Source organism: Pseudidiomarina sp. (assembly GCF_048267825.1).
Lineage (GTDB): Bacteria > Pseudomonadota > Gammaproteobacteria > Enterobacterales > Alteromonadaceae > Pseudidiomarina.
Genome location: NZ_JBLWWR010000002.1, coordinates 173,014 through 230,326, shown reverse-complemented (window position 1 = coordinate 230,326; position 57,313 = coordinate 173,014). Strand labels below are relative to the sequence as shown.

At 49.7% G+C, this 57,313-nt stretch carries 56 protein-coding genes (1 of these 56 cut by a window edge); 7 read left to right on the top strand and 49 right to left on the bottom strand.

The genetic code is table 11. From position 1 onward, the window contains the following. The 22 genes from ACN0UN_RS03985 to gspC all read right to left on the bottom strand — a co-directional run. Positions 1–961: the 5' portion of a hypothetical protein gene (locus tag ACN0UN_RS03985; protein ID WP_220445650.1), read on the bottom strand. Its footprint begins 149 nt before the window's first position; the window shows 961 of its 1,110 coding nt (coding positions 1–961); the start codon lies at positions 959–961; its stop codon lies beyond the left edge, outside the window. Between the two features lie 258 nt (positions 962–1,219). Then, entirely contained in the window at positions 1,220–2,152 is a 933-nt protein-coding gene (locus tag ACN0UN_RS03980; RefSeq protein WP_128351282.1) for a Wzz/FepE/Etk N-terminal domain-containing protein, read from the bottom strand. 38 nt (positions 2,153–2,190) lie between these two features. Further along, positions 2,191–4,914 (bottom strand): SLBB domain-containing protein, encoded by a 2,724-nt coding sequence (locus ACN0UN_RS03975; protein WP_417658831.1) that lies wholly within the window; start codon positions 4,912–4,914, stop codon positions 2,191–2,193. A gap of 705 nt (positions 4,915–5,619) precedes the next feature. Beyond that, complete coding sequence (gene pgi, locus ACN0UN_RS03970) at positions 5,620–7,116, bottom strand: glucose-6-phosphate isomerase (RefSeq protein ID WP_128351283.1); 1,497 nt, start codon at positions 7,114–7,116, stop codon at positions 5,620–5,622. 50 nt (positions 7,117–7,166) lie between these two features. Next, positions 7,167–8,333, bottom strand: coding sequence for a nucleotide sugar dehydrogenase (locus ACN0UN_RS03965; RefSeq protein WP_417658830.1), 1,167 nt, complete (start codon positions 8,331–8,333; stop codon positions 7,167–7,169). Between the two features lie 30 nt (positions 8,334–8,363). Beyond that, the gene (locus ACN0UN_RS03960; protein WP_417658829.1) at positions 8,364–11,438 is read right to left on the bottom strand and encodes a YjbH domain-containing protein; all 3,075 of its coding nucleotides are present in this window, start codon (positions 11,436–11,438) and stop codon (positions 8,364–8,366) included. Beyond that, positions 11,435–12,148 carry a YjbF family lipoprotein gene (locus ACN0UN_RS03955; protein WP_339877533.1) on the bottom strand — a complete coding sequence of 238 codons (714 nt, stop codon included), beginning with the start codon at positions 12,146–12,148 and terminating at the stop codon, positions 11,435–11,437. The genes ACN0UN_RS03960 and ACN0UN_RS03955 overlap by 4 nt, the downstream gene beginning before the upstream one ends. Positions 12,149–12,284: 136 nt before the next feature. After that, positions 12,285–12,545 carry a hypothetical protein gene (locus ACN0UN_RS03950; protein WP_417658828.1) on the bottom strand — a complete coding sequence of 87 codons (261 nt, stop codon included), beginning with the start codon at positions 12,543–12,545 and terminating at the stop codon, positions 12,285–12,287. 117 nt (positions 12,546–12,662) lie between these two features. After that, positions 12,663–13,274 carry a porin family protein gene (locus ACN0UN_RS03945; protein WP_417658827.1) on the bottom strand — a complete coding sequence of 204 codons (612 nt, stop codon included), beginning with the start codon at positions 13,272–13,274 and terminating at the stop codon, positions 12,663–12,665. 102 nt (positions 13,275–13,376) lie between these two features. Then, complete coding sequence (locus ACN0UN_RS03940; protein WP_417658826.1) at positions 13,377–14,195, bottom strand: mechanosensitive ion channel domain-containing protein; 819 nt, start codon at positions 14,193–14,195, stop codon at positions 13,377–13,379. A 12-nt stretch (positions 14,196–14,207) separates the two neighbouring features. Beyond that, the gene (locus ACN0UN_RS03935) at positions 14,208–14,969 is read right to left on the bottom strand and encodes a type II secretion system protein N (protein ID WP_417658825.1); all 762 of its coding nucleotides are present in this window, start codon (positions 14,967–14,969) and stop codon (positions 14,208–14,210) included. Then, positions 14,966–15,496: a type II secretion system protein GspM gene (gene gspM, locus ACN0UN_RS03930; protein WP_417658824.1), complete on the bottom strand. Its 531-nt coding sequence runs from the start codon at positions 15,494–15,496 to the stop codon at positions 14,966–14,968. The genes ACN0UN_RS03935 and gspM overlap by 4 nt, the downstream gene beginning before the upstream one ends. After that, positions 15,496–16,668, bottom strand: coding sequence for a type II secretion system protein GspL (gene gspL / locus ACN0UN_RS03925; RefSeq protein WP_417658823.1), 1,173 nt, complete (start codon positions 16,666–16,668; stop codon positions 15,496–15,498). Before gspL ends, gspM begins: the two co-directional genes overlap by 1 nt. 3 nt (positions 16,669–16,671) lie before the next feature. Continuing rightward, complete coding sequence (gspK, locus tag ACN0UN_RS03920; RefSeq protein ID WP_417658822.1) at positions 16,672–17,850, bottom strand: type II secretion system minor pseudopilin GspK; 1,179 nt, start codon at positions 17,848–17,850, stop codon at positions 16,672–16,674. After that, the gene (gene gspJ, locus ACN0UN_RS03915; protein ID WP_417658821.1) at positions 17,843–18,451 is read right to left on the bottom strand and encodes a type II secretion system minor pseudopilin GspJ; all 609 of its coding nucleotides are present in this window, start codon (positions 18,449–18,451) and stop codon (positions 17,843–17,845) included. The genes gspK and gspJ overlap by 8 nt, the downstream gene beginning before the upstream one ends. Then, complete coding sequence (gene gspI, locus ACN0UN_RS03910; RefSeq protein WP_417658866.1) at positions 18,444–18,839, bottom strand: type II secretion system minor pseudopilin GspI; 396 nt, start codon at positions 18,837–18,839, stop codon at positions 18,444–18,446. The genes gspJ and gspI overlap by 8 nt, the downstream gene beginning before the upstream one ends. Then, on the bottom strand, positions 18,839–19,423 hold the full coding sequence (locus ACN0UN_RS03905; RefSeq protein WP_417658820.1) for a pilus assembly FimT family protein: 585 nt from the start codon (positions 19,421–19,423) through the stop codon (positions 18,839–18,841). Before ACN0UN_RS03905 ends, gspI begins: the two co-directional genes overlap by 1 nt. Before the next feature lie 3 nt (positions 19,424–19,426). Continuing rightward, positions 19,427–19,843, bottom strand: a complete 417-nt coding sequence (gene gspG / locus ACN0UN_RS03900; protein ID WP_128351297.1) for a type II secretion system major pseudopilin GspG — start codon at positions 19,841–19,843, stop codon at positions 19,427–19,429. A gap of 11 nt (positions 19,844–19,854) precedes the next feature. After that, positions 19,855–21,099, bottom strand: coding sequence for a type II secretion system inner membrane protein GspF (gene gspF / locus ACN0UN_RS03895; protein WP_417658819.1), 1,245 nt, complete (start codon positions 21,097–21,099; stop codon positions 19,855–19,857). A gap of 3 nt (positions 21,100–21,102) precedes the next feature. After that, on the bottom strand, positions 21,103–22,629 hold the full coding sequence (gene gspE, locus ACN0UN_RS03890; RefSeq protein ID WP_417658818.1) for a type II secretion system ATPase GspE: 1,527 nt from the start codon (positions 22,627–22,629) through the stop codon (positions 21,103–21,105). Next, positions 22,622–24,760 (bottom strand): type II secretion system secretin GspD, encoded by a 2,139-nt coding sequence (gene gspD / locus ACN0UN_RS03885; RefSeq protein WP_417658817.1) that lies wholly within the window; start codon positions 24,758–24,760, stop codon positions 22,622–22,624. The genes gspE and gspD overlap by 8 nt, the downstream gene beginning before the upstream one ends. 10 nt (positions 24,761–24,770) lie before the next feature. Continuing rightward, positions 24,771–25,673: a type II secretion system protein GspC gene (gene gspC, locus ACN0UN_RS03880; protein ID WP_417658816.1), complete on the bottom strand. Its 903-nt coding sequence runs from the start codon at positions 25,671–25,673 to the stop codon at positions 24,771–24,773. Between the two features lie 150 nt (positions 25,674–25,823). On the opposite strand from gspC, the gene hslO reads away from it, so the two are divergent. After that, complete coding sequence (hslO, locus tag ACN0UN_RS03875) at positions 25,824–26,675, top strand: Hsp33 family molecular chaperone HslO (RefSeq protein ID WP_417658815.1); 852 nt, start codon at positions 25,824–25,826, stop codon at positions 26,673–26,675. Positions 26,676–26,679: 4 nt separating this feature from the next. Continuing rightward, the gene (gene hslR / locus ACN0UN_RS03870) at positions 26,680–27,060 is read left to right on the top strand and encodes a ribosome-associated heat shock protein Hsp15 (RefSeq protein ID WP_417658814.1); all 381 of its coding nucleotides are present in this window, start codon (positions 26,680–26,682) and stop codon (positions 27,058–27,060) included. Between the two features lie 11 nt (positions 27,061–27,071). On the opposite strand, the gene der is transcribed toward hslR, so the two are convergent. From der to ndk, 9 genes are all read right to left on the bottom strand, one after another. Beyond that, entirely contained in the window at positions 27,072–28,673 is a 1,602-nt protein-coding gene (der, locus tag ACN0UN_RS03865; RefSeq protein WP_417658813.1) for a ribosome biogenesis GTPase Der, read from the bottom strand. 6 nt (positions 28,674–28,679) lie between these two features. After that, complete coding sequence (bamB, locus tag ACN0UN_RS03860; RefSeq protein ID WP_417658812.1) at positions 28,680–29,873, bottom strand: outer membrane protein assembly factor BamB; 1,194 nt, start codon at positions 29,871–29,873, stop codon at positions 28,680–28,682. Beyond that, a complete protein-coding gene (locus ACN0UN_RS03855) occupies positions 29,870–30,475 on the bottom strand; it encodes a YfgM family protein (RefSeq protein ID WP_417658811.1) in 606 nt (201 codons plus the stop codon). Before ACN0UN_RS03855 ends, bamB begins: the two co-directional genes overlap by 4 nt. 72 nt (positions 30,476–30,547) lie before the next feature. Beyond that, positions 30,548–31,795: a histidine--tRNA ligase gene (gene hisS, locus ACN0UN_RS03850; protein ID WP_417658810.1), complete on the bottom strand. Its 1,248-nt coding sequence runs from the start codon at positions 31,793–31,795 to the stop codon at positions 30,548–30,550. 78 nt (positions 31,796–31,873) lie between these two features. Beyond that, positions 31,874–32,983, bottom strand: a complete 1,110-nt coding sequence (gene ispG / locus ACN0UN_RS03845; RefSeq protein ID WP_417658809.1) for a flavodoxin-dependent (E)-4-hydroxy-3-methylbut-2-enyl-diphosphate synthase — start codon at positions 32,981–32,983, stop codon at positions 31,874–31,876. Positions 32,984–33,071: 88 nt separating this feature from the next. Beyond that, positions 33,072–34,094 (bottom strand): RodZ domain-containing protein, encoded by a 1,023-nt coding sequence (locus tag ACN0UN_RS03840; protein ID WP_417658808.1) that lies wholly within the window; start codon positions 34,092–34,094, stop codon positions 33,072–33,074. A 9-nt stretch (positions 34,095–34,103) separates the two neighbouring features. Next, positions 34,104–34,871 carry a type IV pilus biogenesis/stability protein PilW gene (pilW, locus tag ACN0UN_RS03835; protein ID WP_417658807.1) on the bottom strand — a complete coding sequence of 256 codons (768 nt, stop codon included), beginning with the start codon at positions 34,869–34,871 and terminating at the stop codon, positions 34,104–34,106. A gap of 97 nt (positions 34,872–34,968) precedes the next feature. After that, positions 34,969–36,102, bottom strand: coding sequence for a bifunctional tRNA (adenosine(37)-C2)-methyltransferase TrmG/ribosomal RNA large subunit methyltransferase RlmN (locus ACN0UN_RS03830; protein ID WP_417658806.1), 1,134 nt, complete (start codon positions 36,100–36,102; stop codon positions 34,969–34,971). Positions 36,103–36,208: 106 nt separating this feature from the next. Further along, positions 36,209–36,640, bottom strand: coding sequence for a nucleoside-diphosphate kinase (ndk, locus tag ACN0UN_RS03825; protein WP_417658805.1), 432 nt, complete (start codon positions 36,638–36,640; stop codon positions 36,209–36,211). Positions 36,641–36,828: 188 nt separating this feature from the next. On the opposite strand from ndk, the gene msrA reads away from it, so the two are divergent. Further along, on the top strand, positions 36,829–37,368 hold the full coding sequence (gene msrA / locus ACN0UN_RS03820; protein WP_417658804.1) for a peptide-methionine (S)-S-oxide reductase MsrA: 540 nt from the start codon (positions 36,829–36,831) through the stop codon (positions 37,366–37,368). Between the two features lie 35 nt (positions 37,369–37,403). On the opposite strand, the gene fdx is transcribed toward msrA, so the two are convergent. The 9 genes from fdx to suhB all read right to left on the bottom strand — a co-directional run bounded on the left by fdx (position 37,404) and on the right by suhB (position 44,393). Further along, positions 37,404–37,742 (bottom strand): ISC system 2Fe-2S type ferredoxin, encoded by a 339-nt coding sequence (gene fdx, locus ACN0UN_RS03815; protein ID WP_128351314.1) that lies wholly within the window; start codon positions 37,740–37,742, stop codon positions 37,404–37,406. Positions 37,743–37,773: 31 nt separating this feature from the next. Next, a complete protein-coding gene (gene hscA / locus ACN0UN_RS03810; protein WP_417658803.1) occupies positions 37,774–39,648 on the bottom strand; it encodes a Fe-S protein assembly chaperone HscA in 1,875 nt (624 codons plus the stop codon). A 98-nt stretch (positions 39,649–39,746) separates the two neighbouring features. Beyond that, complete coding sequence (hscB, locus tag ACN0UN_RS03805; RefSeq protein ID WP_417658802.1) at positions 39,747–40,250, bottom strand: co-chaperone HscB; 504 nt, start codon at positions 40,248–40,250, stop codon at positions 39,747–39,749. 10 nt (positions 40,251–40,260) lie between these two features. Next, positions 40,261–40,584 (bottom strand): iron-sulfur cluster assembly protein IscA, encoded by a 324-nt coding sequence (iscA, locus tag ACN0UN_RS03800; protein ID WP_128351317.1) that lies wholly within the window; start codon positions 40,582–40,584, stop codon positions 40,261–40,263. A gap of 12 nt (positions 40,585–40,596) precedes the next feature. Then, positions 40,597–40,980, bottom strand: a complete 384-nt coding sequence (gene iscU / locus ACN0UN_RS03795) for a Fe-S cluster assembly scaffold IscU (RefSeq protein WP_128351318.1) — start codon at positions 40,978–40,980, stop codon at positions 40,597–40,599. Between the two features lie 15 nt (positions 40,981–40,995). Further along, entirely contained in the window at positions 40,996–42,210 is a 1,215-nt protein-coding gene (locus ACN0UN_RS03790) for an IscS subfamily cysteine desulfurase (RefSeq protein ID WP_128351319.1), read from the bottom strand. A 25-nt stretch (positions 42,211–42,235) separates the two neighbouring features. Beyond that, positions 42,236–42,718: a Fe-S cluster assembly transcriptional regulator IscR gene (gene iscR / locus ACN0UN_RS03785; RefSeq protein ID WP_417658801.1), complete on the bottom strand. Its 483-nt coding sequence runs from the start codon at positions 42,716–42,718 to the stop codon at positions 42,236–42,238. Positions 42,719–42,865: 147 nt separating this feature from the next. Beyond that, the gene (gene trmJ / locus ACN0UN_RS03780; RefSeq protein ID WP_417658800.1) at positions 42,866–43,591 is read right to left on the bottom strand and encodes a tRNA (cytosine(32)/uridine(32)-2'-O)-methyltransferase TrmJ; all 726 of its coding nucleotides are present in this window, start codon (positions 43,589–43,591) and stop codon (positions 42,866–42,868) included. 1 nt (position 43,592) lies between these two features. Then, on the bottom strand, positions 43,593–44,393 hold the full coding sequence (gene suhB, locus ACN0UN_RS03775; RefSeq protein WP_417658799.1) for an inositol-1-monophosphatase: 801 nt from the start codon (positions 44,391–44,393) through the stop codon (positions 43,593–43,595). Between the two features lie 170 nt (positions 44,394–44,563). Here suhB and ACN0UN_RS03770 point away from each other — a divergent pair, with 170 nt between their 5' ends. Next, the gene (locus ACN0UN_RS03770; protein WP_417658798.1) at positions 44,564–44,731 is read left to right on the top strand and encodes a DUF3545 family protein; all 168 of its coding nucleotides are present in this window, start codon (positions 44,564–44,566) and stop codon (positions 44,729–44,731) included. Positions 44,732–44,775: 44 nt separating this feature from the next. On the opposite strand, the gene ung is transcribed toward ACN0UN_RS03770, so the two are convergent. After that, positions 44,776–45,441 (bottom strand): uracil-DNA glycosylase, encoded by a 666-nt coding sequence (gene ung / locus ACN0UN_RS03765; protein WP_417658797.1) that lies wholly within the window; start codon positions 45,439–45,441, stop codon positions 44,776–44,778. A 92-nt stretch (positions 45,442–45,533) separates the two neighbouring features. Here ung and ACN0UN_RS03760 point away from each other — a divergent pair, with 92 nt between their 5' ends. Further along, on the top strand, positions 45,534–46,340 hold the full coding sequence (locus ACN0UN_RS03760; RefSeq protein ID WP_417658796.1) for a glycosyltransferase family 2 protein: 807 nt from the start codon (positions 45,534–45,536) through the stop codon (positions 46,338–46,340). Positions 46,341–46,366: 26 nt separating this feature from the next. Continuing rightward, positions 46,367–47,125, top strand: coding sequence for a glycosyltransferase family 25 protein (locus tag ACN0UN_RS03755; protein ID WP_417658795.1), 759 nt, complete (start codon positions 46,367–46,369; stop codon positions 47,123–47,125). Between the two features lie 22 nt (positions 47,126–47,147). Here the strand turns inward: ACN0UN_RS03755 and ACN0UN_RS03750 are convergent, their stop codons facing one another. The 5 genes from ACN0UN_RS03750 to ACN0UN_RS03730 all read right to left on the bottom strand — a co-directional run bounded on the left by ACN0UN_RS03750 (position 47,148) and on the right by ACN0UN_RS03730 (position 54,138). Continuing rightward, on the bottom strand, positions 47,148–49,163 hold the full coding sequence (locus ACN0UN_RS03750; RefSeq protein ID WP_417658794.1) for a S9 family peptidase: 2,016 nt from the start codon (positions 49,161–49,163) through the stop codon (positions 47,148–47,150). A 147-nt stretch (positions 49,164–49,310) separates the two neighbouring features. Then, the gene (locus ACN0UN_RS03745; protein ID WP_417658793.1) at positions 49,311–51,137 is read right to left on the bottom strand and encodes a DUF1302 domain-containing protein; all 1,827 of its coding nucleotides are present in this window, start codon (positions 51,135–51,137) and stop codon (positions 49,311–49,313) included. A 194-nt stretch (positions 51,138–51,331) separates the two neighbouring features. Continuing rightward, positions 51,332–52,204: a hypothetical protein gene (locus ACN0UN_RS03740; protein WP_417658792.1), complete on the bottom strand. Its 873-nt coding sequence runs from the start codon at positions 52,202–52,204 to the stop codon at positions 51,332–51,334. 258 nt (positions 52,205–52,462) lie between these two features. Next, positions 52,463–53,392: an electron transfer flavoprotein subunit alpha/FixB family protein gene (locus ACN0UN_RS03735; RefSeq protein ID WP_417658791.1), complete on the bottom strand. Its 930-nt coding sequence runs from the start codon at positions 53,390–53,392 to the stop codon at positions 52,463–52,465. Continuing rightward, positions 53,389–54,138, bottom strand: coding sequence for an electron transfer flavoprotein subunit beta/FixA family protein (locus tag ACN0UN_RS03730; protein ID WP_417658790.1), 750 nt, complete (start codon positions 54,136–54,138; stop codon positions 53,389–53,391). Before ACN0UN_RS03730 ends, ACN0UN_RS03735 begins: the two co-directional genes overlap by 4 nt. A gap of 129 nt (positions 54,139–54,267) precedes the next feature. Between ACN0UN_RS03730 and ACN0UN_RS03725 the strand changes: the two genes are divergently transcribed. Then, the gene (locus ACN0UN_RS03725) at positions 54,268–54,672 is read left to right on the top strand and encodes a SufE family protein (RefSeq protein WP_417658789.1); all 405 of its coding nucleotides are present in this window, start codon (positions 54,268–54,270) and stop codon (positions 54,670–54,672) included. Between the two features lie 7 nt (positions 54,673–54,679). On the opposite strand, the gene tcdA is transcribed toward ACN0UN_RS03725, so the two are convergent. From tcdA to ACN0UN_RS03710, 3 genes are read right to left on the bottom strand one after another with little or no spacing between them, the layout of a single operon-like run. Next, positions 54,680–55,438: a tRNA cyclic N6-threonylcarbamoyladenosine(37) synthase TcdA gene (gene tcdA / locus ACN0UN_RS03720; RefSeq protein ID WP_417658788.1), complete on the bottom strand. Its 759-nt coding sequence runs from the start codon at positions 55,436–55,438 to the stop codon at positions 54,680–54,682. A 21-nt stretch (positions 55,439–55,459) separates the two neighbouring features. Further along, positions 55,460–56,776: a type II toxin-antitoxin system HipA family toxin gene (locus tag ACN0UN_RS03715; RefSeq protein ID WP_417658787.1), complete on the bottom strand. Its 1,317-nt coding sequence runs from the start codon at positions 56,774–56,776 to the stop codon at positions 55,460–55,462. Continuing rightward, positions 56,770–57,102 (bottom strand): helix-turn-helix transcriptional regulator, encoded by a 333-nt coding sequence (locus ACN0UN_RS03710; RefSeq protein WP_417658786.1) that lies wholly within the window; start codon positions 57,100–57,102, stop codon positions 56,770–56,772. The genes ACN0UN_RS03715 and ACN0UN_RS03710 overlap by 7 nt, the downstream gene beginning before the upstream one ends. Positions 57,103–57,313 lie beyond the last annotated feature (211 nt).

Here is a 57,313-nt window from a genome sequence, read left to right as displayed (position 1 = left end):
CAATCATTCGCTTTAAATGACCTGACATCTCGAGTGACTTGTGGAAAACTAAAGCAATTTGAGCTAGAACGGCTGAGAGCAAGCTGTATATTTGTAACTCAATCGATGAGATTCCAATTCCATTAATCACATTAGGCCAGACCACATTCATAGCAAGCAGTGAAACAAATCCGAGCAAACCAATAGCGACTTGTATATATATTATGTGTCCACGAATTTGGTAGAATTTTTTTAGTAACCCTCGGTTGAATAAGTTCGAGAACTTGGGGTGGCTCCACGTAACTATAAAAGAAAGCATCACGGTAGTGATGTTAAAAACCACGTCATGCACTCTAACAAAGGAATTTAACAATTCAAGTTCATCAGATATTAATAAAATATACCTGAACGTCATATTGTTAAATGTATAAAACAATATCCAAACCGCGATCGGAATAGAGAAATTTAATATCTTTTTGAATTCAGGTTTTGAAAACGCGGATAAAGATATCGTCCCCAAAGGCCGTACTGCCCACTTAATGAATAGTCCAATAGGTATCAAAAATGAAATGGATAATATCCAAAGTGCACTCGAACCGTTTGGTTGTACTTTATTGAATGCAAATACAACCACAATAGTTGAAATAAAAATTAAAGACCTAGCTATATTGGATATTAAAAATAGTTTAGATTGCTCACTTCCTTGAAAGATTGAATAAAGGACATTTAATAAAAACATCATCGCAGTGAGGAATACCAACAGACGATAGTCATCTAGTATTACAAATAGAACTGCTAGAAAACTAAGAACAATTAGAAAGAAAAATACCCAAGTACTATTAAACTCAGCATCAGTTTTATTCCCTGGGAAGTACCTTAAAAACGATTGTCCTAACATGCTCGAACAAGTCAGAGACAGCAACGTTGCGGTAGCAAATCCATTTGAATAAAGAATATAATCATTTGGGCTTAATATTTTCATCAAATAAATATTTGATATGAACATTAAAACCGCTGGTATAACTCGCGCGAGAAAATAGAACATCAAAGGAATTAATTCCTTTGGGTTCATTAATTGCGAATTTAATTTAATCAATTTGTACCCAATTTTCTACAGCTGTAACCTATGGCCAAGAGTCAATCACTATTGTTTCGTAACGTTCAAGTGTCGTTAAAATAGGGAGTGTGCTAATTAACGAAGAAGGACTTTTTTATACGCTTTGGATATCTAATCGAATGTCTAGGAGTTACGTGGATAGTAGCGAATTAATACATAAGCCATCGAAAGGAAAGAACCTAAAATTCCGCCTAATATAACAATGAGGAACCTTGAAGGTTTGTGCTTTTCTTCGGGAATGATTGCGGGGTCTAATACCTGAAACATATACTCAGACCTAATATTGGCGAGCATTAATGTTTGTAATTGACTTTCTATTAGATCATACAACCCTTGTTGTATTGTACTTAAAGATGTCGATTCAAGCTGTTCTTCCAAATATTTAAGGCTAGACTCTGCGTCTTTTATATCTCTTTCACGCATAGTTTCATTGATCGTATAAATTAAAGAATCAACTGTATTCTTCGCAAAAATTGGAGATTCGTGTTGCACAGCTATTCTTATAAAGCCGGTTTCACTTTCCTGTCTAATAATTAAATTACTTTCTTTAAACTCAGTTACGTATTCCCAGCTTGAAGGTTTAAGATTTTTCGGTGGTTTTACATCTCTCACCCACTTTTTCTCGTTGGGGTCGTAAATTTCGTCATCAAAAATCAAATTTTCAGAAGGGCTCCATTTCTCCACAGCCATAATCTCAGGAATGATATCTTGAGTCTCGATGTATTCTCTAAGAAAATTATGGGATTCTAGGAGTTGCAATGCAATCTTTGTTTTATCTGCGTTCCCACCGGATCCTAAATCTATACCAGCAAGGCTAGCTAAGCCTCCTAGCTGTCCAATCATTTTTGTTATATTACTATTGCTCGATTCATCATGCGGCGCGACAATCGCTTCAGCTTTATATATATTGGGTAGAAATAACGAATATGCGATAGATATGATCACAAACGCCCCAGTGATTACTACAATAAGCTTCTTGCCTAACCATAAAGTTGACGCAACTTTTCTTAAATCGATTGCTCCATCAGTATTAATATCGCGCTTGATGTTAGTCATTTATCACACTCTTTAATAATATTCGATTTTGATTAGAGTTAAATTGCAGCCAATGCGGCGAGCGCAACACCGATCTGATACACAATTTGCGTCGCTTGTGACCAAACCGTTAAACCGTCTTTATATTGTGTATCTAATGGCACCACAATGGTATCGCCAGGCTCTAAACGTTTATCATTTCCTAAACCGAACCAACCGCCATTTCCCAGCATTTCGATACTACCGTTTGATTTAACGATGAAAATTCGCTCTTCGTCCGCTTTCTTACGAATACCCCCTGCGCGACGAATGTAATCATGCGCATTTAAGCTTCCGTCGTATACATAGGAGCTAGCCATTTGAACTTCTCCGATAATATTCACCGTATTGCGACGATTCGGTATCACTAACCGGTCACCATCTTTAAGTTCAATGTCGTCTGAAACGTCGCCGGAAATTATTTGTGGCAAATCAATAATGAGTCGCCCTACCGGCTCGACATTCATCAAATCCGTTAACAACTGGCGAGTTTCGTTGTAGCTGCGCGTATTATTTTCAGAGCCAGTAATCGCATTAGTGGCAATCTCTTGTTGTAACTGCTGCGCCAGCACTCTCATGCGCTCTTTTTCTAGAGTTTTAAGCTCTTCGCGGGTGAAAATAGCTCCCTGTGGGAAGGCATAATCGGTAAATCCACCAGCCCGTTCAACCAATGCTGACAAGGTTTCACCACGGCGAACAGTATAGGTGCCAGGAAAACGTACTTCGCCTTTTAACGTTACTTCAACCGTGTTTTGCCATTCCGGAATTTGGAATACGTGTAGGCTATCACGACCTTTAAGCTGCACTTGTTCGCGACCGGCTAAGCTTTCGCGTAAATTTACGGTCACATAGTCGGTTTGTGTTTGCCCATCAACAATTGACGAGCGGGTCACTTCTGCGCGGTCTAGGTACGCCGACTCTTTGAAGCCACCTGCAGCAGAGATCAAATCCATTTCGCTGGCGTTACGCGCTAACGGGTAAATTCCTGGATAACGTACCTCACCGGTAACGCTCACTATTGGTAGTTCGCGATCGTAACTGAACTGGTTACGTAGTTTTGCTAATATCGGCTCAAGCAAATTATTGCGAGAATACAGCGCATACTCTTCTATCTCGTCACCTTCATCTGTGTCACTGCTTGAAAATAACCCTTGCAGCTTCGATGCAACTTCTGATTCGCCAAAGGTACCCTCTTCTTCGTCTTTTTCCTCAACACCTGCTAATTCACGATAGTACTTCTTGCGGTATTCACGCAACAGCTCTTGCCGCTCTTTGCGCTCTTTCTCGCTTTCGTTCAATATCCAATCGCTTAATAGCAGCTTCTCGTCGGAAGCATTTTCGTACCGCGAGAAAATAACAACCTGATCACGTGGCAAGAGTTCTATATTATCTTGCGTTTGTCCCGAAACCGCGGCGGCTACATCAAACTGATAAATATCAATATCACGGCGCAAATTACGTTCACGCACTACTATGCCGTAGCCCAAGTCGGCGATGCCCAACAACCCACTGCTTACGTTTTTAATAATATTATTTATGCGAATTCCTTCGCGCCATTCATAATAGCCTGGGCGCGCCACCGCGCCGACCAGCATGATGCTTTGGTTCATTTCATCTGAAACCGCACTAATTTCCACTTCATCACCATTACGCAATTGAATGGCGTTTGCCGCATCTAAATCAACGGTTTGGGTAATACGCTTACTGCCATCAATACGTTTAATCCGAATGGAATCGGTATATGCACCAGCTTTGGTGCCGCCGGCAAGCTGAATCACTTCCTTTAAACTACGTTCATTTCTCAACTCATAAATGGCAGGGCGTAACACTTCACCATACACGCGCACCATGTCACCGCGCGGTGGAATAAAGACAATATCCCCCTGCTGCAACAAACGGTCGCCGGAGGGGTCGCCTTTAATCAAGAAATCGTACAAATCAAGTGTAGTTAGGGTGTTACCATCGCGCTTTAATTGAATATTTCGTAGCGAAGCGATATCCGATACCCCACCACTCACAATCAACGCCTGCATCATGGTGGTGAGCGAGCTGACCGTGTAAGTACCTGGCTGATAAGCTTCACCCATCACATAAATTTGGATACTACGCAGCTTCCCCATCGAAACCGCTGCTTGCATGCCGATCATTCGGTTCGCGACTTCGTTTTTTATCAAAGCTTGAACATCGCTAAAGCTTAAACCGGCTACCTGAATAGGGCCCAACTCAGGAATTGTAATACGCCCTTGGCGGTCAACAGTAAATTCGTAATCTTGACTTTCTTTGCCATAGAGTTGAATGCTTACTGTGTCGCCCGAACCCACGGTATAATTCGACGGCACTGGCGCATGACTAACGGGTGCAAACGTTGTTGGTTTACCGGCAAAAAGTTTATAACCAAACGGCTGCAAACTTTTATCACTCACATCGAACTGCTTTTCGAGATCGTCTGGGGTGGTTTGTTCCCGCTGCTGATTATTCTTGTCCCGCGCTTCCATAATTTCTGGATATTCTTGACCGGCCGTGTCTGAGGCTTTATTACTTGCGCCTCCTTCCAGCATACTCAAGTCAAAACCGTACTGGCGCGCCAGCATTTCTTGTTGACTGCGCGGTAGCTTTTTAAATTGCTCAATCTGTGCTTGGCTTATGGCTTGTGCATTAGCCGTCGACAGCGGGTTTATTGCCGCCGCAAACAAGAGTGACGCAGCCATGGCTGTGATGAGAAGTTGTTTGATAATGCCTTGCATTATCTGCTCCTTATGATGCTTAATATAGCTTGCCGTTGTTAATATTATGTTCCAGACACGCTACCGCCCATAGTTTACGGTAAACTAAAGCCCGATGTGCTCCGCGAATACTGAAATATTAAGGTTTAAATAGACAATAAATACATGTGTAGTTATTGTAATTTTGTAAATAATACTATCACGCCTGGTTAGTTGTGAATACCGCCAATACCCTCTTATACAAGCGTCTGCTTCTTATTTAGCCAGTACATTTTGAGCGCCGACTTTGCATGTTGATGTTCGTTAACTCTGCTCAATCTGGGTATAGTTAACGCTTGCACAAACCTGCTGATTTAACCTGTCTAAAAAACAAAGCAACGGCTTGCGCCATGTAATTTAAATCACTTTCGCCAAGAAGAAGCCGTTAAATGGGCCATCATTTAATATGACGCTATCACCTGGCTTCTGGCGCTGACTTTACTGTTATCATCTGTTGCGTATTTAATTGTTGCATTTCAACGATAAACTAGTCATTCACTTCGGTAAGTTTATGACCAAATCGTAGTAAGTGAAGTACACCTAAAGTATTTTTAATTTTATGTATGTTTTCTAATCCCTCGGGTAACTGTACAACCAGATAACCGAGAAACAAAATGCCTCTTCACTAACACCCCGCTTGTCTCGGCGTAGATTGCTCCTACCGTGAAGGCTGCAACTGCTGACCGATCACATGCGTTTAATTATATTATTAGTGCTGGGATCAAACACCATGCTGCGGTTTCCATCAATAACATCAAGAATATCGACTGCGCACTTTTTGCCTTTTTCAACACCTGGCTGGTCAAAGCTATTGATTCCCCAAATAACTCCCTGCGTAAACACTTTGTGTTCATAAGCAGCAATTAGTGCGCCAAAGCTTTGTGGGGTTAGCTCATCGACATACAACAAGTTGGTTGGATGACCTCCTATATAGGCGTTGCGAGGGTCGCCCGAACTTTGAGCACCTTCCCACATAAGTTTTCTATGGGCTAAGCAATTACTCACAGATAAACGTTGTTGTTCGCGCAATGCGCGTTGCACATCGCTGCTAAAATTCGGCGCTTGTCTGTGTAATACCGCAATGAAGTCTGCAGTAAAGTGATCCCAGCCTTGGTGCAGATGCTGGAAAAATGCATGTTGACCATTTGGCCCGTAGCCCCCCCAAATAATAGGCCCTGTCGGCGCGTTTAGCGGCTGATTATCATGCGTAGCTTGTTTGCCATTACTTTCCATATCAAGTTGTTGCATATAACTTGGGAGATAACGCAAACGGCCATCATAGGGCAAAATAGCTAGGTTATTTATACCACGCACTTCGCGGTTATAAATCCCAATAAGGGCCAATAACATAGGAATATTTTCAAGAAATGGAGCCTTGGAAAAATGGTCATCCATGGCCTTCGCACCTTCTAACATTTTACTGAATTGGTTTGCTCCAATGGTTAACGCTATCGGTAAACCAATAGCCGACCACAAACTATAGCGCCCGCCAACCGAATCAGCGAAGCTCAATTGTTGCGCTGGTGGAATCCCAAAATCAGTCATGCCCTGACTGTTGGCGCTCACACCAATCACATGCCGTTCTAGCCATTGGTGTTCAGTTAATTTTGGTTCTAACCAAGCTTTTACGGTGTTGACATTGGCGAGCGTATCAATTGTGCCAAAGCTTTTACTCGCGATAATAAATACCGTGGTTTCGGGGTTCAGAATCGGGAGCACGGCATAAAGCTGCCCCCCGTCCATTGAGCTCACAAAATGTGTGTGCAGCGTGTGCAGGCTGTTATCGTCGGCAAATTCTTTCAAGGCGAATGAGCCCATCATGGGGCCAAGGTCACTGCCACCAACGCCAATATTTACCACATCAGTAATGACTTTACCTGTAGTACCGAGCCACTGACCACTGCGTAACTCTCGCACAATCTCAGTGAACCGGTTTTTTCCATTACCAGCTTTCACCACGTTGTGAATACTTCGGTTCAAACAGTGGCTTACTTTTCGACCTTCGGTTTTGTTGTCAAACTCACCTGCAAGAAGTTCTTTACGTAGCAGCTCAAAATTTTCGGGAAGCCTGCGCTCCGCAAGCTCGTTTAGTTGCTTTTGGGTTAAACCTTGAAAACTAAAATCAAGGTTTAAAAGGTCCGTCTCTATGCAATAGAAATTATTTGCTGGAGAATTATTTACCATTGCACCAACTCCATCATAAATATGTCCAAATACCAATTTTTAAAAGGGCATTAATCAGAACCAAACAAGTCACGTGTATAAACGCGGTCCGCTACATCATGAAGATCGACTGTTAATCTATTTGATACGATTAAACAACATGCTTCTTTGAATTCATTTAAATCCTTTATAACTCTCGAGTGAAAAAATGTTTCTTCTTTCAATACTGGCTCATACACCACTACCTCAATCCCTTTGGCTTTCAGGCGTTTCATAATGCCTTGCACGGCCGATGCGCGGAAGTTGTCCGATCCTTGTTTCATGACCAGGCGGTACACGCCCACCACTTTCGGATTGCGGCGCAGTATGTCTTCGGCAATAAAGTCTTTGCGAGTGCGGTTGGCATCCACAACAGCACGAATCATATTCTGCGGTACTTCGTCGTAATTCGCCAGTAACTGTTTGGTGTCTTTAGGCAGGCAGTAGCCGCCATAGCCAAAGCTGGGGTTATTATAGTGGTTGCCTATGCGCGGGTCTAAACACACGCCTTCAATAACCTGACGGCTGTCTAAGCCATGTACTGCGGAATAGGTATCCAGCTCATTAAAGTACGCCACGCGCATGGCCAAGAAAGTATTGGCGAACAGTTTAATAGCCTCGGCTTCGGTGGCATCGGTAAACAGGACATTAACGTCTTTTTTGATGGCACCTTGCTGCAGCATTTGCGCGAATGTTTCAGCGCGTGGTGAACGTTCACCGACAATAATGCGCGACGGGTACAGGTTGTCGTACAACGCTTTACCTTCGCGCAGGAATTCTGGCGAGAATATAATATTGTCGGTTTTGAATTTAGCTTTTAGCTCGTTGGTGTAGCCCACTGGAATGGTTGATTTAATCACCATCACGGCCTGCGGGTTATGCGCCAATACAGATTCAATTACGGCCTCAACTGAACTGGTATTGAAGTAATTGTTCTTGGCATCGTAATCGGTTGGCGTGGCAATAATCACCCATTCCGCGCTTGCGTAAGCTTGCGGATCAGTGGTTGCGGTCAGGTTTAAGCTTTTGTTGGCTAGAAAGTCTGCGATTTCCTTGTCTTCAATGGGGCTTCGTTTGCTATTTACGGCATCCACGCGGCTTTGCTGAATGTCTACAGCGGTTACTTCGTGGTGCTGCGCAAGCAACACCGCGTTCGATAACCCAACGTAACCGGTTCCGGCTATTACAACTTTAGCCATGCTTAAATTCCCTCTTTAGTCGACATTTTCTTAGTCCACGTAATATGGACTACGCTTATCGGTTGCGCCGAATAAGCTAAACCCACGGCCGAGCATTTGGCCTCCGTCGCGTGTTATCGGACTCCAGCCAATACTGCCTCGGCCTGCACTGTGACGCAACTGAATCAGGTCAAACGGAATGCTGATATAAAAGCCTTTGGTGAAGCTGCCTTCGCCATATTCCTCGGCCGACACATTGGTTTTCGCCGCATAGGCGCCGGCGATAATACCGCTTTTGAATTTATGCTCAAATGCCACTTGCACACCACGGTCGCCGGCCAGGAACTGCCCTGCTGCCACCCGTAACAAGGTGTTTGGCATAAAGCTCGGGCGCCAATAACCGGTTACATGGCCTGTGATTACGTCATAATCACGGAAGCCAAAATGATTTTCCCAGTCGCGCTGGCGGGCATAGTTCACGTCGACGCCAACGGCCCAATTGCTGTCGAGTTCACGATACAACAACTCGCCGCCAAAGCCGCCAAACATTTCTTCTTGATAACCGACATAACCAAACGCGAACAGGTCTTTACTCAGCTGTTCTTGATGCCCAATGGCCAAATTGCGCAAATAAATGTCTGAGCTGGTCACGTATTCACGCACGTAAGTACGCACACGTGGCAACGGGCCTTCTTCCTGGCCACCAAGGAAATTAAATTTGTCGTAGTTATCAAGAATACGTCCACTCACCGTCGTGTAAGCAAAGGTGTTCCTACTTAGGCTATAAAAAGCGCGCACATCTAACCCTACTTGGTACATATAAAAAGCTTCAGGCCCACCGAAGCTTTGATCAATATAAGGTTTCACGCTCACGGTTGGCATTTCGGCGAATTCAAATTCACTGCCGTACAAGGTTTCACCTGGTGCCTCGGTTACTTCGCTACGGCTATAGGCCTGTTGTGTGGTCGCATTAATGGTGCGGCGCGCGATGGCATCTTTGAAAATTTCGGCATCAATGTTGTCCTGCGCCAATTTGGTATTACCCGAAACAGTCACAAATTGGTAAGTTTCAATGTTTTCCGGGGTTTCCGATGCCAATACACGGCCTAAGCGCTCAAGCGCGATTTCGCTGTCACGATAGCGCGCTTGATTGCCATAAAGGGTCAAGGTTTTCTGTTCTTCGTTTAGCGCTATTTCGCCAACCCAGGTACTGGCTTCTTCACTTATGGCGCTGCGCAGCTCGTTCAGCTGTTCTTGCTGCTTGAGTTCTTCAATGCTGGCAACCTTGGTTGGTTGGAGTTCGCGCGGCGGAGTGTCCAGTTTCGGCTGCGTCATTTGATCAAAATTGGTGCGAATGGTGAAGCCGAACATAAGCGTGTTGCCACGTTCGTAGCTGAATTTCAGGCTCATGTTACGGCCAAGATCATACTCAAGCCCGTAGTTCCAACGCGAATCCTGCGGCATGGGCACGGTTGAAGGCTCACGCATGTAATTGTTGCTATCGTATTCAACTTTTACGGTCAGTGGGTCCCAGGGGGTTTGGTATTCCAGACCACCGAACCAAGCGGCGTTGCCTTTAAACCATTTATCCACCTCAAAGCTGCCGCCTCGGCCTGAGAAACCGCTTTCACGACGGCAAAACTCATCGGCAAGTTCACAAAACGGGTTGTTGATGTTGCCGTTTTTGCCTAAGTAGCCCCAACCAATACCCGCAGTGAAGTCGAAGTTACCGAAGCGCTTGCTCGCGGCAACATATTCACCGGCAAATAAGCCTGTACCGGCTAAATCGCGGATACCCACGCTGGTTTCAGGTACCCAGCGCGACTCTTCAGTCAGGCGGAATTTGAAATCTACGCCACGGTCTTTATAAGTTTGATCGCCCGAAAAGCTCTCATATGGGCTGTAGCGACGGGTGCGAATGTCGTTGTAGCGTAGCGTGGCTTCTAACCATGGAAACACCTGCAGGTTAATGGCCCAGCGGCGGTATTCCTCGGAATCAAAATAGGTGAATGCGAATTCGCCCACATCGGCATGACGGCCACTTGGCATTTGCAATAAGCCCCAGCTACCGAAGTCATTGGTGCTTGGCTGTTGGCGTTTATGCAATTCACCCAGCCATAACATGGGCGGTTCCTGTTTATCTTTTATGTATTGACTCAAGGTGGTGAAATGCTCCTGCTGGCTTATTTGCGGCTGCATGGGGTTCCAGTAGCGCGCCAGCTCAATCATTTGCTCGTTGATATGTTTGTAGCGGCTTGGCAGCTTGCTGGTATCAAACAGGGCAACAACTTTTGCACCGGCAGAAAATTCTTGCTGGTAGGCATTGTGTGGGTCAATGTACAGGGTTTGTACGTCACCGGCGGCGGTGATTTGCACCACTTTTTCTTGCAGCGTAATGGCTTCAAAGCGCTGCTTGAGTTTTTCGGCAACGGCGGTTTCACGCGCGGTGAAATCCGGATGATAGGTCATTGCAAACGGCACCCACACGGCACCAATAATTTGCAGGTGCTCAAACTGGTGCTGCTTGATGCTCGGTAGCAGCAATTGATAGCGGTCGGCAGTGAGCGCTGGGTTAGCATTTAGAAACAAGCGCGCTTCGTCGTAGCTGCTGGTTAGTGCGCTCTTTTTGTTGATATCAACGCCAAAGGTGATGCTCTTCGGGCCTTCCTCAACGTGGCCACGCCCGATAGGCTCGGCGCCAATAAGCGGCCAATTCGCCACTTGCACGGCGACACGGCCAGCAAGCTGCGCGTAATTGTGTTCGTCATTGTCGCGAAAATGCGCTTGCAGCTGATACAGTTGCTGAGTGAGTTCGCGCTGCTGCTGCATGATTTGGTTTTGCATGTTAGCACTAACGAGCCGCACGCCGGGCCAAAATATTTCGGTTTGACTGATTTGTGCTTGTTCATACACTTGGTGCAGGCGCGGGGTGCCTAAAAACTCAAGTTGCTTCTTTTGCGCGGGGCCTTCAATTTTGATGGCGACTTTTTGTTGCTGGCTTGGTTGTTGCTGGCTTGGCTCTTGGGCTGACTCTTGTGCATTGGCACTAGCGCTGGTGGCGAGCACGGCGGCAATCACGAGCGTGCTCAGCGTGTTTGCGGCCTTGATAAAACGGCGTTGGTTCATTCGTTCACTGCCTTCAAGTCATTCGCGTAGGGTTTCACTTCTTCAATTTCAACATAACCGGTGCCTGGCGCCACAAATTGGCGTGACTTCACGGTGCGACCGGTTTTTTGCTCAACATAGAAGATATTGGTGAACAGCTCGCTGGTTTCTTCAATTTTGTATACGGTGAGCTCGGTGGTGTCGGGATGGGTCCACTGCTCGGTGCCAAGCACGGCGAATTCGCTGCTGTAGGTTAGCACGGAATCTTTCAAGTTCTTTTCGGTGGCGCTGGTTATCCACACTTTACGCTGCCACATGGTTGGGCACTGGCTGGGTTCTTTCAGGTTGCGCTTCAGGCAGACAAGCGGATCGGCATCCAAGTTGTCGGTGTGTGCGATGGCATCACTGATGTTCACGCTACCGATAAAACGGCCATGCCGGGTGTGGATGATTTCATCGCCACCGGTACGCCACTTGAGTACGTTGTCGTCGTCAAAGGCCAGCGCCATGAGTGCGCGAGGACGGTTGTCGACACGAATATATTGCGCGGCATACGGATAATCCTTAATTTCTTGTATGCTCAGGCTTACGTCATCTGGCGTTTCGAACGCGCGTTGGGCGATTTCGACGTAGTTTTTTACACGCACACTGCATCCGCTAGCGGTGGTTACTAGCAAAGCGATAATGGCTGCTTGTTTGAGCATTTGGGATGGCTTACGCTGGGTTGTCATGCTTCCGCTTCGTTGTTGTTTTCGTTATTTTGATATGCTGGTTATGTGCCACGAATAGTAGCATATTTGTTGCCTGTTCAAAATAAAAAAGCCGCGGGTTTACGCCCGCGGCTTTGACATTTTTACTAGCTCTAACTTAGTTGGTGCTAGTAGTAGTGCTAGTGTTAGTTTGCGTCACCGGAGTTGGTGGTTTTGGAGCTACGAAGTCGTCGTCGTCGTCAGTTGCAACAACGAGTACCGCTGCAGCAGCTACACCAGCAGCTACCATAGCGCCAGTAGTATATGCTACACCTGAACCAGATGCGCTGCTACCACCAGCAGAACCAGCGTCTTGTGCAATAGCGGCTGGCGCAAGCGCCATCACTGCTGCAGCAAATAATGCTGTTAAAGTTTTCATAATATACCTCTTCCATACTATTGATTGGCCAATCAGCCCACTTCTATGTGGGTGATTATCATCAAATTTAACAGCTTGTTATGGGACTGTAAAGATGATTTTTGTAAGCTTTTTTCTTTAAAAGTGGAAGCTGCCGGTTAATGCCAAGTAGCTATTATCACTGTCTATCAGGGTATAACCAGCACCCAAACTAAACTCTTGAGTGATAAAGTAACGACCGCTGACCGTCCACTCTTGATCGCTGTCATCGTAAATGTCGACGTGCCGCACATTCGCGTCCACTTCAATGTCATTGGTTAAGCGCGAACGTAAGCCGATTTGTGCATTCCAACCGGTATCGTCTTCGCTGTAGTTACCAAAACCTGACGATTTCACTTCGGCATCGTTATACACCAAACCGCCAGCTACGTAGCCCACGGTGTTACCCATGTTATAAAACTTATAGCCAACGTTGCCGTACAGGCTTGCAGATTCCACGTCGACCGCAAAGCCACCGGCATTGTAATCATCGCTGGCATAGATGTACTCAGCGCTGAAGAACCAATCTGGGTTGATGGACATGTTCAAGTGCGCGCCTGCGCCGTTGAGAGTTTCTCCATCAAGATCATAGCTAATGTAGCTAACGCCAAGCTTGTCGAAGCTTGGAGCCTGTTGCGCATGCGCTGCGGTGGTACCCATTGCAGTAGCCATAACCGCAGCGATGGTCGAAACTTTAAATAATGTTTTCATTTTTGTAGTCCTTCTGTGGAGTTCCTATCCACAGTATAGACTCAAAATGAGCGTGCAGTATTCGCTCTGCACTCTATTTTGCTCTTTATTTACGTACTGTTGCTAATCTTGCTTGTGTAAATGCACATCCATTTGTGGGTATGGAATGCCGATGTCGTTTTTGTCTAATGCGATTTTAATTTCGCGCATCAGATCCCAATACACCGGCCAATAGTCGGTGCTGTTCACCCAGGGGCGCACAATAAAATCGACCGAAGAGCTATTCAGCGCATGCACTTGAATATTCCAAGCCGGGTCTTTTAACAGGCGGCTCTCCGCTTTCAACACGTTTTCCAGTACTTCTTTGGTTTTGTGCAGGTCTGCGTCATACGACACACCAATCAGCAAATCAACGCGGCGCGTGTCTTCACGGTTGTAATTGGTGATGGGCTGGCCAGTGATTTGCGCGTTTGGCACAAACACCACTTTATTGTCCGGTGTTTTCAGGATGGTTTGGAAGATATTCACTTCTTCCACGGTACCCGACACACCGCCTGCGTCGACATATTCACCGGCGCGGAATGGGCGGAACAGAATAATCAACACGCCTGAGGCCATGTTCGACAGTGAGCCCTGCAGCGACAAGCCAATGGCTAAACCGGCGGCACCTAAAATGGCAATAAATGAAGTGGTTTCAACGCCAACTTGCGACAGCGCCATGAGCACCGCGGCGATGAAAATCACTGAGCGCACAATGGCGCCAAGGAAACTGATCACGGCTTTATCGGTGCCGCGCTTTTCCATGCCTTTGCCCATCAGGCCTGCAACTGAGTTCGCAATAATCTTACCGGCAATCAAGATGATGATTGCGACAATGAATTTTACGGTATAGCCGAGAATCAATTCTTGGTTCTCGCTAATCCATGTCATGACCTGTTCCATGTGTACTCCTTTTTACCATTTAAAATTATAGCGACCTTGGGCATCTGGCTTGCCGAGAAACACTAACAAATCTGTGATGGGTTTCGGTGTTTGCAAGGTTTGCTGCATACTGCCTGTCAGGCTGACTTGCGGCGCATCAATGCGCCCGTTCACTTGTGCGTTTAAGCGTAGTCCAACCAAATTATTATCGTCAATTTTCACGGCAATGCCGTTTTGCGCGTTGCAGCTTAGCGTTGAAACGTAATCGCCCAGCGCATGCCATTGTTGATTGATGCGCATCTCTGTTGTGCGCGCATTAAAACGTGCATCTAGCGTATCGCAGATTTTTCCGCTTTGAAAATCAGACACTTGGTAATCAGCGACCGTCAATTCCCAATTACCGGCTATGGTGATGGGTACGGGTAATTTCAGCTGTTGGATCGCCGGTTGCATCGCGCCTTGCAAATTCGCGGTAATTGCCGCTTTTGATGCACTGGCGTTGATGGTCGCGCTGCCGTGGATATAATTTGTCGACGGAATTTGCAGTGCGATGTCAGCTTGCCCCAGAAATAACTGCCAAGGGCTTAAGCGCCAGCTCACATCGTGCAAGTTTAATGTTCCGCCGTTTGGCAGTTCAGCACTCATGGATGTACGACCGTGCCATAACGTGCCCTGCGTTGAGGTAAGGTGCAGTCCCGGGACTGCACCCCACTTAATAACGGCGGCCGGGATAAGCGCAACGAGCGCAACAAGATAAAGTGGAATTAACCACAGCAACCAACGCCACGACATCATTCGCTCACCTGCAGTCGGCGCACGCGCACCATGCCTGGTTCGCCGCCTTCAGTGGCGTCGAGGTGCTCAATGGTGAGGCCCGCTTCGGTTTGCAGACTTTCGATAAATTGCAGCAAGGTATTAAAGTCAACTTGGTCGATAACCACCAACAAGCTGTCGGACTGGGGTTGCATGCGCGTTACTTCAATTTTTGCGGCGCTTGCCAGCGTTGTCACCCGCTCACTGACGCTGCCACTCATGCTTGAGGTGGGGGTGCGGAGCTGGGACTGCGCCCCACCTCCGCTTTGCGCGAGGTAGCGGCCGGTGTTTTCACGCACCCATTGCAGCAGCTCTTGCTGGGCATTGATTTTGGTTTCACGCTCGGCAATGCCGTCGGTAACTGGCTTCCATAGCAGGAAGTACGCTAACGTGATCACCAGCAATACAGCGGCGGTGCTCACCAACAATTTTTCACGTTGGTTCATCTGATTCACGCGGGCTTCAAGCCCTGGCACACGGTGGATAAGTTGTTGCAGCAAACTGGCCATTACACGTCCTTCTTCACGGTCAAGGCGCCGCTAACGGCTCCTGACTGGTTATTCACAGGGCCCTGCTCGACAGTCACCTGCCCACCTTCGTTCGCTACTTTGCGAAAATTCTCTAAGCTACCGAAGCTATTAGCTTTTACTTGCATGCGTAAGGTTTCGTTTTCGAAGCGCAGCATCTCAAGGCGTACATCGCGGTTGGCTTTAAACGCCGGTTCCAGATACGCCAATAACTCTAATGGTGACGTGGTGGTGCCCTCAACGCCAAGACTTTCGAGGTGGCGGTTCAGCTGCGAGCGCACGTTAACAATGCGTTTTTCATTCGGGAAGGTATCGCGATAGGTTTGCTCGATGGCTTGCTCAAGCTGCGCACTTTGCTCACCTAACTGTATGTATTCAATTACTTGCGAGCTGTAGCCGACTACCAATAACACCGCAGCAGCTATCGCAGCCGGTTTGTAAGCGCTCACATTGGACGCGCCCTTGCGCTTCTTGCGCTGCACCCGATACTGATGCTGCCGCAGATTAATCATTTCTGGCTGGGATTTGCGCGCGTTGTAGGTGGTCGCCACAATGCTCAGCGGCACCTCAATGTCCATTTGCTCCACAGCTTGCAGTTGCATGCCTTCAGCCATAACTGGCAACAGCGAGATGTCCGTGCTAAAGCCGCTGTATTGGCCGGTACGAATGATAACGGTTTCACCGAGCGTGAGCGAGATGGGCTGCTCGCCTTGCTCTGGAATCATGAAAATATCCGGATAGATTTCATCGCAATCGATGTCGGCTGCATCGAGTGCTTGCAGCCACTTGGTCATGGCTTCGTGCGCCACTACGGCAACGTGCAACGATAAACCGGTACTACTCTTTTTCACTGGTGGCCAGGCAAAATGCAATTCGCTGATGTCTTGCGCCAACTCGTCTTCCAGCGCATTTGGAATCACTTGCGGCAACATGCGTATCGCGCTACTGGGCAACTCAACGGCGGTGATCAACACATCCGTACCCGGCGCGAAACAAATCACGTCGCGGCTGCGCGCATGATCGCTCAACTGGCTTAGCTCGGACAAATCGTTGAGTGTGCCACTGGCAATAAGCTCTTCTTGCGCAGGGCTCCAAATCAGCCAGTGCAGCGGCTCATGCGGCTGCGAGCTCAAGCGAATGAATAATTGTTCCATGATTTAAGGTTCTCCTGCACCGCGATACAGCACCTTTGCTGTTTCGCTGGTGATTAAAAACTGGCTTTCGGCAGCCATCACTAAGTCGCCGTAACCAATTTTTGCGTTCAACTGGAAGTATTTACTTTTCACGTCCAAATCATCAAGCACGCCACCAATGGTTTCCGCGCTCACGCCGTTTGGCGTCACACCACCACCGAGATTCGGCCGTGGCCCACGCGTCGCAGCATCGTTAAGCGCGCCATTATTACGTGCATCGTCCATACTTTCATAGCCCTCGGCACGGCGACTGCTTAAGAAACTGTTGGCATCGTCCATCGACATCCCACCAAGCGTTACCGCGTGCAATAGCTCCGGCTGATCATCGTCCACCGTATTGAGGTTTATCTGCAAGGTGTTATCCCGCGGGATGACACACACGTACGGCTTAATCTGTTGATATATCTTCGCGCTTACCCCACGGATAAGGCGTAATTCGCTGACGTGAGTCAGCCAGTTATTGGCGGCGCTGTATGGAAACTGCAAACTTTGATAATCAACCGACTCAGCGCCGTAGCTGCCGTCAATGGTGTCGTCGTCATCCAACCAATCGGCCAGTGAATCGACAATCACATCAGCCGCATACGGCTCTAGCGAGTCGCTGCTGGCCAGCATGAGCATGCGCAGCTGCGCCTTGCGCCGCTCCCGTATCAGGTGGGGTGCAGTCCCTGCTCCGGAGCTGCCCTCTTCCTCTGCGTCAGTTTCGCCATCCGTGTCAGCATTTGTTCCTGCATTCGTGCCATTGTTGCTGCCAGCATTGCTGCTGCCCGAATCGTCGCGGTCGGCAGCGCGTAGTGAGTTCAAGTTAAAGCAGCTGTGCAAATCTTTGATTTTGCCTTGAATGGCGCCACCATCAACCGGATAGAGGTTGCCACTCTCACTTTGCTGGTACCACATTTGTTGTTGGTGCGCGACGTTGTCGCTTTCGCTGAGTTCGGTTCGTAATAGCTCGGTGACGATTTCTTCGGCGCTCAGCCAATACCAATAGGCCTGCTCGGCTTGCTGCAAATTACCGGTACGCAGCACGCTGGTTTGTAAACGCCCACTTAGCGTTACCGCCATGACCGATACCAAGGCCACCACCAGCAATACCATCAGCAGCGCGACGCCGCGTTGTTTCGTAGGGGCAGCAGAGCTATTCATAGTTGCCCCCGTTAATTAAGAACACACGCGTGATGCGCCCCCAGCGTTGGGTATCGAGGGTTATCTCGATGCCAGGCGGTAATGAGGTAGGGTTCAGTGCCTGCTCCGAAGCTGGGACTGCATCCCCCTCTTTATCAGCGCCAGCGCGCAAAAACTCAATCTCAAATCCGTCGACATCTTCCAGCACAACGCGGGTAAAGGGCTCACTGGATTCGCTCACATCCACAAAGGTAAAATGCTCACGCACCAGGTTACCGTCGCGCAAAATGTAAGCCACCGGCTGCAATTCGCTGCGTGGGAATAAACCTTGCGGGTTAAACCAGCCCGAGCGCACAAAGCCTAACCGGCCTTCTTCGGCAAAAATGTACAACCCTGTGGGGTTATCACGCGGCACAATTTGGCGAATGTCCTGCTCTAAAATAAGCATGGCGTACTGCAGCTTTTGCAGTTGATCAATCGCTTTTTCGCTTTGCTCACTGGTGCGCATAATGGCGTTTATTACCGCCGCTGATGCCAGCCCGATAACGGCCATGATCACCACCGTAACCAGCACTTCAACCAACGTAAAGCCACGGGCTTCGCGGCGCACAAACTTAGTCATTGGTGCCGCCCCCGTCGGTGCTTGGGCCAAGGTAGCGACTGAGCGTGACCATGGAGCCAGAATCCGAATCCGAGCCGCTGGGCGCTTGGTCGTACACCCGCACGGTTACGTAAAACACGTCGGTGGTTTGAGTTTCTAATACTTCGGCGCGCCAGTGCCACTCTTTGCCACCGACAACTTCAGTGCCTTTGGCGTTATTTTTGGGTGGATAATTCAGGCTGATTCGTGCCAACGCGTTCGATGCCGCATATTGCGCCAAGGATTTGTCCTGCATGTAGTTCAGATTATGCAAATGCTGGCTGGTTGAGGCCACAGCTGCCAATGCCGCCAGGGCAAAAATACCCAGCGCGAACATCACTTCGACTAAGGTAAAGCCGCGCGCGCGCATCACAATGGCTCTCGCTCTAATGAAATTTCAATGCCGTCGGTGCTGATAATCTTCCAGCTTGCGCCGCCCGCGCCATCGGCAAATAACCCGGTGTCACTCAGTGTTAATTCAAACGGTGGCAGATCGCCGCTACCAAAAATAAATAATTGGGGTGTGGGCTCGCTCTTCGTTTGTGCGTCATCGGCATCACGTTCGTCGTCTTCGATATCAAACACCGCATTGATGTCGGTGTCGTCCTGCTCGAGTAGCTCTAAATCAGCGGCCTGCACGTCCAGCAACACGGTTTCTTCCAGCTCGGTGGGGCGCAGACCTCGATGGTTTATGGTTTGCCAACGGCCATCAGTGAATTGCAAAAAGCGGTAGCTGTTGCTCTGGTCAATGCGCAAGCCCAACACCGCGTTACGCACCAAAGCGTATTCGCGGGCGTATTTGATGCGTTCATAGAGTACGCGGGCGTCTTCTTCAAGATTGTCATCGCGGTTATCAGGCACCACAAAACTGACGGTGACTGCCAGCATGGCAATCACCGCTATGGTGACCATTACTTCAACAAGGGTGAAGCCTTTGGATACACCGCGATTCACAAATTACTCGATATTCCAGTTGCCGATGTCGTCGTCGGTGCCGGTTTGCCCATCAGGGCCCGCTGAAAAAATATCGACGTCGCCGTATTCACCTGGGCTAAGCAGCAAATATTCGTTGCCCCACGGGTCTGCCGGCAAGCGCTGGATATAACCGCCACGGCGGTAGTTGCGTGGGCGCGGGTCAACATTTGGCTCTTGAATTAAGGCTTCAAGGCCCTGTTCAGTGGTTGGAAACACGCTATTGTCCAAGCGATATTGCGCTAAGGCATTTTCCAAGGCAATGATATCCGTGCGTGCTTTCTGGCGGTTGGCCTGGTCGGCTGAACCCAGCACGTTTGGCAGAATCAATGATGCCAATAAGCCCAAGATAGCGATAACTACCATGACTTCGATTAAGCTAAATCCGGTTTGTTTTTTCATAAAGTTCCTCGTTACAAGCCAACGCTTTGGTTAAGCGCGAGTATTGGCTGAATGATGGCCAGTACAATGAGTAAGACAACGCCAGCCATGACAACGATCAGGGCCGGCTCAAATATTTTTAGTGCCACGTTCATGGTGGTTTCGAAGTCGCGGTCTTGGTTATCGGCGGCGCGCCCGAGCAACTGCTCCAACTCGCCCGATTTTTCGCCAGCGGCAATCATGTGCAGCATCATTGGCGGGAATAATTTGGTTTGCGCTAACGCCGCACGCAAGGATGAGCCCTCGCGCACACGGGCAGCGGCTTCCTCCACTGCAATTTGCATGGCGCGATTGGTTAACACGCGCCCGGTAATACGCAAACCGTCAAGCAATGGCACCGCGGACGCCGCCAAAATACTTAAGGTGCGGGCAAAACGCGCGGTGTTCACGCCTTTAATCACCCGCCCGAACAATGGCACCTTGAGCACCCAGGCATCGAACTTATCGCGCCGCTCGGGTTTACGTAATAGCTGCGACCCGATAATCAAGGTTAGGAAAAGTGCGATCAGGGCATAAATGCCATAATTTTGCAGGAATTCACTCACTGCCAGCAAGAAAGTGGTGGTTGGCGGTAAGGTTTGATCCAGCCCGCTGAACTGCTCAACAATTTGCGGCACCACGCTAACCAACAGGAAGATAATAACGCCAATGGCCACTAACGTGAGAATAGTCGGGTACACCAACGCTTGCACTAACTGGCCTTTAAGGCGGTTACGTTGCTCGGTGTAATCGGCCAAGCGGTTTAGCACTTCGTCTAAATGGCCCGATTTTTCGCCCGCTGAAACCATCGCGGTAAATAATTTATCGAACACGTGCGGGTACTCGGCCATGGCTTCAGCCAATGAATAGCCTTCAACCACTTTGGAGCGCACCGCCATGATCAGTTTTTGCAGACGCGGCTTATCGGTTTGCTCAGAAACGGCAAACAAGGCCTGCTCAATCGGCAATGCCGCACTGACCAAGGTTGCCAACTGGCGGGTAATCAAGGCTAAGTCGGAAGCACTGACACCCCGTGTTTGCAGCCGTTTGAGCAGCGGTGCAGCTCCGGAGCCGGTTCCGGCCCCCGTTCCCCGGGTTTCTTCCGCCAGCTCAACGTGCACTGGAATCAAGCCTTGCTCACGCAACTGCGCCCGCACCTGACGTTCGGTGTCGGCTTCAATCACGCCTTTGCTTTTGCGGCCGCTGGCGTTTAGCGCTTGAAATGCATAGGCTGCCACGGCTTACTCCTCGCGCGTTACGCGCAATACTTCTTCCAAGGTGGTGACGCCAGCCAACACTTTGGCTAAGCCGTCATCACGAATCGATGGACTGGTTTTACGTGCGTATTTATCAATGGCTTGTTCGCCGTGCCCGTTGTGGATAAGCTCGCGAATTTTTTCGTCCACCACCAACATTTCGTGAATGCCGGTTCGGCCGCGATAACCACTGTGGTTGCACTTGTCGCAGCCCACTGCACGGTACAAGCGGGCACCGCCGTCAACTGCGCCGTCGGCCACGTAGGCTAACTCTTCGGCTGAGGCGTCATAGGGTTCTTTGCAGTCGGCACACAAGGTGCGCACTAAGCGCTGTGCCAACACCGCCAATAACGACGACGATAATAAGAACGGCTCAACGCCCATGTCTTCCAAACGGGTAATCGCACCGGAAGCCGTATTGGTGTGCAAGGTCGACAACACCAAGTGCCCGGTTAACGAGGCCTGCACGCCAATATGCGCGGTTTCAACGTCACGAATCTCACCCACCATCACCACGTCGGGGTCTTGCCGCAAAATAGCGCGCAACCCGCGGGCAAACGTCATGTCCACTTTCGGGTTCACCTGCATTTGGCCGATGCCTTCAATGGAGTACTCGATGGGGTCTTCGACCGTCAAAATGTTGCGATCGCGCGAGTTGATTTCCATTAAGCCCGCGTACAAGGTGGTGGATTTACCCGAGCCCGTGGGGCCGGTCACCAAAATAATGCCGTGCGGCTTTTTAATAATTTGCGAGAAAATTTTGCGGTTGGCTTCGGTCATGCCCAACTGCTCAAGGTTCAGGCGCGCGTTGTTTTTATCCAACAAACGCAGCACCACGCGCTCGCCATGACTGGATGGCATGGTCGATACCCGCACGTCTACGGCGCGGCCAGCAATCAGCAAACTGATGCGGCCGTCTTGCGGAATACGTTTTTCAGCAATATCCAGCTGCGCCATAACCTTTATCCGCGATACCAGCAGCGAGCTGAGTTTGCGGTTCGGGCGAATCACTTCGCGCAGCACGCCGTCGATACGAAAACGCACCAACAGGTCTTTCTCGAAGGTTTCGATGTGAATGTCCGATGCGCCTTCTTTGATGGCTTCGGACAACATGGCGTTGATGAGCTTGATGATTGGCGCGTCGTCTTCACTTTCGAGCAAGTCTTCGGTTTGCGGCAGCTCATCGGCCAGAGAAAATAAGTTACTTTCGTTGCCGATGTCTTCCATCAGCTGCTTCGCTTCGGACGAATCGCGTTGATAGGCCTGGGTTAAAATGGCTTCAAATTCATCCGCGACATGTTCCTGCAGAATGAATGACGCACCCAGCACCCGTCGCACTTCGGACAAGGTTTGTGGGGTAACGCCCTGGCGCGCATGCACGATGGCTTGCGTGGCGGCTTCGCCTGCAGCCGGCGCGTTGGCAAATGCCACCACCACGCCATGGCGTTTCGCAAAAGCAAATGGCAACCGTCGCGGTGCCACTTGCGCGGCCACATTCGCGATATCAGTCATTGCCATTCCCTTCTTTGTTCCCGTCTTTGTTGCCTTCGTTGTCACTTTCTTCGATATACGATTCAAACGAAGGCGGCAACGTTAACGGCCCATTCCACTCAGGCAGCACCGGCGGCTTGCTCAATGGCATTAAATCAATGCCGTCTTCTTCCGCCTTCAGTTGCTCGGCACGAATGTAGTTGTATTTACGGCTGGAAACTTGTGAAGCCGTTGCACCGTCACGGACAATGCGTGGGCGCAAAAACACCATCAAGTTACGCTTTTGACGCGTGGTTGAGGTGCTCTTGAATAAATGCCCTAAGAACGGAATGTCGCCCAAAATTGGTACCTTAGACACCGATTCTTGCACGTCTTCGTCAATCAAGCCGCCCAGCACGATGGTTTCACCGTCGTCCGCCATCACCACAGTTTTCAGCTCACGCTTGTTGATGGTGATATCCACCGAAGTCGCGCCGCTGATACTGGATACTTCCTGCTCAATAATTAACTGCACCGCGTTGCCTTCGTTAATCTGCGGCGTCACTTTAAGTTTGATACCTACGTCTTCACGTTGCACGGTTTGGAATGGGTTGTCGTTATTCGAACCGGTGGTTGAACCGGTAATGGTTGGCACTTCTTGCCCCACTAAAAACGACGCTTCTTCGTTGTCCAGCGTCATAATGGACGGCGTGGCCAAAATGTTCGAGTTGGTATTGGTGGTTACGGCTTGCAAAATTGCGCCCCAGTCATTTTTCACCACACCAATCATCATGCCGTTCACGTTCTGCAGCACCTGTGCCAGCAACGATACGTCGCCGGGCTGATCCGGCTGTTTGGTGGTCACATAGTTACCATCGACCACGGTGGTAGTTTCAGTGCCCGGACGCTCACGCGCCAGATAGGCACCAGCGGCTACTTGCCCAATAGCTGCCTGACGGCCGTTGTTGTACTGCACCATGCCGCCGTCTTCGCTGATCCATTGCAGGCCAAAATCAACGCCATCGCCTTCCATGATTTCAACGATTATCGCTTCAACATGCACTTGCGCACGGCGAATATCCAACTGACGAATCACACTTTCCAGGCTCGAGAGCAAATCAGGCTGTGCGGTAATCACTAACGAGTTTGAAGCTTCGTGCGCACTGATGCTGATTTCCGCACCGTTTGAACTCACGCGGCGCGCTGCTGCTGACGTACCTGCGCCACTTGCAGCTGATTCTTTTTCCGCTTGCAAGCTTTGGCTAACGCCTTGCAGCACTTCAACCAACTCCGCAGCTTTGGCGTACTTCAGATAATAAACCCGTGTGTTGCCTTCGGATTTTAGGTCTTGGTCAAGCTGGTTAATCAAGGTGACCACGCGTTCGCGGGCGCGCGGCTCGCCGCTGACGACCACACTGTTGGTGCGCTCATCGGCAACGATTTTAGGAATCAATAAATCTGGGGTGCCATCGTTGGCCTTTTGGAACAAGCTAAGCGCAATGCGCACAACTTCTGCCGCCGATGCGTACTCCAGTTTAATCACATCCACGTCCTGGTTACCGGCACGGTCAACACGTTCAATGATTTCAACTAAGCGCTGCACGGTTTCGCTGCGGCCGGTGATCATGATTACATTCGACGGGTCATAGCTGACCACGTTGCCACCGCCACTTTGGTCGTTGAGCAAACGCAGCAATGGCGCCAATTCGCGCACGCTGACGTTGGAAACCGGAACCACGCGGGTAATCAGGGTATCGCCACCTAAGGCGTTGTCATCAACCACTGGAATGGCGCCGTTGCGGGCGTCTTTGTCGCGCATAACTTTAATCACGCCCGATTCCATTTCAATGGTGGCAAAACCGTATACGTCTAACACGTTCAAGAAGAACTGCCAGTATTGGTCTTCGGTCATGACATCGTAGCTGCGCACGTCAATACGACCGCGCACGTCCGGGTCGATAATCATGGTGCGCCCTAAATTACGGCCAACCACTTGAATAAACTCGGTAATGTCAGTGTTTTTAAAGCTGGCCGCGTATTCAACAGGCGTTTCCGCATCTTGCTGACGTTGTTGCTGTGCCGCCTGGCTTGATTGTTGCGCGCTCGCATCATGGAGCGATCCGGCAAGTGCTGCGCCTACTGCGATGGCAATTGCAAGTGAGGTTTTTCGCATAGCTGTTCCCTTAATTCCCTTGGTCTTGCTTGGTTTCGCCCGCTGGCTTTGGTATATCAGCCGGTAAATCACGAATATCCAGACGCAAGTCGATATATTCATTGCCGCGCATCACGGTAACCGTGGCTTCGGTCATGGTGGCGAGTTCGCCCGTAACCTTCATTGCGGTACTTATATTGGTTAAATCCTGGCCGTTAATCGCCACCGCCAAGTCGCCGTCCCGGAAGCCGGCTTGGCGGAATAATTCCGGGTTGGTCCCGGCGCGCAAGCTGTAGCCTTTAATGCCATTGCCGCCCCGTACTGGGGTTATCTGAATAAACTCAAGCAAGCTTTCCGCGTTGATATCGTTGCTGCGCACAATGTCCGTGATGGTGTCAGATGTGACGGCCCGTGAACTGGTGCGCACGGTGTTACGGCTCGCTGAGTTGGCCATGGTCAGCGACAAGCCTTCGCTTAATTCGCCAATGCCTTCAAGCTCAAGCGTTTCAAGGCGGCCGTTGTTGTCTAAAATAACGCGATCGGCGTACATTTCTTTAATCTTAACTTGCGTACCTTCCAGATTATCGCCCACCACGTAGACTTCCTGCTTACCGCTGCGTTCAATAATCGCGGCGGAGCGTTCCGGCACATTCGACGCGGACACGCCAAGTAAGCGAATATTAAGTGAGGTTTTCGGAGCATTCGAAGCAGCCACTTGCGGGGCATCTGCGGCGGCGCCAAACAGGTCAAGAGCGATAATCGGGCGCGCGGACACCGCCTGCTTGCCGGTATCAGCCGTAACTTTCAGCGGGCCTGTCGGAACGTCTGCCGTTGGCGTGATAATCTGCCAAGTTAATTGCGCGCCAAACCACACGGCGGCCACCGCACAGACCGCGGTAACCAGTGCATTGACGTGCGTGTTCTGTATCTGCATGGGTAATTACTACGCTTTCGTTATAATTATGTGACACTTGCGTCTTTTGGTCATTCTAGCCCTACTATACACAAGTGAACAGATCAAATACGAGGATTCTGTTATAATGCAGCCAAATTTTTACATAAGTATGACAGACACCCAAACACCATGACTAAACCCGTAACGAATTATCCGACCGACCAATTATTACGCTACACGTTTCTTGAGCAAGATGTGCGCGGCGAACTGGTGCAATTGAGCACCAGCTATCAGCGCATGATTCTAGGACACCATTACCCGGCGCCAGTTCAGCGCCTACTGGGTGAATTAATGGCGGCAACCTCGTTGCTCACCGCCACCTTGAAATTTGAGGGCCATATTTCGATTCAGATTCAAGGCGATGGCCCCGTTAATTTTATTGCGGTTAACGGTTCGCATCACCAGGAACTGCGCGGTATTGCGCGGGTACGTGCAGAAATTTCAGACGACTTGAACGATTTGCGCACGCTAATGGGCGCCAAGGCTGTGCTGGTTATTACCCTAACCCCGGAAATCGGCGAGCGTTATCAAGGTGTGGTGAGCGCCGATGCCGACAGCATTGCCAAGGTGATTGAAGACTATTTTATGCAGTCTGAGCAGTTGCGTACGCGTATATGGTTGTTTGCCGACGGCGAGCATGCTGCTGGTATGATGTTGCAGGTCATGCCCGCACAAGGCACTACGTTGGAAGCTTTTGAGCATTTGGAACATTTAACCAGCACCATGACCGCGGCGGAATTGTTTAAATTGCCTGGCACCCAAGTATTGCACCGCTTGTATCACGAAGAGCACGTGGAGATTTATCCGCCTCAGCCGGTTACGTTTAAATGCGGGTGCTCACGTGAAGGCACCATGGAAGCATTGGCTTCGGTTTCGCCCGAAGAATTGCAGGAAATTTTGCGTGAAGAAGGCGCGGTGGTTATGAACTGCGAGTACTGCCAAACCGAATACCGCTTCACTGAAAAAGACCTCACGGTATAAGCCGATGAGCGAGCCAGTACGCATTGACAAGTGGTTGTGGGCGGCGCGTTTTTATAAAACGCGCGCGCTGGCCCGTCAGGTTGTGCAGTCGGGCAAGGTGACCGTTGACGGGCAACGGTGCAAGCCATCCAAAACCATTAGCGCGGGGCAAATTATTAAAGCGCCGCGCGGGCATGATATTTATGAAGTTGAAGTGCTCGCTGTGAGCGAACGGCGGCTTGGCGCGCCAGAGGCGCAAAAGCTCTATGCAGAAACGCCCGAGTCGGTTGCACGGCGCGAGAAAGAAGCGGAGCTGCGCAAAATGAATGCGCTGTACAACCCCCACCCCGACCATAAGCCCGACAAAAAAGAACGTCGGGACTTAATCAAATTCAAAAATCAGTAACGCGGTTCGCGTTACTTTCTTCGCTTCAGGTGGCGCATTAAGCGTTTACGCTTGCGGGTTTGCGACAGCGTGAGCTGGTTTTTACGCCCTGCGTACGGGTTTTCAGATTCGCGGAATTCAATTTTAATTGGCGTGCCCATAACGCCCAATGACTTACGGAAGTAATTCATCAAGTAACGTTTGTATGAGCCTGGCAGCGAGTCGACCTGGTTGCCGTGAATGATTATCCGCGGCGGGTTATAACCACCCGCGTGCGCATATTTCAGCTTCACCCGACGACCACTGACCAGCGGTGGCTGATGGTCTTCAACGGCGGTTTCTAAAATACGCGTTAGCTTGGATGTGCCGACCCGCGCCGATGCAGAGGCGTACGCTTCAAGCACCGATTCAAATAAATTACCCACGCCACTGCCGTGCAAGGCCGAGATAAAGTGCAAGCGGGCAAAATCAACAAAGCCTAAACGGCGATCGAGTTCACGTTTGATTTCATCGCGATGATCGTTCGACAAGCCGTCCCACTTGTTCACTGCGATAACAATTGAGCGGCCTGCGTTTAAGGCAAAGCCAATCAAGTTCAAATCTTGGTCTGACACGGTTTCGCGGGCGTCAATGACCGCGATAACCACGTTGGCGTCTTCAATGGCTTGCAGAGTTTTGATAACCGAGAATTTTTCTACGGTTTCATCAATCCGACCACGGCGACGTACACCGGCAGTATCAATCAGAATGTATTCACGCCCATCGCGTTCCATCGGGATGTACACCGAGTCACGGGTGGTGCCAGGCATGTCGTACACAACCACGCGTTCTTCGCCGAGAATACGGTTGATGAGCGTTGACTTACCCACGTTCGGGCGGCCAACAATGGCCAATTTAAGTGGCAGCGCGTCATAATCGATTTCATCGTGATTACGGTCGCCCAACTGACCAATGATGTTGCCTTCATGGTCAATGACGTTGCCATCGGCGTCGACAATGTTGCCATCTACGTCAAAAATATTGCCTTCTGGATCCGGTTCAACGATTTCACCGTTAGCATCAATTGGATTGCCTTCGGCATCAAGGTTTACCGCACCTTCAGAGCCGCCTTGCGCGGAGCGCTTTGCAACTTCTGGGTATTCTTCCAGTAATGGGTCAAAACATTCTTGCAGCAGTTGCTCAACACCACGGCCGTGCGCGGCAGCTATGCCATGCACTTCGCCCAAACCCAACTCAAAGAAGTCGAGCATGGCGGTGTTGGCGTCAATGCCGTCAATTTTATTGGCGACTACGTAGGCTTTTTTACCAATGCGGCGCAAATGCGCAGCAATGCCCATGTCGGCAGAAGTGATGCCGTCGCGGGCATCAACCATAAACAGCACAACGTCTGCTTCATCAATGGCGCGCAATGACTGCGATGCCATTTCAGCATCAATCCCTTCTTCATCGCCATGCACACCAGCGGTGTCGATGACAATAAACTGATAACCGTCGTAGTTGGCCTGGCCGTACTTACGGTCCCGCGTTAAGCCGGGAAAGTCAGCAACCAAGGCGTCCCGAGTACGGGTAAGCCGATTAAATAAGGTTGATTTGCCCACATTGGGGCGCCCTACCAGGGCAACTACGGGTAACATATAGGGTTAAATCCTCACCGCGAGTAACGTGCCGTCGCGTAATTGTACATAAAGGGTGTCGTCAGCAACCACAGGGGCTGTGTAAACGTCACTATCCACTTCTAAACGGCCTTCAGTTTCGCCGCTAAGAAGATTTATAAAATGCAGGTAGCCCATACGGTCGCCAACTACAATGTAGTCACCGAAACGCACTGGTGCAGTTAAATGACGGCCGCTATAGTCGGTGTTCGACCACAACTCAACGCCACCTTGTGAATCAAGTGCTGACACCGTGTCTTCAGCGTCAGTTACAAACAATCGGCCACCAGAAAAATGCAGGTTCTGATACGACGAATATTCGCGTTTCCAAACAATTTCGCCGCTGTTGGCGCTGATAGCCGCTAACGACCCGTTATAGGCCACGTTATACACAAAGGCACCGGCTAACACTGGCTTCGAATCCACATCGACCATGCGCTGCAGTTCGGTGTTACCGCTTGGTACCGCCAAACGTGCTTCCCAGGCTGGCTGGCCGTTTTCAGCGATAAGTACAATGACTTTACCGGTTGAGGTGCCAACAAACACACCGCCTTGTTCATATACTGGCGCCGAGGTGCCGCGCATTGACAGCGGTGGCACTTCAGATACGTGTTTCCAACGTTGTTCGCCCGTGTCTTCGGCCAAGGCAATCACTTCGCCCGTAGAGCCTTTAACCACAACCACACCACCACCAACGGCAGGTGTTGCCATGACTTCTGAGCGCACAATTTGATGCCATTTCACGCTGCCATCGTTGGCATTAAGCGCAACCACGTCACCATTTTCGGTGCCCAGGTAAATCACGTCATTATTTGCAGCTAAGCCACCAGCGATGCGCATGGGTTCACCCGCGCTCCACCAACCGCTTTTGCTTAAGTTTAATGCACCGCGCAAATCGACCTGCCATAAGCGGTCACCATTGTCGCGATTATACGCAGCAACCATACCGTCACGGTCAGCAGCAACAATCATGTCGTTGACAACAACCGGATGCAGATGTGAGTAAAAATGGTCAACGCCGCCACCCACACTGCTTTCCCACACAACGCGCGGGGTAACCTGCTGGTTGAATGATTGCAGTTCTTTGTAGGTGATTTCCTCACTGCTAAACAACGAGCAGCCACTGATTAACGTGGTTGCGAGTGCGGCGAAACCTAAATTTTTAAACCGTGCTAATTTCATGAACCCGCCACAATGCTGTTGAGTTTAATCTCTGCCAGGCCTTCAGCACCTGCATCAAGCGCTGCTTGATAAGCGCTACGTGCGCCTGTGGTGTCGCCTTGAGCAAGAAGAATGTCGCCTTTCAGTTCAGCGGCTTGCGCTTTGAATGCGGTAACCGATTCCGCTGCTTGTACGGCTGCCATGGCCGCATCGTACTGTTCTTGTGCGAACAACAAACGTGCCTGGCGTATGTCAGCGACTGCACGAATTGCTGGCTCTGCGTTGTCGCGCACGCTTTGCAGCGCGCTGATAGCGGTTGCATAGTCGTTGTTATCAACCGCATGCTTCGCCAGTTCAAGTGCTGCTAATTGCGCATATGTGGTGTCGCTACTGCTCACAAACTCTTGTGCGGCTGTCATGCTGTTTTCTTGGTCAGCTTCAAGTTGCACCAAAATGCTTTCAAACTGCTGCGACGCTTCTTCCTGGTTTGCACGGGTTTGCGCGTCATAATAACGCCAGCCGTAAAACAGGCCGAAACCAACAATCAGGCCGGCGATAATGCCTTTGCCGTGTTCGTTCCAAAATTGCTTGATGCGTTCGATTTGCTGATCTTCAGTTTCCATTTTTAACTCCAAAAATGATATTAGCTATTAGCTATTGGATATTAGCTGATAACAAGAACGGTTTTTCTAATATCAAATATCTAATAGCGCCGTTGCACTTTCCCCGACCGAAGACTCGGCGTCGCGGTCGCGCAGGTGTTTTAGTTCGAAATCGGTGTCACGGACAATCAACGCATAGGTTGCGCCAGACTTGTCAGCTTTTGCCAATTTTTTCTTCATGTTCTGGGTGCCGCTGTGCAGCTGCACTTTTAAATCAGGGTGCGCACTGCGAATTTGTTCGGCAACGCCCGGAGCGATTAGTTCCGCCGCTTCGGTTGCCGCAAGTACATAGATATCAACCGCTTGTTCAGTTGGAATTTTATCCTGTGACTCTAACAACAGAACCAGCCGTTCCATGCCCATGGCGAAACCAACGGCTGGAGTCGCTTTGCCACCCAGCTGTTCAACCAAGCCGTCATAACGGCCGCCAGCGCACACGGTTCCTTGCGCGCCCAGTTCTGTGGTCACCCACTCAAACACAGTGCGGTTGTAATAATCAAGCCCGCGCACCAAGCGTTCGTTCAAAACATACTCAACACCGGCAGCGTCAAGACGCTTGCACAAACCATCAAAGTGTTCACGTGAGGCGTCGTCCCAGTATTCAGACAGCTTCGGTGCATCGGCAAGTACCGCTTGGGTTTCTTCCGACTTGCTGTCGAGAACGCGCAATACGTTGGTGTCTAACCGGCGCTTTGAATCTTCGTCCAGTTTGTCTTCGTGGGCACGCAAGAATTCACGCAGTGCCTCGCGGTAACGCGCACGCGCTTCGTTAGACGCCAATGAATTCAGTTGCAGTTGCACTTGGTCACGGATACCAAACCGTTCCCATAACCGCGCCGATAGCAAAATCACTTCGGCATCGATATCTGGGCCTTCCATACCGAAGGCTTCGATACCGAACTGATGGAATTGGCGGTAGCGGCCTTTTTGCGGGCGCTCGTGGCGGAACATTGGCCCCATGTACCATAACCGTTGGGTTTGGTTGTACAGCAGGCCGTGTTCGTTGCCAGCGCGTACGCAGCTGGCGGTGCCTTCAGGGCGCAGGGTCAGGCTGTCACCGTTACGATCGTCGAAGGTGTACATTTCTTTTTCGACGATGTCGGTTACTTCGCCGATGGATCGCTTGAACAGGTCGGTACTTTCCAGCACCGGCATGCGAATTTCTTGATAGGTATATTGTGCCGCAACCTGGCGAATCACGCCTTCTACGTATTGCCACGCTGGCGATTGATTCGGCAGGATGTCGTTCATGCCGCGAATTGCTTGTATATTTTTTGCCACGTTCGGATTCTTTTCTGCTGATGTTCGACGTAAAGACGAAAATTTATTTCGAAAAATGGCGCATAGTATACCGCAGCTTTACGCTTGCTTCACGGGAATCTGTTCAGCTTCTAAACGTTTTACTTTTTCACGGATGCGGCGTTCCAACTCATCCACCAAATCATTGTTGTCGAGCCGGTCTTTTTGGCGTTCGCCATCCAGATAAAAACCGCTTTTATTCTTGGCGCCGGCTAAGCCCACATGGGAGATCAATGCCTCGCCCGGACCGTTTACTACACAGCCGATAATGGACACATCCATTGGCACAACAACGTCTTCAAGGCGCTGTTCCAGTGCATTGACGGTGGCAATTACATCGAATTCCTGACGCGAACAGCTTGGGCACGCAATAAAATTGATGCCGCGGCTACGAATACGCAGGGATTTTAAAATATCAAAGCCCACTTTCACTTCTTCAACGGGGTCTGCTGCCAGCGAGATACGCAAGGTGTCACCGATGCCCTCGGCCAACAACATGCCAAGCCCGATGGATGATTTCACTGAGCCACTGCGCAAACCACCGGCTTCGGTGATGCCTAAATGCAGGGGTTGTTCAATTTGTTTGGCCAGCAAACGATAACTTTCAACGGCTAAAAACACGTCGGACGCTTTTACGCTGACTTTGAAGTCCTGGAAGTTTAAGCGGTCGAGAATATCCACATGGCGCATGGCCGATTCAACCAACGCGGCAGGATTTGGCTCGCCGTATTTTTCTTGCAGGTCTTTTTCTAACGAACCGCCATTTACCCCAATGCGAATTGGAATGCCGCGGTCACGGGCTGCATCCACAACGGAGCGAATGCGCTGCTCGTTGCCGATATTGCCTGGGTTGATGCGCAAACAGTCGACCCCGTACTCGGCCACTTTAAGCGCGATACGGTAGTCAAAGTGAATATCTGCAACCAATGGAATTGGGCTTTGTTGCTTGATCAGTTTGAACGCTTCAGCGGCGTCCATGGTCGGTACACTCACCCGCACCAAATCAGCACCGGCAGCGGCGATGGCCTGAATTTGTTTGACTGTGGCGGCAACGTCGGTGGTTTCGGTGTTGGTCATGGACTGCACGGCAATAGGTGCGCCATCGCCAATAGGCACGTTGCCCACATAAATGCGGCGTGAAGGTCGACGTTTGATCGGGTTTAAATGCATAAATTCGTTACTCGTTATTCGTTAATCGTTATTCGTGGTTGCTTTTCTTTTTCGAGTAACCAATAACGAATAACTATTAACGCTTTAATCAGTTCAGGGTCATTGTGACGCTGCGGTTGCGGCGATAACTGCTTAAGTCCACCGGTTCACCATTATACGTCATTGTGACAACTTCTGGCTTGCATAAAATGATATCAAAAGGAGGCTCGCCCGTCAGCGGCATTGTGTAACCAGCTTTTTTAACGCCGATGGCGATGTCGGTGCCGGTGGCGTCGGTTACTTTTATCCAGCAGTCACCGCTAAACGCCATGACGAGATCCGCGCCTTGGGTTGCGCTTGGCTGGCTGTTGGGAATGGGGTCAGTGACTACTTCAGTCTCGGTAGCTGCAGTGTCTGTATTGCCTTCGGTTGGCTCGTCAGTCGGTTCGTCGATCGGGTCATCCGTCACCACCGGCGCGCTGTCTTGGTTGCGGCTGGTGACGGTCAGGCCTTCGGTTTCGTTGGCCTGCTGGTTGTCACTGGTGGTCGTTTGGCCACGAGCCTGGTCTTCAGTAACGCGCTCTGCCGGTGACTCGCGACGCACTGCGGTACGATTATCGACCTGCTGGCTGCTACCGTTGCTGGCTGAGCCATTGCCGTTGCCATTAAAGATGTCGCCGTTATTGGTATCTTGCCACCACCAAACCACCGCCAGAGCGATAACAATGGCAATAATAAAGTAGCTAAATAACATTAAACGGCTGTCGTTGCGCTCGCGTACCTTGCGTTTCGAAAAGCTTTGCATGGTAATGGTGCTGACCGTTACTTCACCGAAGCCCATTTTGCCGTAGGCTTCAAATACGCGTTTTTCGTCAACTTCAAGTGCTTTACTTACCGAGCGCAAGTAGCCACGCACATAAGTGGCTGACGATAGCTTGTCAAACTCATCGGCTTCGAGCAGTTCAATCACGGTTTTACGCAGACGCAGGCTATCCGCCACTTGCTGTGTGGTTAGCCCTTTCGCTTCGCGCGCTTCACGAAATAACTGGCCGGGCGTTTCCCCTGTATAAGGTTCTGGCTTAGGCTGTTCTTCTTCGCTGTTCTCTTCGAGTAAATCTTTATCTGATGCCATTCTCGTTCGCTATTTAGTTAATTGCTGATAATCACGCGCTTGCTGAGAAGCCGGGAAGCGCTGCACAAGCAGATCGCCGAATTGCTGCCGTTTGTTCTTATTGTTTAAGGCGTGAGCTAACTGCACTTCTAACCATAAATATTGCGCCGACAACTGCGGGTAATTGGCCCGGCGCTCTATCATGTCCGCAGCCTTGTCATAGCGTTTCTGCTCGAGCAACAAGGATGCATAATTCTCTAAAATATTGACGCTGCCACCACTGTGGTTAAGCGCCAACAGGTAATATCGGTCGGCATTGGCCATATCTTTTTGCGCGGCGGCACAGCGCCCAGCATTCTGATAAGTGCTGGCGATTTTCACGTAGCCGGGTTGCGCAACTGCTTTACGAAACATTTGGTCGGCTTCGTTGTAACGATCTTGGCCGCACAACAGCACGCCCAGATTATTATAGCTGTCACCGTCATCAGGGCGTAGGTCGATGGCCTTGCGATAATAAGCCTCGGCATTTTTTACGTCACGAACCTGCTGATAATAATAAGCAAGGCCGGTATAAACATCTGGGTTATTGGGGGTGTATTCGCGGGCGCGTTCTAAATTTGCTTTAGCTTGCTCAAAATTGCCAGAGCGTAAATACTGCAGCCCAAGAGCCAAGCGCGTGCGCGAAGCCTCTTGTGCATTGAATTGCTGTGCCGGTTCTTGTTTACCATCGACCGTACGTTGGCTCACGCAACCGGTGCTGAACACCACGGTGATCAGCGCTAACAGCAGAATCCGCATGTAAATCTCCCCCATAAAGAAACTATCTTAACCTTTATCGGCGGCAGATCAAGCTGTGTGGCGTCAAAGCTATGTTAAGTTTGTCTTAAGCGTGCGTTTAAACAGCTTTAATTTGGATGCCGTCGCCACCGCGTTGCGCTTGTTGCTTTTTCAAGATGCGCTTGGTGCGGTCAATCACATCACCGACAAGTTGGCCGCAAGCAGCATCAATGTCGTCACCGCGAGTGCGTCGTACGACAACAATGTAGCCTTTATCCATCAGTACTTTGGCGAAGCGGTCGATACGTGAATTGCTTGATCGGCCATAGTCTGAACCTGGGAATGGATTAAACGGAATGAGGTTGATTTTGCACGGCGTGTCTTTTAGCACTTCAGCCAATTCAGCCGCCTGCTCCATCGAGTCATTGATGTGGTCCAACATCACATATTCAATGGTGATGTTTTTATTTGCCTTTGAGCCGTCAATGTAGTCACGGCTGGCTTTGAGGAATTCTTGAATATTGTACTTTTTATTAATCGGCACAATTTCGTTGCGCAATTCATCGTTTGGCGCGTGCAAAGAAATCGCCAAAGCAACGTCGATTTGCTCTTTCAGCTTATACAAAGCCGGTACCACACCGGAGGTGCTTAAGGTGACGCGACGTTTCGATAAGCCAAAGGCGTTGTCATCAAGCATTAAGTCCATGGCTGGAACCACGTTATTCAGGTTCAACAGCGGTTCACCCATGCCCATCATCACTACGTTGGTGACAGCTTTTACGCCGGTGTCGCCAAAGGCGCCGATGAGTTTGCTCACCCGCCATACCTGGCCAATGATTTCGGCCACTTTTAAGTTGCGGTTAAAGCCTTGCTGCGCGGTTGAGCAGAAGGTGCACTCCAGTGCACAGCCTACTTGCGAACTCACACACAAGGTGGCGCGGTCACGATCTGGAATCCATACGGTTTCCACATCCTGGCCGTCGAATAAGGTCATCGCGAACTTGATGGTGCCGTCCGACGATTGTTGTTGAACACGCACTTCAGGTGCCCGAATTTCGGCCACCTGTTTCAGTTTTTCACGCAGCACCTTGTTGAGATTGGTCATCTCGTCAAAGTCATCGACACAATAGTGATACACCCACTTCATAACCTGGTCGGCGCGAAATGGCTTTTCACCCAACTCTTTGAAGAACTCGCGCATTGCTTCGCGGTTCAAGTCGAGTAAATTCACTTTTTTGTCTACTGCATTCATATAAAACCTTAAGTGCGTTATTCGTTACTGGTTATTCGTTATTCGTAGTCGGGTTTAACGACAAGCGCAGCGCCCGACCAATGAATAACGATTAACGCTTTTGCTTTTAGCGCGTACGTGGGCAGATTTCTTCGTCAGAGAAGAAGTATGCAATTTCACGTGCTGCTGATTCTAAAGCGTCAGAACCGTGCGTTGCGTTCTCGTCGATAGATACAGCATAGTCTGCGCGCAAAGTTCCTGCCAATGCGTCAGCTGGGTTGGTTGCGCCCATGATGTCGCGGTGACGTTTTACTGCGTTCTCGCCTTCAAGTACTTGCACCATGATTGGGCCAGAAGTCATGAAGTCTACCAATGCACGGAAGAACGGACGCTCTTTGTGTTCAGCGTAGAAACCTTCAGCTTGTTCAGTGCTTAAGTGCATCATTTTTGCTGCAACGATACGGAAGCCTGCAGTTTCAAAACGGTTATAGATAGCGCCGATTAAGTTTTTGCCAACGGCATCCGGCTTGATAATTGATAAGGTGCGTTCTAAAGCCATGATTTTCTCCAATCAAGTTTTATAAGTAAAAGGTTGTCTAAGTTAGAGTCGCGCGGATTATACATAAAAGCCGCCGTCAGAGCTAGGGGCAGAGCTGCGGCTGCACACCACTTCAAACGCTTTACAGTGACATCGAACAGGCGTAAAGTGTGGGCATCTAGACGTCTATTTATTTTGCAGTATATGAGGTGGTTATGACGCAACAAATTACATTAGGTGGCGGTTGTTTTTGGTGCCTTGAAGGTGCTTTTAAGCAGGTTCGTGGCGTATTAAAGGTGCAGTCTGGTTACGCGGGCGGGCACAAAGAAAATCCAACGTACGAAGAAGTCTGCTCAGGCAGCACCGGGCATGCTGAAGTGCTGCAGGTTACCTTTGAGCCAACGGCTTTAAGTGTGCGGGAAATTTTAGAAATCTTTTTTGCGTTGCACGATCCAACCCAAGTGAATCGTCAGGGTAACGATGTCGGTACGCAATACCGCACGTCAATTTTCTACCAAACTGACGAACAAAAGCGTTTATCGGAAGAGATTATTGCCGAAATGGAACGTGAAAAAACCTGGGATGCGCCAATTGTGACCACAATTGAGCCCTTGGAAAAGTTCTGGCCGGCTGAGGATTACCACGAAAACTATGTGGAACGTAATCCTGAAAACGCCTATTGCCAAGCGGTTGTGCATCCGAAGTTAGCAAAATTCAAACGCACTTTCGCCGAAAAGCTCGACGGTTAAAATGAGGGGGCAGTGCAAGGACTGCCCCTTTTTTACTAATGGTTTTCTTTGGCGTGGTTGATGCTGTATTTCGGGATTTCTACAACGAGGTCTTCGCCGTCAACTTTGGCCTGACAGCTTAAGCGTGAATCTGGGTCGAGGCCCCACGCTTTATCGAGCATGTCGTCTTCGTTTTCTTCAATTTCATTAATTGAGTCCATGCCTTCGCGAATGTACACGTGGCAGGTGGTGCAGGCGCACACTTTTTCACAGGCGTGTTCTATGCCGATGCCGTTGCGCAAGGCCACGTCAAGCACGGTTTCGCCGTCTTTTGCTTCGAGTGCTGCGCCTTCTGGGCAAAGCTCTTCATGGGGTAAAAATACAATCTTTGGCATAAAAACCTCGTTAATAACTACACGTTAATCGTTATAGCTCGTCGACTTTTGTGCCGGAGAGTGCTTTGCGAATGCTGGCATCCATACGGCGCGCGGCGAAATCATCGCTGGCTTTGTCTACGGCTTCAATAGCTTGTTCAATGGCTGCAACATCTGTGCCGCTGCGGGCAACACGAAGTTGCTCCATGGCGGCATCCAGGGTTGCGCGCTCGTTCTCGTCAAGCAATTTGCCGTCTGCGGCTAAGGCACTGCTGAGTGCCTCAATAACGCGGTCGGCTTCAACTTGCTGTTCACGCAACATACGCGCCGCCATGTCTTCTTTGGCATTGCTCATCGATGCTTCAATCATTTTGGTGATGTCATTATCACCCAAACCATAAGATGGTTTCACCTGAATTGATGCGCTCACGCCGGTTGATTTTTCCATGGCGGTCACGCTCAATAAGCCGTCTGCATCGACTTGGAAAGTTACCCGAATGTGTGCGGCACCGGCTGCCATTGGCGGTATATCCGTTAACACGAAACGAGCCAAACTACGGCAGTCATCAACCAGCTCACGTTCGCCCTGCACCACATGAATCATCATGGCGGTTTGGCCGTCTTTAAACGTGGTGAATTCTTGCGCTTTTGCGACTGGAATCGTGGTGTTGCGTGCCACAACTTTTTCCACCAAGCCGCCCATAGTTTCCAGGCCCAGCGAGAGTGGAATCACATCCAGCAACAACATGTCAGAGTCAGGTTTGTTACCCGCTAAAATGTCGGCTTGAATGGCAGCACCCAGGGCGACAACTTGATCCGGATCAATGGAGGTTAAGGGTTCGCGACCAAAGAAATCGCCTACCGCTTCGCGCACACGTGGCACACGGGTCGAGCCGCCAACCATAACCACATCAAGTATTTCATCGGCGCTGACTTCGGCATCTTTCAATGCGCGTCGGCAAGACGCTAAGGTTTTGCGCACCAAAGGTTCAATCAACTCATTCAGCTTGGCACGGGTTAACGTGAGCGCATCGCCTTCACTGGTTGAAGAAGGCTGATTGATCATCACAGACTCCGCGTCTGTCAGCTGTTCTTTTGCCGCTTTGGCGGCATTGATCAGATCACGCTCATGGCGCGCATCAACATTCTCGGGCAGCGACCACTGCTCTTTTAACCAGTTAACGATGAGTTGATCGAAGTCATCGCCACCAAGGGCGCTGTCACCACCGGTTGCCAGTACTTCAAATACACCGCCTTGCAAACGCAAAATGGAAATATCGAAGGTACCGCCACCTAAATCATACACCGCAATCAAGCCTTCACGACCTGAGTCCAGGCCATAGGCTACGGCTGCTGCGGTCGGCTCGTTCAATAAACGTAAGACTTTTAAACCGGCCAATTGCGCGGCGTCTTTGGTGCTTTGGCGTTGTGCGTCATCGAAGTAAGCTGGCACGGTAATCACCACACCGGTAAGCTCGCCACCTAATGAAGCTTCAGCGCGCGCTGCCAAGGTCCGCAAGATATCAGCGGACACTTCAACTGCGTTTTTCTCGCCTGCGGCGGTATGGAATACCGGCACACCGTTGTCAGTTTCGCTCATGCGATACGGCAAGTTTGAAAGGTTTTTCTGCACGTCGGCAATGGTGCGACCAATAAATCGTTTTACAGAAACAATGGTATTCTGCGTTTCAATGCTCTTGTCGGCGTGCTTCGCCAGCGCTTCGTGGCCGGTTAAAATTTCGTCGGCGCCGTAATAAACCACTGACGGTAAAATGGCACGGTCGTGCTGATCTTTGAGCACTGCAGCTTCGCCACTACGCACGCTTGCCACTAATGAGTTGGTGGTGCCCAAATCGATGCCAGCGGCAAGGCGATGTTGATGCGGCGCGGTGCTTTGACCCGGTTCCGCAATTTGTAGTAAAGCCATCTAAAACCTCTTTTTAAATACGAGAACGATATTAGCGAATTGATATTAGATATTAGAAAAAGCGCTAAATATCAGAACTAATATCTAATATCTAACAGCTAATATCGAATTTGCTCTTCGATTTGCTCGAGTTCGTGATGCAGCTTGTGCATAAACTTCAGCTTACGTATCGCAATAGCTGCTTGTTCGTTGGCGTTTGCTTCAAGGTGCCGTTCAAGCTCGCTTTGTAACGCATTCATTTGTTCTTGCAAGTCTTTGTAGGCGCTATCGAGCGCCTCCAAGTCGGTCACTTCTTCAATGCGTTCGCGCCATTCCATTTGCGCCATCAAAAAGTCAGGATCTTGCAGGGTGGTTTGTTCGTGCGCCAAATCAATACCGCGTAATTCCAGCAAGTACTCAGCGCGGGTAAGCGGTGAGCGCAAGGTTTGGTACGCATCATTGAGCTGTGCAGTACGTTGCACGGCACGTAATTTTTCGCGTTCACTGCCAGTGGCAAAGCGATCAGGGTGCAGCGTTTGCTGCAATTTGCGGTAGCGCTGTTGCAATTCCGCCGCATCTAAAGAGAATGCGGCGGGCATATCAAACAGTTCAAAATGATTCATTGCTTGCCTGTTATACGTTGAAGCTTTCTCCGCAACCGCATTCGCCTTTGGCGTTTGGATTACGGAACTCAAAACCTTCGTTTAGGCCTTCTTTGACAAAGTCGATTTCGGTGCCATCAAGGTACACCAAGCTCTTGCCGTCGACGACAATGTTCACGCCGTTGGCTTCGATAATCGTATCGGTATCGTCCACTTCGTCAACAAATTCCATCACGTAGGCGAGCCCGGAGCAGCCGGTGGTTTTAATCCCCAACCGAATGCCCACACCTTTACCGCGTTGTTCTAGAAACGAGCGGGCGCGATGCGCCGCCGCTTCAGTTATGGTAATTGCCATCTTATAACCCGATTACGCTACGTGTTTCTTTTTGTAGTCTGCAATTGCTGCTTTAATTGCGTCTTCTGCCAAAATTGAGCAGTGAATTTTCACTGGTGGCAATGCAAGTTCTTCAGCAATTTGCGTGTTTTTCAACTGCTCAGCTTCGGCAATTGACTTGCCTTTAACCCACTCGGTAACGAGTGAGCTTGAAGCGATTGCAGAACCACAACCGTAAGTTTTGAATTTTGCGTCTTCAATGATGCCTTCGGCATTAATTTTCAACTGCAATTTCATAACGTCGCCACAGGCTGGTGCGCCGACCATGCCAGTTGCGATTGACGGATCATTTTTATCAAACGCGCCTACGTTGCGCGGATTTTCATAATGGTCGATTACTTTTTCGCTGTATGCCATACCGTGTTACCTCTCTTAGTGTGCGACCCATTCGACTTTGCTTAGGTCGACGCCGTCTTTGTACATATCCCAAAGGGGTGACATGTCGCGTAGACGACCAATCGAATTTTGAATTTGTTTAATGGCGTAATCCACTTCTTCTTCGGTAGTAAAGCGGCCGAAGCTGAAACGGATTGAGCTGTGCGCCAGTTCGTCGTTGCGGCCCAAGGCGCGCAATACGTACGAAGGCTCAAGGCTTGCTGATGTGCAGGCTGAACCTGAAGAAACCGCGAGGTCTTTCAACGCCATAATCAGGCTTTCGCCTTCAACAAAGTTAAAGCTGATGTTGAAGATGTGCGGCACAGCGTGCTCTTGATTGCCGTTAATGTACACTTCTTCGATGTCTTTTACGCCATTCCATAAACGGTCGTGGAGCATTTTGAAACGCTCAAATTCTGCGCCCATTTCTTCTTTGGCAATGCGTGCAGCTTCACCGAAGCCGACGATTTGATGCGTTGGCAAGGTGCCTGAACGCATACCACGTTCGTGCCCACCACCGTGCATTTGTGCGTTTAAGCGCACCCGTGGCTTACGACGCACATACAGCGCGCCAATGCCTTTCGGGCCATACATTTTGTGGGCTGAAATGCTGAACATATCAACCGGCAGCTTTTCCATATCCACTTCGATTTTACCGGTGCTTTGTGCACCATCAACGTGGAATACTGTTTTGTTTGCACGACACAGGTTACCGATAGCTTCGATGTCCTGAATCACGCCAATTTCGTTGTTTACGTGCATGATGCTGACCAATACGGTGTCATCACGCAGAGCAGCTTTGAATGCGTCAAGATCCACCAAGCCGTCTTCTTTTACGTCTAAATAAGTGACTTCGAAGCCTTCGCGCTCCATTTGGCGGCACGTATCCAGCACGGCTTTGTGCTCGGTTTTCACCGTAATGATGTGCTTACCTTTTTTGCTGTAAAACTCAGCCGCGCCTTTAATGGCCAAGTTATCTGATTCGGTTGCACCCGAGGTGAATACGATTTCACGTGGGTCAGCGTTAATCAGATCAGCAATCTGATTACGGGCGATATCAATCGCTTCTTCAGCTTGCCAACCGAACCGGTGCGAACGCGATGCAGGGTTACCAAACTGACCATCTGGGGTCAGGAATTGCATCATCTTTTCGGCCACGCGCGGGTCAACCGGCGTGGTTGCTGCGTAATCAAAATAAATCGGTAATTTCATCAAGTTACTCCTCTTGCCAGACTGCTTACTGGCTCAATGCAATTTGGTTTTCGCGTTTTTTCTGTTCGGAAATTAAGTTGTTTTGACGTAAGGCCACGCGGGCAATGTCTTCTTGCTTGACCAGCTCAGCCAAACTAATGTTGGCGAGAAAGTCTTCAATGCGCTCACTTAGGTCTGTCCAGAGCGAGTGCGTTAAGCAACGGCTACCGCTTTGGCATCCGCCTTTGCCTTGGCAACGGGTGGCGTCAATGCTTTCATCAACGGCTTGTATTACGGCGCTGATGGAAATTTGGTGTGCTTCAAGACCCAACCGATAACCACCACCTGGGCCGCGCACACTGCTAACCAGACCTTGTTTACGCAGGCGCGCGAACAATTGTTCAAGGTAGCTTAAAGAAATACCTTGGCGTTCTGAAATATCTGCCAATGGTACTGGACCATTTTCTGTATGAAGCGCGACGTCGATCATAGCGGTCACGGCGTAGCGGCCTTTTGAGGTTAAGCGCATAGCGGTATTGCCTCCTTTGTCTTAGGCCTTAAGTGTGCCATTCCCGACTATTTTAGTCAAGTATTCACTTGAACGGCAAAGTCGATATTAGCTATTGGATATTAGCTATTAGCGGTAATGGCTACTTCTTCTAATATCCAATATCTTTTAGCTAATATCGTTTTTGTTTTTCTTATCAATTGACGTCAGAATGCCACGCAGGATATTCAGTTCCGCTGACTCAGGGCGAGCGCGGCTAAACATTCGGCGTAACTTCGCCATCACCTGACCGGGGTGGTTTTTAATGATAAACCCCGTTTCACCGAGGGTGTCTTCCAGATGTTGGTAAAAGCGTTCCAGGTCGCCAGCCAGCGGGTAGTCTACGTCACTGACCGGTGGTTTGGCATCGGCCTCTAAGAACTGCATGCGCACTTCATAGGCCAGCGTTTGCACCGCCATGGCCAAATTTAATGAGCTGTACTCAGGGTTTGACGGAATATGCACATGGTGGGTGCATTGTTGCAGCTCTTCATTGGTTAAACCGCTGCTTTCACGGCCAAATACCATAGCCACCGGATAATTCGGTGCTTCTGCAAGCACTTTTGCCGCCGTTTCACGTGGGCCAAGCAATGGCCAATCCAGCGTGCGGTTACGGGCGCTGGTACCTACTACCAAGCCGCAATCTTGAATCGCTTCCGGTAAGGTTTTAACGATTTTTGCTTGATGTAACACATCCGTAGCACCAGCAGCCAATGCCGAAGCATGGCTGTCAGGCGCTTGTACTGGATCAACCAGGTACAAATCGTTTAGCCCCATGGTTTTCATGGCACGCGCGACCGACCCGATGTTGCCGGTGTGGCTGGTGTTGACTAAGACAATACGAATGTTGTTCATGTTATTTTAAGCTTGCTGGTAAATGTGGACGCGCAGTAGTCAGCAAATGTTGCACAACTTTCGGGTTGCCCGCAACCACGTTGCCACTGGTCATAAAGCCATGGCCACCGGCGAAGTCAGTGACGATACCACCCGCTTCACGCACCAATAACTGGCCTGCGGCAATGTCCCACGGCTTCAGGCTAAATTCCCAGAATCCGTCAATGCGGCCATTGGCTACATAGGCAAGATCCAACGCTGCAGAACCGCTGCGACGCATGTCTGAGGTGTACTCGAACAATGACGTGAACACGGCCATGTAGTCTTTGGTCATGTCTTTACGTTTGAATGGGAAGCCAGTAGCTAATAGCGCGCCATTAAGGTCACGCTGTTTGGTGGCACGTAAGCGTTTACCGTTTAATTGTGCGCCTTGACCACGTGAAGCGCTAAATAGCTCTTCGCGCAGCGGGTCATAAACAACGGCTGCTTGCACCACACCTTTGTGCAGGTATGCGATAGAAATTGAGAAATGCGGAATTCCGCGCAGGTAATTGGTGGTGCCATCGAGTGGGTCAATAATCCACTGATGTTCTGGCTCGCCGCCAACCACTTCACCACTTTCTTCCGCAAGGAATGAGTGCTGTGGGTAGGCTTTTTGAATGGTGCGAATGATGGCACTTTCAGCCGCTTTGTCGAGTTCGGTCACGAAATCGTTTTGGGTTTTGGTTTGAACATTCAGATCAACCTCAACACCAAAGTTTTTGACTAAAATTTTGCCGGCCACACGCGCTGCGCGCACCGCTATGTTTAACATCGGATGCATACCAATTACCTGTACTGTGAAAGAACGATTTTGTGGGCGCGAATTATACGCAGCTTACAAAGTTTAAGCAAGAATTACCCTAGTGAATGGATCTGTTCACTTTTTACCCAGACCGTGTTATAACCGTGTTGCGCTAATTTAGAATAACAACACTAAAGCCGGAGGGTCCCATGGATCATTCACAAGAGCTAAAACAAGTTGAATCTAAGTCGAATAAAAAAGGTGCCCCGCGTAAGTGGCGTGAAATTGAAAATCTGAAAGAGAAGTATCGTTTACGCGACGAACTGCAGGATATTGATTTCGAGTTCGATGCCGAACTCGATAGTTTGGAATTCTAGTTCGTTAGTCGTTGTTGGTTACTCGTTACTCGAATAACGAATAACTAATAGCTAATAACGCTTTTGCCCTGCTGCGCGAGCAGCTCGTTGGTGCGGCGAAAATGCCCTGCGGTGAGAAACCCGCGGTGCGCCGACAATGGCGATGGGTGAACAGTTTCCAATACATGATGGCGCTGGCGATCAATCAGCGCCCCCTTCTTTTGCGCATGCGCGCCCCAAAGTAGAAACACAATCCCGCTGCACTGCTTGTTGATTTGCTCCACCACTTTATCTGTGAAGGTTTCCCAGCCCCAACTGGCGTGCGAATGCGCTTTGCCCTGCTCTACTGTGAGTACGGTATTCAACAACAGCACGCCTTGCTTGGCCCAATGTTCCAGATTGCCCGATTCTGGTATCTGAAAGTCGGGATAGTCATGCTGAATTGCTTTAAAGATATTGCGCAACGAAGGCGGATGCTTCACGCCGTCGGGCACTGAAAAGCATAAACCGTGGGCTTGCCCGGGGCCGTGATAGGGATCTTGCCCTAAAATAACCACCTTTAAATTTTCCAAGGGCGTCATTTTGAAAGCCTGGAACACCTGCTCACTGGGCGGATAGATGACTTTTCCTGCGTCACGTTCAGTCTGCACACGGTGCAGTAGATCAATAAAGTAAGGTTGCTTTTTTTCTTCGCTGAGCACGTCGCTCCAGCTTAACGCCTGTTCTGTCATTTACCGACTAACCTTTGTATTATTAGTAGTTCATACTATGCATGTATCCTAACACTGTACTGAATTGTTGTACCAATAAAAGAGAGCGCCCAATGAGTAAGCCCTACCCGCCAATGAGTGTGTTTGTCATTACACTTAACGAAGCCGAACACTTGGATGAGGTTTTAGAGAGTGTGCGTGGTGTTGAGGAGATTGTGGTTATAGATTCGGGCTCTACCGACGGTACCCTGGAGATTGCCAAAAAGCATGGTGCACGTATTGTTCACAATGACTGGCCGGGCTATGCCAAGCAAAAAGCCTTCGGTATCGAACAATGCACGCACAATTGGGTATTGAATTTGGACGGCGATGAAGTGATGCCGGAAGGCGGCTTGCAGATGATTCGCGAGCGCATCGCCCAAGGTGATATCAACGGTATCTGGATACATCACGATGACATTTTTATGGGGCACAGCCTGAAGAAAGCGCGACACCACAAATACCGTCGGGTGTACCGCAAAGACCGCAGTCATATGGACACTTCAGTGCGGGTGCATGAACACATTCACGTGGATGAGCCGACGGCCTATCTACCAATTTATCTCAAACATTATGGTTATGATTCCGCACATGGCTATATGGACAAGCTGAACAAGTATTCACTGCTCAAGGCCGAGCAACGCATAGAGCAAGGCCGCCCATGCAGCTTGCCGCGTTTGCTGTTAATTTTTCCATTAATGTTTTTAAAGTTTTACCTTGGCCGCCAAATGATTTGGTCAGGCTGGCGGGGATTTATTAAAGCCAATATTGATGCATTTCATTTCTTTTTAACCGAAGCTAAACTTTACGAAATTCAATACCGTCAAAAGCAGCAGAAGCAACAAAAGCAACAAAAGCACAATGGTACGCCAAAAAAATGATTCGTTGATTGTCATGAGGGGGTGCTGTGAATCCATTTATTCAGCCGAATTTCAAGATATTTGTTATCAACTTAGCCCACTCCACTGAGCGCTGGCAGCATGTTTCGCAGCAACTCGATAGGCTTCACCTACCCTATGAGCGCCTTGATGCTGTTAACGGCAAATTACTCACGGAAGCCGAGATTAATGCCGTATTTTCGACCCAACTTGCCGATAAGTATTTCCATTATCGCCTCACACGCGGCGAGATAGCTTGTTACCTTTCACACCTGAAAGCCTGGCAAAAAATTGTGGATGACGGTTTAGATTTTGGAATTGTTCTTGAGGACGATATCAACATCAACGCGCTATTTTCCGAGGTACCAAATCGAATTGCCGCGTTTACGGTGAAGTGGGATTTCATCAAGCTTGCAGCGCCCTTTAAAGACCAACCTTATGACGTTATTGAGTCGGATACGCACCTTCGTGTAGTGAGCTACCGACGCAAGCCGCCTATGGGCGCATGTGCTCAGGCTGTAAGCGTCTCAGGTGCGCGGCAATTATTAACGTTGCGCCCGCCAATTTTCCGCCCCGTCGACGTTGATTTGCAGTGGTCTTATGAACTCGGCATTCGGACGTTGGGGCTGGTGCCTTATACCGTTGATAACACCCATCAACACAGCAGCGATATTTTTGCCGTTGAAAATAGGCACCATGCGCGTAAAAGCGGTTGGCGGCGCATGAAGCATCAAGTTGGCTTGTATTTTGACAATAAAAAAGCGCGACGTAAAACGCCGCGCTTGTAAGTTAAAATTCACTGCATTTCGTTTATTCGTATTTTCCAAACCAATGCAGAATATACGCAACTTTTGCCATTAGGTTTGATGGCCGCCCAGCGATACCGTGCGGTGCATCCGGTACGCGCACCATGGCGGTTTCAACACCGGCTAATTTCAGCGCTTGGTAATACTGCTCAGACTCTGAAATTGGCGTGCGGTGATCCGCCTCACCGGTTAACAACATGGTTGGTGTTGTGACATTACCGACGTAGCTGATAGGTGAATACTTCATGTAGTGTTCTTGATTCTCCCAAGGCAAGCCTGGGAACCAATATTTGGTGAAGTAATTGTACATATCTGCCGTTAACACAAAGCTGTACCAATTAATTACTGGCTTCGCCACCACGGCTGCAGCAAAGCGATCGGTATGGCCAACAATCCAGGCAGTTAACACACCACCGCCACTGCCACCGGTTACATACAGGCGCTCTTCGTCAATAAAGCCTTTTTCGATAACCGCATCGACACCGTCCATTAAGTCGGTGTAGTCATTGCTTGGGTAGTTGTGATGAATTTCTTGAGCGAAGTCTTCACCATAACTGGTGCTGCCGCGCGGGTTGGTGTAAAGCACCACATAGCCTTTGGCTGCCATTAACTGCACTTCGGCTGAGAACGAGCCTGCATAAGCAGTGTGTGGCCCACCATGAATTTCCAGAATCAGCGGGTACTTTTTGGTTGGGTCAAAATTTGGCGGATATACAATCCAACCTTGAATTTTAAGGTCGTCATGGCTTGATTCGTACCAGATTTCTTCAACGCGGCCTAATTCTTTGTGCGCCAAGGCGTCGTCATTCAACGCGGTTAACTTGCGTTTGATTTTGCTGGTTTGCAGCATTAAGTCCGCTGGACGGTATGGGTTGGCCATGGTGAATACCAAGTCGCCACCCGTACTTACGTCAAAACTACCACCGCTGTATGGGCGGGTATAACTTAAGCCGCCCATGGCGTCAGTCAGCACGCGGCGATTGCCGCTCAGGCTTTGGTAAACAATGTTGCCTTTGCCGTGCTTGTCGTAGCTAAAGTACACACCACGGCTATCGGCTGACCATTTTACGTCACCAACCGAATAATCAAGTTCGGTCGATAGTAGTTTCGGCGTGCCTTTGCCGTCTAAGTCCATTACGTACAACATGGTATTTTGATAGCTCATGTACTCATCATCGTAGCCAAGCCACGCGAGTTTTTTGCCATCAGGACTAACAAGCGGCGAGCGATCTGGGCCATTACGGTCGGTTAACTGCGTGATAGCGCCGTCAGCCACTGCAACCTGGTACAACTCGGAATTATTCGGTTGGTCGAAGGCATCATCGCGACGGTTCGCCGAGAACACGATGCTTTTACTATCGCCTGTCCATGTAAGCTGGCCACCATGGTGATAGGTGTCGGTAGTTATCTGGCGCGGGGTGCCACCACTGGCTGGTATCACATAAATTTGGGTGTAACCATCGGGCGCAAAGCCAGAACCGTCAAAGCGGTAGTTGTCTTTATCGATGTAACGCGCGGGTTCAGCCCACTCGGCACCTTTTGGCTTGCCCGGCAAGCTCACTGGCGCAGGATTACTGCTTGGCGTGAACATGGTAAATGCCAACCATTTTCCATCTGGCGACCAACTTAAGCTGCTTGGGCTGCCCGTTAGGCGCGTTACCGCAGCGTCTTCTCGGGTGTCGGTCCAATACAGATGAATCTGGTTGCTACCTGAACGATTCGATACAAACGCCAGCGTTTTGCCGTCTGGCGACCATGTTGGGGAATGATCGTTTGCTTGTCCGCCAGTTAACGGACGCAGTTCACCCTTATTATCAACACGCCATAAGTTACCTAAACGACGGTCACTCATGATGTCCATATAGTTACGAACAAACACCGTGTAGCCGCCGTCGGGATGGATAGCAGGTTGGCTTGCGTATTCCAGTTGGAACACATCTTCGAGCTGTAAGGCATTGTCGGTGTTGGCGTACGAACTGCTTGCGACCAATGCCAAAGTTAAGGTCAGGAGCTTTTTCATGGATGACAACCTCGTTGTTGGTTATTCGTTGTTCGTTATTTGTTATTCGCAGTTAAGTTGTAGCGAATAACGACCAGCGAAGCGATCGAATAACGATTAACGGCAAAAAAAAACCGCCGTAACGGCGGTTTTTTTCATGTTTAACGCTTAGAAGCTATAGCTGAAGCTTACCGCTGCAAAATCGCGGTCATCAGCTGCATCAAAATCAGCACCGTCGGTAATATTGTAACCAACACCGATTTTATATTTGCTCAAGTAGCTGAAATCAACACTCAAACCTAAAGTGCGACGATCTTCAATGAAGTTTGAGTTTGCTGAGTAACCTTTCACATCGTGACCAAACGCGATGGTTGGGGTCATGTTCCAGCCTGAGAATACGTTGTTGTAGTCACCCACGATGCGAGCGCGATAGCCCCACGAGGTAGACGTTACAAAACCTTCACAGTTGATGTTTGACCTAGCTGAAGGGTTACCTAAAGCAGCTTGGTCAGCAACCGTTAAACATTTGCCGAATACTGGGTTACGACCATAGCGTTGCTCATCAAGCCCTGCCAAGCCGTGCACTTTGCTTACCGCGACTTCACCGATAAAGGTGATGCGGTCAGCGCCCAATACGCGGTCATAGAATTTAACACCGGTTAACTGCCATTGGGTTACGTCGTACTCGTCATAACCTTCCTGTAACTCACCTAAGTTGGTGATTGCGCCAGTTTCGTCACGCAAAATGCGGTTCGAGAATGTACTTGGAACACCTGCACGCAAACCAGCTGTTAGAATTTCAGTGGTGTTGATTTGTACTGGCATGTCTAAACGATGGCTTACTTCACCACCAACAGACCACTCACCAATTAAGGTTGATGCACTGAAACCAAAAATCTGTTGGTCTTCAGGGAACTGCAACACATAGTCAGGACCCGCAATTGGAATACCATCTGGGTGGCTGAATGCTGGTGTTGGCTGTTGTTGCCAGTTGTACGCAGAGATAATTGGAGTCTGCGTATGAATATTCATGAAGTACGCACCAAATTCGGTATCGATACTTGTTGCGTAGTGACGCAATGCGAAACCGTACTGACCTGCATCATCAGGTTCAATGTCTGGACGACGCTCAAGGTACGTACCGAACTGAATTGACTCGCGGTCGCTCAAGCTAGAGCTTGGGTCGCCAGGTATCAAGGTTGGGTTCAGGGTAACTTTGTTACAGCCTGGGCCACCTAAAATGTCTACGGTTGAGAAGAAAGTACCACAACCATCAAGTTTGTAGTCATCCCACTCGTACTGATAGAACATGTCCAAGCTGGTTTCATTGGTTAAACCAATGTTCAGGTTCAACATACCAACCGGTAATAATGCTTCTTTAATTTCAACACCCGGACGACGAATCGCGTTCACGTCGATTGGGTTAACGGCGTTGATACCGTTAAAGATAAAGGTGCTTTCGCCCCAGCTCAGAACCTGACGGCCTAAACGGACGTTGGCCGGCATGTCACCGATATCAAAATAGGCATAAACGAACGCATCAAGCAGTTCAAAACCAGAACCGGTTGAATAGTCATCTAAACCATCGTTATCGAGGGTAACATTGGGGAAATAATTTGTTGCGGTGTGGCCATGCGCGACTTCTTCATTTTTAATGACGTCGTCGTACCAATATTTGAAACGGATAAATGCGCCGTAGTCGCCGCCATCGATGCTCAGATCGTGAACACCTTTAACAACAGACGAAACCATGTCGCCGTCGTCATAGTTCAGGTTACCGTCATCGGCTACACCTGATTGACCAAGACCACCTTCCATATTGCCTGGGTGGATAAAGCGCATATCACGCTCTTCCATACGCCATGCGGCACCATATGAAATGATTGAGTCGAACTTAACGCGGAAGTCACCTACTTCAAACTCCGCTGCCTGGACGCTTGCTGTTCCTGCTAATGCCAGCGTAATCGCCGACGCGATAGGTAATTTTTTTAGCATAGTTGTTCTTCTTTTCATGTTAGCCACCTAATCCAATTAGGATGTTATTGGTTCAATCATGTCCGATGAGTTACAAATATGCAAGTGATTCGTTAGGAAAAAATGCGTTATTCGTTAGTCGTTATTCGTTACTGGTTAAACACAAAAAAATCTCCGCCCACGACGTGCGACGGAGATTTAGTTTTAACGTTCTTTTATAGATGTCGGAGGAGCGCGCCGTGGTCGCTATTGCTGATAATGCCCTCTTTGCGCAGCTGCTTAGCTAAATGGCTGACGCATGACACCTCAGCACCTTTGCTCTGAGCATCGGCGCTGCAGGCTTGCACCTTGTCCGAAATTGAACAGCCTACACTATCGACACTGTTCGTTACGCCAGTGTCATTCGCGCCAACGACTACGGTTGTGCTGATATCGGAAGCTGGGCAGGCGTCGACATCGTCCAGAATGCCGTCTGCGTCACTGTCCTGCGTCAGATAATTAATGTCGGTGACTGAGCCGCTTAAATAGAGGGCATCATCGCCCGCGGCTGTTTCCACGCTCGAAAACAAGGTTGCGTTCACGTACCTCGGGGAGCTTACGAAGCGTGGAAACTCAGCCGTCGATTCAAACAAACTTTGATTTGGCCCACGTAAATTCAAATTGAGCTGACTATTAAACTGCTCTTGGCTAACGCCAGTTAGCGTCCAGCTGGCGTAGTTAGCCATGCGGCCAAAATCAAAATATAAGGTATTCGTTGGCTGAGTTAACTCAGCAACTTTTAGTGGCTGACGCACAGCAATTTCGTTGCCTTGTGCATCGAATAACGTAACTTTCACCTGGCTTAATGCATCGGTGTACTGACGCCAGCTGCTTGCACTGTACATGAGTGGCATACTTGGCTGTTGGGTAATTTCGAGCAGGTAGTGTCCAGTTGTATACTGCTCAACGCCAGTTGGCGTAAAGCTGTAGCCGTAGCTGATTTGGCCACGAACTTCTACGGTTTCGGCATGCACATGTGGCACGCTCATCACGGTCAGGGCGGTGGTCAGGGTCAATGCTGATAGTGACTTTATTAGTGTTATTTTCATGCCTTGCATCCTCGAATGTAAACGACGATATATGATCATTGACGTATACGGATGTTATAGCAACGAGAATTGGGACTGTCCATGTACTTTGCAAAGTTAAATAAATGCAAAGGCGTTATTCGTTAATCGTTAGTCGTTGTTGGTTGGATAAAAAAAATCTCCGTGCACTGAGTGCAACGGAGATTTCGGGTTTCGCTTTTTCGCTTTTTCTAATAACGAATAACGAATAACGACTAACCAATAACGCTCTTCGGTTTTTTAAAGCTTTTGCTCTAACTCAGGCAGTACGTCGAACAAATCAGCAACCAAGCCGTAATCCGCGACCTGGAAAATCGGTGCGTCTTCGTCTTTGTTAATGGCGACGATTACTTTCGAGTCTTTCATGCCGGCCAGGTGCTGGATGGCGCCGCTGATACCCACGGCAATGTACAGTTCTGGTGCAACGATTTTACCGGTTTGACCCACCTGCATGTCGTTCGGTACGAAGCCCGCATCCACTGCGGCACGAGACGCGCCGACTGCAGCGCCAAGCTTGTCGGCAACTTTTTCCAATAAATGGAAGTTTTCGCCGTTTTGCATGCCGCGGCCGCCAGAGATAACCACGCTTGCAGCGGTAAGATCTGGACGTTCTGATTTTGCCAGCTCTTCACCAACAAATTCAGATTTGTCGTTGTTAACCACGTTATCGAGGGCTTCAACGCTGGCGTTGCCGCCTTCTGCGTTCACGGCATCAAATGCCGTTGCACGTACGGTGATCACTTTGATTGCGTCTTCTGACTGCACGGTCGCAATTGCGTTACCTGCATAAATAGGACGCTTAAAGGTGTCAGCACTTTCAACCGCGATGATGTCAGAAATTTGCGCAACATCGAGCAGCGCAGCAACACGCGGCATAAAGTTTTTACCGGTGGTGGTTGCTGGTGCCAAGATGTGACCGTAGTCTTTGCCTAAATCGGCAACCAACTGGCCAAGGTTTTCGGCTAAGAAATGGCCATACGCAGCATTGTCAGCTAGCAGTACTTTACTTACGCTTTCAGCCTTGGCTGCTTCGTCAGCAACGCTCTGGCAGCCTTCACCCGCAACTAATAGATGAATGTCACCACCAATTTGCTTTGCCGCTGCTAAGGTTTTTAACGTGGCTGGACTTAGGGTTGCGTTGTCATGTTCGGCAATAACGAGAATGCTCATATCACTTTTGCCTCATTCTTAAGTTTTTCGATCAGTTCTGCGACATCGGCTACTTTCACACCGGCACTGCGTTCTGCAGGTGCTTCAACTTTAAGCAGCTTAACCGTGCGCGCCACACTCACACCCAATTCATCGGGGGTGGTTACATCAAGCGGCTTTTTCTTGGCTTTCATGATGTTTGGCAACGACGCATAGCGCGGTTCGTTCAGGCGCAAATCTGTTGTTACGATTGCTGGCAACTGCAGCTTTACGGTTTGCAAACCGCCGTCAACTTCACGGGTTACGTTTACGCTGCCGTCGGCAACATCAACTTTCGATGCAAAAGTGCCCTGTGGCATGCCGGTTAGCGCGCCAAGCATTTGGCCCGTTTGATTGTTGTCTGAATCAATGGCTTGCTTGCCTAAGATAACCAGTTGCGGTTGTTCTTTTTCAACCACACCTTTTAGTAGCTTGGCCACGGCCAATGAATCAGGTAACTCATCGGTTTCAACCTGAATGGCACGGTCTGCGCCCAGGGCTAAGGCGGTGCGTAATTGTTCTTGCACGGCTTTCGGGCCAATGCTCACAACCACCACTTCGTCCGCGATGCCTTTTTCTTTTAGTCGTACTGCTTCCTCTACCGCGATTTCACAGAACGGATTCAGGGCCATTTTCACGTTGGCCAGATCAACGTCTGAATTATCCGCTTTTACGCGAACTTTCACGTTGTAATCAATGACGCGTTTGACCGCCACTAATACTTTCATGTTGTGGTTCCTGTTGTTTGAGGTTCGGTTCAAAGTAAACTGAGACCGGGCAAGATTAACATTTTTCGCAGCAAAAATGGTACTCTTACGGCCGTTTTTGTTGACCAGTGTGAATAATTAAGGAATTTCATGGGTGGTTTCATGTACGGCGTGATGGCTGAAACGGATCTAGCGGCAATGCGCAAACAACTCGGTAGCCGTGAAAATCGGATGCGCTATCTCGTGCAACTCGCTAAGGCTGCACAGGTACCTGCTGATTTTCGCACCGCCGAGCACGAAGTATTTGGCTGTGAAGCGCGCGTTTGGGTGCAAGCCGATTGGCAAGATGATCAGTTGGCGTTAACCGTCGATAGTGAATCACGGGTGGTACTGGGATTGCTGATGGTGATTCGGCAAGCATTGCAGGGTGCGCGGCGCGATCAAGTCAGCGCATACTCGCTTGATGAACATTTTGACGCGCTCGGCCTCTCCGAATTTGTTACGTCGTCGCGTCGCAACGGCTTACGCAATGTAATTGCAGCCATTCAGGCGTAATCAGCAGCTAGAGCTTCTTCAGTAACAGCGCGACGGCATGCATCGCGAAAGTGGCAGTAACAGGCATAGCAGCACCGAAGCCTGTGGCACAGTCCATGCGCATGCTACCTGCACCGGGCTTGGCGTGGTTCCATTCGCCATCGGCAGTCGGATAACGCAATTGTTCGGTGGAATAGACGGCCGCAACGCCGAAGTTACGCTTGGGGTTCTTCGAAAAATTGTAGTCGCGCCGCAACAGGTAACGCACTTTCGCCAGTAACGGGTCTTGAGTGGCTTTGGCCAAATCGCCCGAAGTCACTTGGCTTGGGTCAACCTGCCCGCCCGCGCCGCCACACGTAACCAAAGGCAACTTACGCCGCTTACACCAGGCAATTAACGCAGCTTTCACGGTGACACTGTCAATGGCATCCAGCACTGCGGTTACTGGCTCGCCAAGGCATTGCTCAAGATTATCGGCGGTAAGAAAGTCATCGATAACGCGCACCTGGCAATCAGGATTGATATCGCGCACCCGTGCAGCAAGCACGTCTGTTTTTAATTGCCCAACAGTACTCGTTAGTGCTGGCAGTTGACGATTGATGTTGGTGACGCACACGTCATCAAGGTCAATTAAAGTCAGCGCACCAACCCCTGAACGGGCCAGCGCTTCAACTGCCCACGAGCCAACACCACCGAGGCCAATTACAGCTACGTGGTGATGTTGAAAACGCGCCGCAGCCGTTTGGCCGTAGACGCGTTCGATGCCAGAAAATCGTTGTTTTGTCATAGCGGCGGATTTTATCACGGGTTATAGATCAAGGCGAAGATTACCCTGTATTTCAGTGATCAAAACCTCGGGTACGTGGTGTTCGCGCGCGAGTTGTGGCCATTGTGCGACGGCATCGATGGTTTGTTCGACAATTGCGTCTATCTTTTTGCGGCTGAACAAGGGGCTGACTTTTTCCAGACTGTAAAAGTCGTCGCGACTGAAGTTTTCGCGCTTACCGTTTAATTGCATCCAGTGCTGATTCACCCATTTGCTATCCGGCTTGTAGCTGTATGCTAAGTCATAGGCCGGAGCCAGTTGCCAGCGCCCTTGGTCGAGCAAGAACGCAAAGTTCTTGGCATGGTCATCATGATTTCGAGCCACCAGGTTAAAAACCATCCGCCGGAATAGCTGTTCAGCTTCCACCGCCGATAATTTCAATTGCCGTGCGATTGCGAACAGCTCAGCGTAGGAAAAGCTACCGGGCCTTTTGTAGTCCACGTGCGCCAGCCCGTTCAGGGTTTGCACGTGAAGTTTTTCGTTGTGGCGGCGATCAAATCGCTGCGTAAGAAAATGCCTGCGGTTGCCTTCATCCAATAAATGGCACGGCGTCATGTCTATCTCACACTGCTGCGCCATCAAGTAATACACATATTCCATAGCGCCATAACCTTGCGGGTCGCCAAAGGTTTCGTGGGCGGCGCTGCGCTCACTCACGCCATCAAATTTCATTAAATAATGGGTAAAGCCTTCTGGCGCATCGGTTTGGCCCGAGCATACCTGACTGAAGTCAGAATTGAATGCCAGTACCGCCTTCGGGCGTGCACCACCCGCACTCATACCCACTGACAATAGTGCCAGCATGGCTTCGCGGTCAGCTTGCCCGGGCGCTGTGAGTTCCACATGAAAGTTTGCGCGCTTATTCAGCACCTCTTGGGCAATCTCAAGAAGCTGGGCAATTTCAACTTGCTGCGACGCTTCGAAGCCGCGCATACGCGTGGCCGGGCGATATTCCAGCGCGCCCATGCCGCGTTTACCGGTATATTGCAGCCGTTGTAGCGGCGAGATGTCGGTGGGCTGTTTACCTTGGCTGGCCACCCACGCATTCAACACGGCATTGCCGAAATCGTCGGGCAGGGAATCCGCAACCAGCCCCGGCAGCCCATGAAATGTTTCAAAATTCAGTTCTGGAAAATTGTAGATGCGTTTGCGCAGCGGCATTTTTAACGGCGCCAGCTCAATGCCGGTAGTCAAGAATGCCGGTGTGTATTCGAACGCGCCAAGCCCCTGCTCTGTATCAAAACTGAGTGCGCCTACTTCGTGTTCGTGATACCAGACACTGACAACTTCCATTACCATACGGATGGTTCCTCACTCTCTTCATCACCCTGCCCCCGGCTACCACTTGCGCGCATACGCTGTTTGCCTTGCAGCTTGCGCAGTTGCAACGGTGAAATAGGCTGTGGCGGCAGAAAATTCTTCAGTTGGTCGGTTAAATCGAGCGCAACCAACAGCGCGATGAAATTCTCGAGCTGCGCCTGCCCTTTCTCGGCATTCAGCACAATTTTGCGCGACACGCCCGCGCGCCTGGCGAGTTCTGCCTGCGTGATATTGGCGTTGAGTCGAGCCTGTTTGAGCCGATCGCCGAGTTCTTCAGCCCATGCGGCGGGGGAAAGTGGGTTCATTGATTCGTTACTCGTTGTTCGTTATTCGTTATTCGTGGTTCGTGCGCTTCGCTGTTTGTACGCTTCGCTATTCGGTAAACACAAACCATAAACACAAATAAAGTTACGTTATAGGCACTTTATAGCAAAATAAAAAGCTACTGTGCCATAAAAAGGATATTAGAAAGGATAGAACACAATCAAGAAAAGTCAAACAAAACCCACAATGTCC

Excerpts from the sequence above, each read along its gene's own strand:
- ACN0UN_RS03980 (WP_128351282.1), bottom strand. The coding sequence starts at position 2,152 with ATGACTAACATCAAGCGCGATATTAATACTGATGGAGCAATCGATTTA.
- ACN0UN_RS03975 (WP_417658831.1), bottom strand. The coding sequence starts at position 4,914 with ATGCAAGGCATTATCAAACAACTTCTCATCACAGCCATGGCTGCGTCA.
- pgi (WP_128351283.1), bottom strand. The coding sequence starts at position 7,116 with ATGGTAAATAATTCTCCAGCAAATAATTTCTATTGCATAGAGACGGAC.
- ACN0UN_RS03965 (WP_417658830.1), bottom strand. The coding sequence starts at position 8,333 with ATGGCTAAAGTTGTAATAGCCGGAACCGGTTACGTTGGGTTATCGAAC.
- ACN0UN_RS03960 (WP_417658829.1), bottom strand. The coding sequence starts at position 11,438 with ATGAACCAACGCCGTTTTATCAAGGCCGCAAACACGCTGAGCACGCTC.
- ACN0UN_RS03955 (WP_339877533.1), bottom strand. The coding sequence starts at position 12,148 with ATGACAACCCAGCGTAAGCCATCCCAAATGCTCAAACAAGCAGCCATT.
- ACN0UN_RS03950 (WP_417658828.1), bottom strand. The coding sequence starts at position 12,545 with ATGAAAACTTTAACAGCATTATTTGCTGCAGCAGTGATGGCGCTTGCG.
- ACN0UN_RS03945 (WP_417658827.1), bottom strand. The coding sequence starts at position 13,274 with ATGAAAACATTATTTAAAGTTTCGACCATCGCTGCGGTTATGGCTACT.
- ACN0UN_RS03940 (WP_417658826.1), bottom strand. The coding sequence starts at position 14,195 with ATGGAACAGGTCATGACATGGATTAGCGAGAACCAAGAATTGATTCTC.
- ACN0UN_RS03935 (WP_417658825.1), bottom strand. The coding sequence starts at position 14,969 with ATGATGTCGTGGCGTTGGTTGCTGTGGTTAATTCCACTTTATCTTGTT.
- gspM (WP_417658824.1), bottom strand. The coding sequence starts at position 15,496 with ATGGCCAGTTTGCTGCAACAACTTATCCACCGTGTGCCAGGGCTTGAA.
- gspL (WP_417658823.1), bottom strand. The coding sequence starts at position 16,668 with ATGGAACAATTATTCATTCGCTTGAGCTCGCAGCCGCATGAGCCGCTG.
- gspK (WP_417658822.1), bottom strand. The coding sequence starts at position 17,850 with ATGAATAGCTCTGCTGCCCCTACGAAACAACGCGGCGTCGCGCTGCTG.
- gspJ (WP_417658821.1), bottom strand. The coding sequence starts at position 18,451 with ATGACTAAGTTTGTGCGCCGCGAAGCCCGTGGCTTTACGTTGGTTGAA.
- gspI (WP_417658866.1), bottom strand. The coding sequence starts at position 18,839 with ATGCGCGCGCGCGGCTTTACCTTAGTCGAAGTGATGTTCGCGCTGGGT.
- gspG (WP_128351297.1), bottom strand. The coding sequence starts at position 19,843 with ATGAAAAAACAAACCGGATTTAGCTTAATCGAAGTCATGGTAGTTATC.
- gspE (WP_417658818.1), bottom strand. The coding sequence starts at position 22,629 with ATGACTGATATCGCGAATGTGGCCGCGCAAGTGGCACCGCGACGGTTG.
- gspD (WP_417658817.1), bottom strand. The coding sequence starts at position 24,760 with ATGCGAAAAACCTCACTTGCAATTGCCATCGCAGTAGGCGCAGCACTT.
- gspC (WP_417658816.1), bottom strand. The coding sequence starts at position 25,673 with ATGCAGATACAGAACACGCACGTCAATGCACTGGTTACCGCGGTCTGT.
- hslO (WP_417658815.1), top strand. The coding sequence starts at position 25,824 with ATGACTAAACCCGTAACGAATTATCCGACCGACCAATTATTACGCTAC.
- hslR (WP_417658814.1), top strand. The coding sequence starts at position 26,680 with ATGAGCGAGCCAGTACGCATTGACAAGTGGTTGTGGGCGGCGCGTTTT.
- der (WP_417658813.1), bottom strand. The coding sequence starts at position 28,673 with ATGTTACCCGTAGTTGCCCTGGTAGGGCGCCCCAATGTGGGCAAATCA.
- bamB (WP_417658812.1), bottom strand. The coding sequence starts at position 29,873 with ATGAAATTAGCACGGTTTAAAAATTTAGGTTTCGCCGCACTCGCAACC.
- ACN0UN_RS03855 (WP_417658811.1), bottom strand. The coding sequence starts at position 30,475 with ATGGAAACTGAAGATCAGCAAATCGAACGCATCAAGCAATTTTGGAAC.
- ispG (WP_417658809.1), bottom strand. The coding sequence starts at position 32,983 with ATGCATTTAAACCCGATCAAACGTCGACCTTCACGCCGCATTTATGTG.
- ACN0UN_RS03840 (WP_417658808.1), bottom strand. The coding sequence starts at position 34,094 with ATGGCATCAGATAAAGATTTACTCGAAGAGAACAGCGAAGAAGAACAG.
- pilW (WP_417658807.1), bottom strand. The coding sequence starts at position 34,871 with ATGCGGATTCTGCTGTTAGCGCTGATCACCGTGGTGTTCAGCACCGGT.
- ACN0UN_RS03830 (WP_417658806.1), bottom strand. The coding sequence starts at position 36,102 with ATGAATGCAGTAGACAAAAAAGTGAATTTACTCGACTTGAACCGCGAA.
- ndk (WP_417658805.1), bottom strand. The coding sequence starts at position 36,640 with ATGGCTTTAGAACGCACCTTATCAATTATCAAGCCGGATGCCGTTGGC.
- fdx (WP_128351314.1), bottom strand. The coding sequence starts at position 37,742 with ATGCCAAAGATTGTATTTTTACCCCATGAAGAGCTTTGCCCAGAAGGC.
- hscA (WP_417658803.1), bottom strand. The coding sequence starts at position 39,648 with ATGGCTTTACTACAAATTGCGGAACCGGGTCAAAGCACCGCGCCGCAT.
- hscB (WP_417658802.1), bottom strand. The coding sequence starts at position 40,250 with ATGAATCATTTTGAACTGTTTGATATGCCCGCCGCATTCTCTTTAGAT.
- iscA (WP_128351317.1), bottom strand. The coding sequence starts at position 40,584 with ATGGCAATTACCATAACTGAAGCGGCGGCGCATCGCGCCCGCTCGTTT.
- iscU (WP_128351318.1), bottom strand. The coding sequence starts at position 40,980 with ATGGCATACAGCGAAAAAGTAATCGACCATTATGAAAATCCGCGCAAC.
- ACN0UN_RS03790 (WP_128351319.1), bottom strand. The coding sequence starts at position 42,210 with ATGAAATTACCGATTTATTTTGATTACGCAGCAACCACGCCGGTTGAC.
- iscR (WP_417658801.1), bottom strand. The coding sequence starts at position 42,718 with ATGCGCTTAACCTCAAAAGGCCGCTACGCCGTGACCGCTATGATCGAC.
- trmJ (WP_417658800.1), bottom strand. The coding sequence starts at position 43,591 with ATGAACAACATTCGTATTGTCTTAGTCAACACCAGCCACACCGGCAAC.
- suhB (WP_417658799.1), bottom strand. The coding sequence starts at position 44,393 with ATGCATCCGATGTTAAACATAGCGGTGCGCGCAGCGCGTGTGGCCGGC.
- ACN0UN_RS03770 (WP_417658798.1), top strand. The coding sequence starts at position 44,564 with ATGGATCATTCACAAGAGCTAAAACAAGTTGAATCTAAGTCGAATAAA.
- ung (WP_417658797.1), bottom strand. The coding sequence starts at position 45,441 with ATGACAGAACAGGCGTTAAGCTGGAGCGACGTGCTCAGCGAAGAAAAA.
- ACN0UN_RS03760 (WP_417658796.1), top strand. The coding sequence starts at position 45,534 with ATGAGTAAGCCCTACCCGCCAATGAGTGTGTTTGTCATTACACTTAAC.
- ACN0UN_RS03750 (WP_417658794.1), bottom strand. The coding sequence starts at position 49,163 with ATGAAAAAGCTCCTGACCTTAACTTTGGCATTGGTCGCAAGCAGTTCG.
- ACN0UN_RS03745 (WP_417658793.1), bottom strand. The coding sequence starts at position 51,137 with ATGCTAAAAAAATTACCTATCGCGTCGGCGATTACGCTGGCATTAGCA.
- ACN0UN_RS03740 (WP_417658792.1), bottom strand. The coding sequence starts at position 52,204 with ATGAAAATAACACTAATAAAGTCACTATCAGCATTGACCCTGACCACC.
- ACN0UN_RS03735 (WP_417658791.1), bottom strand. The coding sequence starts at position 53,392 with ATGAGCATTCTCGTTATTGCCGAACATGACAACGCAACCCTAAGTCCA.
- ACN0UN_RS03730 (WP_417658790.1), bottom strand. The coding sequence starts at position 54,138 with ATGAAAGTATTAGTGGCGGTCAAACGCGTCATTGATTACAACGTGAAA.
- ACN0UN_RS03725 (WP_417658789.1), top strand. The coding sequence starts at position 54,268 with ATGGGTGGTTTCATGTACGGCGTGATGGCTGAAACGGATCTAGCGGCA.
- tcdA (WP_417658788.1), bottom strand. The coding sequence starts at position 55,438 with ATGACAAAACAACGATTTTCTGGCATCGAACGCGTCTACGGCCAAACG.
- ACN0UN_RS03715 (WP_417658787.1), bottom strand. The coding sequence starts at position 56,776 with ATGGTAATGGAAGTTGTCAGTGTCTGGTATCACGAACACGAAGTAGGC.
- ACN0UN_RS03710 (WP_417658786.1), bottom strand. The coding sequence starts at position 57,102 with ATGAACCCACTTTCCCCCGCCGCATGGGCTGAAGAACTCGGCGATCGG.